This window comes from Tateyamaria sp. (assembly GCF_039940735.1).
In the GTDB taxonomy this organism is placed as follows: Bacteria; Pseudomonadota; Alphaproteobacteria; order Rhodobacterales; family Rhodobacteraceae; genus Tateyamaria.
The window spans coordinates 57,672-114,077 of sequence record NZ_JBDVGB010000054.1; the positions used below are offsets into that span (position 1 = coordinate 57,672).

Here is a 56,406-nt window from a genome sequence, read left to right on the forward strand (position 1 = left end):
GATATGAGCGACCGTGCTTTGGCTCATTGGTCGATTGCAGCCGTTGAACGCGCCGAAGATGCCGAGGGGCGTGCGGTGTTTCATCCCGATGGTGACCCGGGCGAAACTTTGGAACTGAACCCCGACGAAGCTGAAATGATCGAGGCCATCGACACATTGCGACAGGCCGTGGCCCGCGCGCGCCCCCGACCGGGACGCTTGCGGTGGTTCGGGGCTGTTGTGTCTGTCAGTGCTGTCGCAGCGGTGGCTGTGTTTTGGCTGCCAGGCGCTTTGGTGGATCACGCGTTGCGCGTTGTTCCACCCGTAAAAGAGGTCGAAATCGGCGCGGCTTTGTTGTCACGGATTGAACGCGTATCGGGCCCACGTTGTCGCAGCAATGAAGCACGCGCCGCGCTTGATGCACTGGCTGAACGAACAGGCGCGACGCGCATTGTTGTCGTACCGGGTGGCGTGCGCGAGGCCTTAGCGCTACCGGGGGGGACGGTGCTGTTGAATCGCGGGTTGGTCGAAGACCATGAATCGCCAGATGTTGCTGCGGGGTATGCCTTGGTCGAACAGGTGCGCAGCACATCGTTACCGCCTTTGCGTGCGTTGTTAGAACATGCAGGCCCACGTGCTTCGGCGACGTTGTTGACGACAGGTGCAGTCCCCGCATGGGCGCTTGATGATTTCACCGAAGCCCAGTTGTCCCGGTTTGCGCCGGTTCTTCCTGCCCATATGGTTTTGCCCGTTTTTGAGGAAGCAACTCTGCGCAGCACGCCCTATGCGCGGGCGCGTGATATTTCAGGCGAAGAAACCTTGGCGCTGATTGAAGCAGACCCAATGGTTGGCCGCGACCCTGCACCGATCATGCCAGATCGCGACTGGCTGCGATTACAAGCAATCTGCGAGAACTAACGCCGCGTGGCGGGTCAAGACCCGCCTTACATGTCCTTACCGCACAAAGGCGTCGTCGAATCCAACGGCTCGGCTGGTCCGTAGCCCATTGTTCAGATCCGTAGAGGACGTAAACGGCCCGGCCAACACAACCTGATAGGTTTTGCTGCCACGTGTTACCTTGCCCAAGCGTGCAGGCAAACCGGCGCGCATAATCCGTTGAGCAGCAGCTTGCGCATTAGAAGGTTGCCCGTAGGTGCCGACCTGCACATAGCGTCCTTTGCCGGATGCTTTCGGTTTGGGTGCCGCACGTGTTGCTTGTTTCACCACAGGTGCTGGGGCCGTGCTGGTGGATACTGTCGGCGCGCGCGCCTTTGCTTTGTTTCGCACAATCCGCTTTTGCAACTGACCGTCGCGCCGCACCAAAGTGACGGTGCCCAACTCGCGTTCCTGCGTCGCGGCGTCGGTGAATGGATAAACCAACGCCACTTTGGTGGTCACATCACGCCCGGTGTTACGTTCGATCAGGCGGCGCGGCACCGTTTGTGTCCAAACCAGCCGTGTGCGGGCAATGCCCTCTAGTGATTGCTCGGCCCGTCGCGTGTTCAGGCGGTCGTCTTGCCACACGCTGCGATAGCCGTCCGGGATGGGAAAAACACCCTCTTCTTGGCGGGAATCAAAGACATGGCGCGGGACAACGCGGGTTTGTGAACTAACCACCCGCTGGTTTGTCGCCGCGACCGTGCGTGTCGGTGCCTTGGCCACTTTGGGGGCTGCAACAACCGTAGGCGCTTGCGTTGGTGCGGGACGCTGGACAACCACGCGTTGGGCGGTTTTGGGCGCTGCAGGTTTAGGTTGGACGACCCTCGCGACCTGACGTGGCGCAGGTTTCCCGGCAGGTTGGGCCGCAGGCGCTTTCGCAACACGTGCAACAGGCGCAGCTGGCTTAGGCACCGGTGTCGTGGCGGCCGCTACCGTAGGCGCGGCAGGCTGCGCAGCTTGGGGCAGTGTGATCTGTTCTACCGTATTGGCCGTGGCAGTCGCGCGCGGTGTCGTGCGCGCGGATTGCGCGGCCTGCGCGCTCAGTGATGGCTGCTGTCCACAAATGATCCGCCGCTGTCGGTTTACACGTGGCACCCAAGTGACATTGCCGTCTATGCCTGCGCGGATAAACACACAGCCTTGACTGTCCACATATTGCGCACCCCGATAAGAGGCAGGCGGAAACTCGGCCGGCGCTTGTACATTTCGTAGATTTTGCGCCTGCACACTGCCTGAAAAGGCACTGGCAGTCATGACGGCAACGGCGACAACACTTGTAAACTTCATCATATCCCCCACAAGATATAGAAGAAAAAGATGCCTCAAGCGGGCGTCAGAGTAAAGCGATCAGAGCGGCTATTTCGTGCCAAACATGCGATCTCCGGCGTCTCCAAGGCCCGGAACGATGTATCCAACCTCATTTAAACGGTCGTCAACGGCTGCTGTGACGATTGGAACGTCTGGATGAGCGTCCCGCATCCGAGCGATTCCCTCGGGCGCGGCCAGCAAACATAAGAATCGGATGTTGGTGGCGCCTGCCTGTTTCAGCAGATCAATCGCAGCCACCGAAGAATTGCCAGTGGCCAGCATGGGATCGACCGCGATGACCAGCCTGTCCCCAAGACCCTCAGGAACTTTGAAGTAGTATTGCACAGGTTTCAGCGTCTCTTCGTCGCGATACAAACCAACAAACCCAACCCGCGCAGAAGGGACCAACTCCAAAACCCCATCAAGTAAACCGTTCCCGGCCCTCAGAATCGAAATCAGGGCCAATTTCTTACCGGCAAGCGTTGGCGCATCCATTTCCTGCATTGGAGTCGAAATCCGCTTTGTGGTCATGGCAAGGCCGCGCGTTACTTCGTAAGCCAGCAACTGGCTGATCTCGCGTAACAACTGGCGGAACACAGCAGTGGATGTATCGCTATCCCGCATAAGAGTAAGCTTGTGCTGAACAAGAGGGTGGTCAACGACGGTCAAATGTTGCGACATGAAACAGCTCCTTTACCACCCCTTTTGCCGTGCACTGGCACCCAAGACAACTCCCTCTTTGGACCCTCTTTGGGTTTGAAATACCTCGGGGCTTGGGGCAGAGCCCCAAAACACGTGCGTTAGCACAAATCAACCAAACGCACCGAATAGGTGCTCATCTGGGCGAAACGCCCAAATGGCGGGCGACCAGACCAGCGACATCCGTAAACCCGACAAGACCCAAAGGCGGCCCGTCATAGCCCTCCACCAACACCGGCACGCGCTCGCGCGTGTGATCTGTGCCGATCCATGTGGGGTCATTGCCATGATCAGCCGTTAACACCAACAAATCACCTTGGCGCAATTGCGCACGCAAAAAAGCCAAGCGGGCATCGAACCACTCCAAATGACGTGCATAGCCGGCCACATCACGGCGATGACCATATAGGCTGTCGAACTCGACGAAATTGGCAAAGGTCAGGCTGCCATCCTCTGCGGTCGCGACCAAATCATCAAGATGATCCATCAACGCTGCATCCGTCCCTTTGCGCACCTCGTCAAAGCCTTGATAAGAAAAGATGTCGCCGACTTTGCCCACGCCATAGACGCGGTGACCAGCGTCTTGGATCCAGTTGGACAGGATCGGGGCAGGGGGCGTAATGGCATAATCGCGCCGGTTGGGAGTTCGCTCAAATGCGCCGACCTCTCCGACGAAGGGGCGCGCAATAACGCGGCCCACGCGCATGTCGTGCAACATGGGTGCCACAGTGACGCACAGATCGAGCAAGCGGTCTAATCCAAAGGCTTCTTCGTGCGCTGCGATCTGAAACACGCTGTCCACGGACGTATAACAAATGGGCCAGCCAGTCCGCAGGTGATCGGCCCCAAGGCGGGCAAGGATATCGGTGCCCGAGGCGTGGCAGTTGCCCAATATCCCATCGGTGCCAGCCGCCGCACAGACGGCCTGCGTGATCTCATCGGGAAATGCGGGATCGGCTTTGGGGAAATAGTGCCAGTCCCATGGCACCGGAACGCCGGCCAGTTCCCAATGGCCCGAAGGGGTGTCTTTGCCTTGGGACACTTCTGTGGCTGCGCCCGACAACGTGTGCGCCGCGGTTCGCCCTTGCGCCAGCGCCATCACAGCAGGCAGGCCCATTTCGGTCAGGTTTGGGATCATCAGCGGGCCTTCGCGCCCAGAATTGGCCTGCCCATCAGCGCAAACTTTGATGATGTGGCCCAATGTGTTCGCGCCGGTGTCAGGCACATCTGCGTTGAAAAAGGCATGCGCATCCGGCGCGCCGCCAATTCCAACCGAGTCCATGACAACTAGAAAGGCGCGGGGCATCAGCCGATCCGATCAAGGATCAAGTCTGATTTCGGAGCGGCTTTGTCTGTTATTGTGATGGCAGCACGCAAAGCGGTTTCGGCGCGGTCAGCGTCGACCGCGCGTGCGGCATGAACAACGGCAAGTGGCTGACCGCGTTGAACTTTGGTCCCTAGACGCGCAACATCCGACAGGCCCACTGCAAGGTTCAGCTTGTCGGTTTCGACCCTGCGCCCGCCACCCAAATTGACGACGGTAAAACCCAAAGCCTCGCCATCAATGGCTGTGATATACCCAGATTGAAGCGCGGGAATCTCGCGGATCACAGTCGCTTCGGGCAGGAAACGCCACCAGCTTTCAACGAATTGCACTGGACCGCCCATCGCGGCAATCATGGCTCCGAACCGTTCGGCGGCGCGACCATCGGCAAGGGCTTGGATGATCGCGTCAGCACCGGCCTGCACGTCAGTGGCCAAACCCGCATTGGACAATAACACGCCACCAAGGCTGGCGCAGACTTCGATCAATGCGCCTTTTTTGACCTGACCCGTGAGCACACGCATGACTTCGTTGATCTCAAGCGCATTGCCAAGCGACGGCGCAAGCGGTTGGTTCATGTCGGTGATCAGCGCGGTGGTTTTGCAGCCCGCAGCATTGGCTGTCTTAACCAGCGCGTCCGCCAAGCCGCGCGCGGCTTCGACGTCTTTCATAAACGCGCCGGACCCAACTTTGACGTCCAGCACAAGGCCGTCCAAGCCCGCTGCCAGTTTCTTGGACAAGATCGAGGCCGTGATCAAATCAAGGCTGTCGACCGTGGCTGTGACATCACGCACAGCATAAAGACGTTTGTCCGCCGGGGCGATGTCGGCGCTGGCGCTAACAATGGCGCAACCTGTGCGTTGGACCACATCAGTCAGGCGTTCAGGGCTTAGGTGCGTTGAAAGCCCGGGAATGGCGTGCAGTTTGTCCAATGTGCCGCCCGTATGGCCCAGCCCTTGGCCGGAAATCATCGGCACATAGGCACCGCAGGCCGCCAAAGCGGGCGCAAGCACAAGGCTGACGCAATCACCGACGCCGCCGGTGGAATGTTTGTCGAGCACAGGACCGGGAAGGTCCCATGTCAGCACGCTACCTGAATCGCGCATCGCCATGGTTAAGGCCACGCGGCCCACGTCGCCCATACCGCTGAGGCACACGGCCATGGCAAAGGCACCTGCTTGCGCGTCGGTGACGGTGCCGTCGCCAAGGCCACGGGCAAACCAGTTCAATTCGTCGCGCGCCGGGGTCTGGCGTTTGGACAACTTAGAGATAATGGCGCGGGCGTCGCTCATGATGTTGTCTCCATATGGGCCGCACCAAAGGCCCCGGGCAAAAGGTCGGCCATGGTCATGACCTGTTCAACGCCGCCAGTGGTGGCCATTGTGACGCGCACATCGTGGGCCGCAAATTCGGCTAGTTTTTGGCGGCACCCGCCGCAGGGTGTCACAGGCATTGGGCTGCCTGCAACCACATAGGCTTCGGTGATGATGCGTTCGCCTGCGGCGACCATGGCGGCAATGGCCCCGGCTTCGGCACAGGTACCTTCGGGGTAGGCGACATTTTCAACGTTGCAGCCTTGATAAATCGCACCTGACGCCGCGCGGATTGCAGCGCCCACCTGAAAATTGGAATAAGGGGCATGGGCGTTTAGGCGTACTTGGGTTGCTGCGTCTTTTAAATCGGTCATTACAAATCCTTACCGCCCTGCGCATGGGTCGCAAACACACCGGGCAGGGATACTTCCAACAGTTCAAGGTCGTCGGAAGGGTCAGCATAGCGCACGGCCATAGCAGGGGGAATAACAAAGGCGTCACCGGGCTCAAGGGGGAAAGGATCGCGTCCTTCCCCTTCGAGGATCATGGTGCCGTTCATCACAAAGGTGAACAAGATATCGCTGGAATGCGAGGCCCAGCCCGTTTGACCACTGCTGCGCCGCGCCACTTGCACGCCGGCGACACCTTGGGTGCCGGTGGCGATGCCCGTGTCGCGCGCCTCAAAACCGGGCAACCGGAAGGGCGACCACGTGGCCTCAGAAATTTTGTGGTGCACAAAACGCTGCCCCTGAAAGCGACGTCTTGGGTTGGCAGGGCCGTTTGGCAGCTCCATCTCGTGATCAATGGTAGTGACGTGTTCGGCGGGCACGCCGATCTCAATCACTTCGATATTATCGGATGCAAACAACACACGGTGCCGGATTTCGGGCGGTTGGATCACACAACACCCTTCATGCAAACGGAAGGGTTCGCCCTGATCTTCATAGACCAGATCGACCCACCCTTTGTAGCAATAGATTAGCTGAAACCCGACGGTATGGTAATGTACCATGTCCGGCACTGGGCCGCCGTCGGGAATGCGGATGTGGCTGGCGATGATCGACCCGCCAAGGCGGTCGGGGATCAAATCGCGGTAATGCATGCCCGCGCGACCAATCACCCAAGGGGCCTGATCGGCAAGGCGGCGCACGACAAAACTATGCACAGTGTCGGGCATGACCAAAGGCGGGTTCAGCGGTTCTATTTTGATCGTGGTGCCATTGGGCGCGGTTAATTCACGCGCACCGTTTGCAAAGCTGTCAGGATCGCCGGTCAGGATATGCAAAGTGCCGGGCGCGCCATGCGCCCCTTGTTCGATGCGCACGCGCAGCCCGTAGCCTGAAAACACAGCGACCTGTGGGTCGTCGGCGGGATAGATCATCTCCATCCTCAGGCCGAGCGTTTTGGTATAAAATGGGATGTCGTCGCGCAACGTGTCTGTGGGCAGGCAAACAAGCGCGCGGGTTTCGGTGCTCATGCGGGTTGACCTTTCCCGTATGTGATTTGCGCCGTGATCTGGGCGATCATTCCTACAAGCTTGCACATCGCAGCACGTTTAAAGGGAAATGTGGCATGCACAAAGGTTAAGAACGCGTGGGTGAGGTGCATAACGATCGACCTAACTGGGATGTTTGAACACTAGCAGCAGTCCGCCGAGATGTTCCAGACCGAAAGCTGTGCCAAAAGCGCTTGGAATGATTTGATTTGAACCTTGCGTCCGCAATTTAATGGTTTAACGTTAAACTATCACTCCGAAAAAAGGGACGTTTTATGTCAGACCAGCCTTCTTTGCGCCAGGCGGCGTTAGACTATCATGAATTCCCAAAACCCGGAAAGCTTGAGATCCGTGCGACCAAGCCGATGGCCAATGGACGTGATCTGGCGCGGGCCTATTCGCCGGGCGTGGCCGAAGCCTGCCTAGAAATCAAGGATGACCCCGCCAACGCGCAACGTTTTACGGCACGCGGCAATTTGGTGGCTGTTGTATCCAACGGCACGGCTGTGCTTGGGCTTGGCAACATTGGTGCCCTTGCGTCCAAACCCGTGATGGAGGGCAAGGCCGTCCTGTTCAAGAAGTTCGCAGGCATCGATTGTTTTGACATCGAAGTAGACGAATCTGATCCCGAAAAATTGGCCGATATCGTCTGTGCGTTGGAACCCACGTTTGGGGCCATCAACCTTGAAGATATCAAAGCACCCGATTGTTTTACGGTCGAACGGATTTGTCGCGAGCGCATGAACATCCCTGTGTTTCACGACGACCAGCACGGCACAGCCATCGTGGTTGGCGCGGCTGCCAAGAACGCGCTGCACGTGGCGGGCAAAAAGTTCGAAGATATCAAGATTGTGTCCACTGGCGGCGGGGCTGCGGGCATTGCGTGCCTTAACATGCTGCTTAAAATGGGCGTAAAGCGCAAAAACGTCTGGCTGTGCGACATACATGGGCTGGTCTATGAGGGCCGCGAGGTTGATATGAACCCGGCCAAAACCGCCTTTGCGCAGGCCAGTGACAAGCGCACGTTGGATGACGTGATCGACGGGGCGGATTTGTTCTTGGGCCTGTCTGGGCCGGGTGTCCTTAGCCAAGAAAATGTTGGTAAGATGGCCAAACGGCCGATCATTTTTGCGCTGGCGAACCCCAATCCTGAAATCATGCCCGACCTTGCCCGCGAAGTGGCTCCGGATGCGATCATTGCCACGGGGCGGTCGGATTTTCCCAATCAGGTCAACAACGTACTATGTTTCCCGTTCATCTTTCGCGGGGCGTTGGATGTGGGGGCGACGACGATCAACGACGAAATGAAGCTAGCCTGCATTGACGGCATCGCGGCCCTTGCGCGTGCCACCACAAGTGCCGAAGCAGCGGCCGCCTATAAGAGCGAACAACTGACATTCGGCGCGGACTATTTGATCCCCAAACCGTTCGACCCGCGCCTTGTGGGCGTCGTTAGTTCTGCGGTGGCTAAGGCTGCAATGGAAACAGGGGTTGCGACCAAACCGATCGAAGACTTTGAGGCCTACAAAGAACGCCTTGACGGGTCGGTCTTTAAATCGGCGCTGCTGATGCGCCCCGTATTTGAAGCCGCGCGCGTGACCTCGCGTCGGATTGTCTTTGCCGAGGGCGAAGACGAACGCGTGCTGCGCGCCGCCCAAGCAATGGTCGAAGAAACCACTGAACGCCCGATTTTGATTGGCCGTCCTGAGGTGATCGAAGCCCGCATTGAACGCGCAGGGCTGAACCTAAAACTGGGCGATCACTTTGACCTGGTGAACCCGGAAAACGACCCGCGCTATCGCGACTATTGGGGCACCTATCACGAATTGATGTGCCGCCAAGGTGTGTCGCCAGATATTGCGCGCGCCATTATGCGAACCAACACCACAGCCATTGGCGCCGTCATGGTGCATCGTGGCGAAGCCGACAGCTTGATTTGTGGTACGTTTGGCGAATTCCGCTGGCACCTGAATTACATCACGCAGGTCTTGGGTCGTGATAGTTTCCATCCTGTTGGCGCGCTTTCAATGATGATCCTCGAGGATGGGCCATTGTTCATCGCCGACACGCAGGTGCATTTGCATCCTGAACCCGAACAGATTGTCGAAATCGCTACTGGGGCTGCACGCCATGTGCGCCGCTTTGGCGTTGAACCGCGCATCGCGTTTTGCTCGCAATCGCAGTTTGGCAATCAGGGGGCGGGGTCCGGTTGGCGCATGCGCGAAGCGATCCGCATGTTGGATGCGCAGGGCCATGATTTTGCCTATGAGGGCGAGATGAATGTCGACACCGCTCTGGACCCCGACTTGCGTGCACGTCAATTCCCAAACAACCGGATGGAAGGGCCAGCCAATGTGTTGATCTTTGCCCATGCGGATGCCGCGTCAGGCGTGCGCAACATTCTGAAGATGAAGGGCGGCGGCCTTGAGGTTGGCCCGATCCTGATGGGCATGGGCAACCGGGTGCATATCGTCAGCCCGTCGATCACTGCGCGTGGACTTTTGAACATGTCCGCCGTCGCTGGAACACCGGTAAATCTGTACGAATAGCCGCCTCGTGCCAGTTTGCCGTTTGGTTTGGCGAAGACACGGTCTCCTCTCCGCTCGGGGAACTTATGGGGGCGCTTGTTGGCGGTGACTTGCGCAGGGACAGATCAGGTAAAGTTGAGCATGGCTTCGACTGCATCTCATGGTATGTTTGAACCATTGTCCGTCAGCGTTTAGCCGATGGTTCAATGTGTGGAAAAAAGGAACGATCCAATGATCAAGGGCGCGACCCTCTTGGCGACAGCGATCACGCTTACGGCGTGCGCAGAGACCACCAGCGAAACTCAAAGCACCTATTCGTATCTAGGCAGAACCTACCCGGTGGTGGAGCGTTCTTTTCAATCGGCCAATGGCAGCTACAGTCGGCGTTTTATTAACGTCGGGGGCTTTCGGGTCAGCTGTTCGGCGACGGATGATCGGGATTGCGATCTGATGATCTTTAATGTGCGACAAAGATTCGACGGCCGTTAAGGGAATGCGTGGCTGAATGCGCTCGCAGCCCCTTGCCCCGTGACCTTGACCGCGCGTAAGTCTGTGCAGCAGGGATTTTAGGGAGGATCACCATGGGCTACCGCGCTGAATATGACAGTTGGAAAGCAGACCCCGAAGCGTGGTGGATGCGTGCCGCCGACGCCATCGACTGGGACTGCGCGCCAACGCAGGCGTTGTTTGATCGCGGTGATCATATCTATGAATGGTTTGCGGACGCGGAAGTAAACGCATGCTGGAATGCGGTGGATCGCCATGTGGCTGCGGGCCGTGGCGATCAGGTTGCGATCATCTATGACAGCTCAATCACCGGGACTGGATCGAAAACCACCTATGCCGAATTGCAAACCCAAGTTGCCAGTTTTGCGGGTGGGTTGGCGGCCAAGGGCGTGGGCGTGGGTGACCGGGTTGTCATCTATATGCCGATGGTGACTGAAGCGCTTGTTGCCATGCTGGCCTGCGCGCGTCTTGGCGCTGTGCATTCAGTGGTTTTTGGTGGCTTTGCAGCCAACGAGCTGGCAGTTCGGATCGATGATTGCACGCCAAAGGCGATCATTGCCGCGTCTTGTGGGATCGAACCGGGGCGGGTTTTGGCCTATAAACCGCTGCTGGACGGCGCCATAGAATTGGCCGCACATACCCCTGAATTTACAGTGATTTTGCAACGCGATCAGAGCCCTTGTGCGCTTGGGCCAAACGATCTGGATTGGCATGCATTCCAAGACGGGACAGCGCCCGCCGCATGCGTGCCAGTGCGTGGGGATCACCCGGCTTACATCCTTTATACCTCGGGCACGACGGGCGCGCCCAAGGGCGTTGTGCGCCCGACAGCGGGGCATTTGGTTGCGCTCAACTGGACCATGAAAAACATCTATCAGGTGGACCCGGGCGAGGTATTTTGGGCCGCATCTGATGTGGGTTGGGTCGTGGGCCATTCCTATATTTGTTACGGACCCTTGGTACATGGCAACACAACCGTGGTGTTTGAGGGCAAGCCCATCGGCACGCCGGATGCGGGCACGTTTTGGCGGGTGATCGAAGAACACGATGTAAAGTCGTTCTTTACTGCGCCCACGGCCATTCGTGCGGTCAAACGCGAAGATCCAAAGGGGCTTGAACGGGCGAAATACGATCTGTCCGGTCTGCGCGCTTTGTACCTTGCGGGCGAACGCGCGGACCCGGACACGATCGAATGGGCGCAGGACCTGCTGGGCGTTCCGGTCTATGATCATTGGTGGCAGACCGAGACGGGATACACCATCGCAGGCAACCCAGCCGGGCTTGAGGCCTTGCCGGTCAAAATCGGATCACCCACGGTGGCGATGCCGGGCTATGACGTACAAATTCTGGACGATGCAGGCCATCCGGTGCCCGCGGGCACCTTGGGCGCTATTGCGATCAAACTGCCTTTGCCCCCCGGCACCCTACCGACGCTTTGGCAAGCAGAGGCGCGCTTTAAGTCCTCGTATCTGAACACGTTTCCCGGGTTTTACGAAACCGGAGACGCGGGCATGGTGGACGAAGATGGCTATCTGTACATCATGGCGCGCACTGATGATGTGATCAACGTGGCCGGACACCGCCTGTCGACAGGCGCGATGGAAGAAGTGCTGGCAGGTCACCCAGATGTCGCAGAATGCGCGGTTGTGGGTATTGCGGACCCGCTAAAGGGGCAAGCGCCTTTGGGGCTGTTGTGCCTGACCAATGGGGTGAACCGTCCGCACGACGAAATCGCAGCCGAATGCGTCAAGCGCGTGCGCGATCAGATCGGGCCTGTCGCTGCGTTCAAGCTGGCGTTGGTGGTGGATCGGTTGCCCAAGACACGGTCGGGCAAAATCCTGCGCTCAACCGTGGTCAAGATCGCCGACAATCAAGAGTTCAAGATGCCTGCAACGATCGATGACCCGGCCATTCTGGACGAGATCAAGGTTGCGTTGCAAACGATAGGCTTTGCCAAGGGTTAAAACCACTCCACCACGCACCTGATATGTCATCAGGCGACGTGGGCGTTATCAAAAACCAATGAAAACAGCGGTGCACCGACCAGTGCACGGCTGTTTGTTTTTGCGGCTCAAAAGGGCGATCATAACATCCAGATTGAAATATCTGGCCGCACCGTCATCAACCACAACAGCACGACGATGGCCAGAAACGCCGGGATGCCACAGGCAAACCAAATACGATACAACCGCATATAACGCGGTGTAAGCGGCGTATTGTTTGCTGCCGACCTGCGGGCCTCATCCCGCATCTTTATTTGTATGGCGACAACGGGCAACCAGAACACGCCAATGAATACATAAAGCCCAAGCGAGAGCCCAAGCCAGCCCTCCAAAAGCGACCATCCAAGGTTGTGCGCAAGAATGACGCCGGTGATCGGTTGCGCAATGGCGGCGGTTGCGGTGAACAACGTATCGGCGATCACCACGACAGAAGCCGTGTGCGCAATGCTTGCCGGATCTTTGGTACGATGGGCCATAAGCATGAAAAAGGCGATGCCGGCCCCGGTTCCAATCAGAACGCAAGCACCAAGCACATGAAGCAGACGGATGACGTCAATCCAGTCGATCATCGTGTTTCTAACGCTGCGCGCGCGATCAATGCCAAGGTGATGCCGGGGAATATCTTTATCAACGGCCCAAGAGGGTCCAACCAAAGGGACGGCACAAACAAGGTTGAAGCCCCCAAGTAAAACAAACTGACCGCAACGGCGCACCAACATGCCTGTTTCGCGAATGATCGATAGGCAAAAGCTGCGGCAATCGCGATATCAACAACGGCCCAAAACAAGACGCTTGCCAGGGCCAGACTTTGGGACCACCCGGCATCTTGCAACACAAGGGCGGCTTGGCTGGCGCGTAGGAACCCAATCGCACCGGACAAAAACCAAAAGACGACGAGAGTGGCCACAATGATGGGTGTGAGCAGTGACATGCGCGCAAAAAGGCGGTCTTCGACCCGTGCGGGCATATGCGCCAAGGTGTGTTGCAAGGATTTTATCGGCGGCAAGCCAAAGCGTGAAAGGTCCTGATGCACGCCAGTGACACCTTCGCCCAACACACGGACAGCCGTGGTGCGCAACGGAGAACGCCACCCCAACAACGCCAATGCATCCGCGGCCTTGGACAAAATTTGAGTGATTGCTTTGGGGATCGCGATCTCTGCCTTGGCGGGGGCAAAACCCAGCCAGCTGCGCATAGATGCCACAACGTCGCGCAAGGAATGGGTTTCGGCTTCGACCAGATCGCCAACAAAACCATCCGGTAAGGCATTCGAAACCGCGGCACTGACGGTTGCGGCCAGGTCATCCAGCCCAATGGTTTGGATTTTTGCATCCGGCAAAGCGATGGGCTGAACCCAAGGCACAGCCGCCAACATGCGCAACATCGCAGAACCCCCATAGCTGTGCCGTGCCAGAACCAGCCCGGGGCGCAAAATGACGTGGTGCGCGCCTGATCGTTGGATCGCCGCGTCTCCGCGTGCCTTTGATGCTAAAAATGGCGTCGATGCATCTAAATCCGCGCCAGTGGCGGAAATTTGGATGATTTGCACACCTCGCGCGGCGCAGGCATTGGCCAATGCCGCGATGGCATGATGGTGCACAATCTCAAGGTCATCTTGCGGCCCGTCTTGCAGAGCGCCGGAACAATTCACAACGACATCAACATCGGCAAGGAGCGGCGTCCAATCGGTGTCTTTGATCAAGAAACGCATGTCCCCTGATCTCCATTCTAGGGTGGGAAGGACGCGTTTCCCGGTATCAATTTGTCGGCCAAAGCCAATGACCTGATGTCCCGCACCAGTTAAGTGTTGCGCGATCCCAGATCCGATAAGACCATATGCACCAATGATAAGGACAGCTTTGGGGGCGTGAGCGGGGCCATTTGCATCAGCCATGTGCATTCTCGGTTTGATCAAAGGAAAGAGAAACGCCTACAAAGCGCTTATTTCGCACTGACCGCTGCGCGCAAAGCGTTGTACAGGCGACCGTCGGTATGGCGGACGTCGGATGGGTTTTCAAAGCTCTTGCGCCACCTTGCGCAATTCAAACTTCTGAATCTTGCCTGTCGACGTTTTGGGCAGCTCTTGAAACACCACCCGCTTGGGCGCTTTGAACCCGGCCAGTGTTTGGCGGCTGAAGGCGATCAAGTCAGCCTCGCTTGGGGCTGTCCCCGGTTTCAGCTCGACAAACGCGCACGGCACTTCGCCCCATTTGTCGTCCGGTTTGGCCACCACAGCGGCCAAGTTTACGTCCGGGTGGCCCATCAAAACGCCTTCGACCTCGACGGATGATATATTTTCGCCCCCCGATATGATGATGTCCTTGGCGCGGTCGGCGATCTGGATATAGCCGTCGTCGTGCTGCACCGCGATGTCGCCCGAATGGAAATACCCGCCTTCAAATGCCTCAGCCGTTGCGGGGGCGTTTTTGTAATAGCCTTTCATAACCGAATTGCCACGGATCATGATTTCACCCTGCGCAGCACCATCCATTGAGATTTGCGCCATATCGCTGCCCATAACGGTGATATGTTCCATCATGGGAAAGGCCACGCCTTGGCGTGCCTTGATCGCGGCCTTTTCGCCCTGTTCCAGCCCATCCCAATCGTCGCCGCGCCAGACGCATTCGGTGACATGCCCATAGGTTTCGGTCAGGCCATAGACTTGGGTTACATTAAACCCAAGGGCTTCGATCTTGCCCAACGTGGCGGGGGCAGGGGGCGCGCCTGCGGTGAACACTTCGACCACGTGATCAAAGCTGCGCCGTTCACTATCTGGCGCGTTCACCAACATGTTCAACACAATCGGTGCACCACCGAAATGCGTGACGCCTTCGTCGTGGATGGCGTCATAGATGGCGGTGGCGGTGATGTCGCGGCAACACACAACCGTGCCCCCAAGCAAAGGCATCATCCACGTGTGGTTCCAACCGTTGCAGTGGAACAAGGGCACGATCGCCATAAAGACGGGGTGCAATTGCATGCGCCAACTGACGACCGTACCCATAGTCATCAAATATGCGCCGCGGTGATGATATACGACGCCCTTGGGCCGTCCTGTGGTGCCAGAGGTGTAATTCAGCGCAAGGCTTTCCCATTCGTCTTGTGGCATGACCCATGCGAAATCTGGGTCCGCTTGCGCCAGCATGTCTTCATAAACGGGATGGCGACCACTCGCGGGCCAGCCTGCGGCGGCGTCCGCAACTTCAATCAACTCGGGCGCAGGGCCGTCCATTGCGGCAACAGCCGCTTCGGCCAGCTCAAGAAACTGGGGGTCGACCAGCACGACCTTGGCCCCACCATGGGAAAAGATATACGCCACCGTATCCACATCAAGTCGGGTGTTGATCGTGTTCAAAACCGCACCACAGGCTGGGATGCCAAAATGTGCCTCGGCTTGGGCAGGCAGATTGGGGATTAGCGTGGCAACCACATCGCCGCCAGAAACACCGCGTGCAGACAGCGCTGACGCGAGCCGCGTGCAACGGTCATAATACTGCGCATAGGTCACGCGGTGCGCGCCATAGATCACCGCAATTCGGTCAGCAAAGACATGGGCCGCACGACGCAAATGCGACAAAGGCGTCAGCGCAACATAATTCGCCGGAGTTTTCTCCAGCCCCGTTTCATCTGCCATCCATCCCATGATGTCTCTCTTTGCGCGTTGGTGTTTTGCGCAGCAATCGTGTGGCCTTTTGCCGATAGGCGCAAGGCTGGAAAAGATCGACCTTGTCCCTTCATTGTTCGAATAAATACTCAAATCCCCATGGACGCGCAGGCAAAGGCCGCCCATCATGCGCGCATGATCCTAAGCCCGGGCCGCAATTACGTCTTTATCCACGCGCCTAAAACGGGTGGCACCGCCATGGCGCTTGCGCTTGAAGGGCGGGCGATGAAAGACGACATTATGCTCGGTGACACGCCCAAAGCGGTGAAGCGGCGGCGGCGTCTTAAGGATGTGCAAACCAAGGGCAGGCTTTGGAAACATGCCACACTTGAGGACATCGATGGATTGGTCCCATCTTTGGATGGGTTTTTTGCCTTCACCCTCGTACGCAACCCTTGGGACCGTATGGTTAGCTATTATCACTGGCTACAGGACCAAAATTTTGAACATCCCGCGGTGAAATTGTCCCGCCAGATGGGGTTCGCCGATTTCGCCTGTGCCGACCAAGTGTTGGCCTCGATGCAGGCCAGCCCTGCACGGTATTACATGACGGACGCGCATGGGGTGGAACGCTGCAACGCCTATATTCGGTTGGAAGCCTTACAGCAGGACGCGGCACCGCTTTGGGATCACTTGGGCTTTGAGTTACAGCTGCCACACGTCAATGCGTCAAAGCGGAGCGCGGATTATCGTGACTATTACACAGACGACGCGCGCAAAGCTGTCGGAACGGCCTGTGCAGAAGACATCGAAAGATTCGGTTACACCTTCGATTGACCAAGTTTAAATCGCATTGGCCGAAAATTTGTCGCTGAATGCGCGCAAATTTTAGCGGATCAGCCCAGATTGTTAACCAAAACATAAACAATGCCCGATTTCCGCCGCGATCCGGGCCGATCTCCGCCGCGAGAATCACCTCTACAGGTTTCATCAACTTAACGGCGCACATCGCAGCGCCACGGACCATGGGGATGGAAAACATGTTTGGATGGAAAACCAAAATCGCACCGCGCCGGATGGCTGACAGCTCGGCCGCCTGTGACGGCGCAATCATGAAGACACGCGGTTTGCTGGCTGGCACCAAGGTAGCAACGTCGATGGGATGGCGCCCTGTCGAAGCGCTGACCACCGGAGACACCGTTTTGACGTTCGACAACGGTCTACAGACCTTGATCGAAGTGCGCCGCGACACGTTTTGGGTTGCCGACATGATGGTGCCTGCCGCTTACGCCTCTGTGATGGTGCCTGCTGGTGCATTGGGCAATTCGCAAGACCTTGAACTGTTGCCTGACCAAGGTGTGTTGGTCGAAAGCGATGCGGCCTGTGACGCCAGTGGCGACCCGTTTGCCGTCATCGCGGCCAAGACGCTGGTCGGCTACCGCGGTATCACGCGCATCGCCCCACGGTCGTCAATCGAAGTCATCACATTGGTGTTCGCAGACGAACAGGTGATCTATGCCGAAGGCGGCGCGCTTGTGCACTGCCCACGCGCCCATATTTGTCTGTCCGAACTGGGTATCGATACCGGCGGCTATGATGTTGTTCCAGCACGTGACGCGGCATTCTTGATCGAATGCATGATGGTCGAAGACCAGATTGCGATGGCTGCCTAATTTTGAATTGGTGCGCTGCTTTCGGCGCGCCGCACGGTCTCTGTATCCGGCACACAGGTTTACCTGGCCGGTCCGTCCCCAACACCGGAGCGGTTGCCAGATACAGGGGCAAAACAATAAGTCTGAAATCCCCATTTCAAACAAGGGTCGCGCGATGGCGCGGCCCTTTTTTATGTGCCGCTACGCAAAAGGGGCCACGCAGATGCGCAGCCCCTTCGTGTTTTCTCAAAGCCATTAGTTTAGGCTGCGGCGGTGTCCTTTGGACCAAAACGGCCATAAAAGCTTTGGTTCTTTGCGGCCATCTCGCGTAGCAGTGCAGGGCACTTGAACCGTTCGCCGTATGTGGCTTCCAATTGATCACAACGTTCGGCGGCGTACGGGGTGCCGATGATATCAAGCCATGACAGCGGGCCACCAGACCAAGGCGCAAAGCCCCAACCAAGGATCGCGCCCACGTCGCCTTCGCGGATGTCCATCAACACGCCTTCTTCCAATGCGCGCACGGCTTCAAGCACTTGGCTGAACAACAACCGGTGCTGCACTTCGACCACTTCGGGCTGTTCGTCCAGCAACGGGTACTTTTCGTTCAACCCGTCCCAGATGCCAGTGCGCTTGCCTTTTTCGTCGTAGGCATAAAAGCCCGCGTTGGCCTTGCGTCCCAACCGCCCTTCAGCTTCGAGCCAAAAGATCAGATCGTCCGCGCCGGATTTGGGGTAATCATCCCCCATCGCGTCCATGGTGGCGCGTGCAATCTTGGCACCCAGATCGATGGCGGTTTCGTCCGTCAGTTGCAGTGGGCCAAGCGGCATGCCAACCAACTTGGCGGCATTTTCGATCAGTGCAGGTTCCACCCCTTCGGTGACCATCCGCGCCCCTTCGTTGACGTATGGAATGATGCAGCGGTTTGCATAGAAGAAGCGTGCATCGTTCACCACAATTGGCGTTTTGCGGATTTGGCGCACGTAATCCAGCGCCTTTGCAACAGCCCGATCGCCGGTGTTCTGGCCTTTGATGATCTCGACCAGCAGCATCTTTTCGACGGGCGAAAAGAAGTGGATGCCGATGAACTGGTCTTGGTTTTTGGATGCTTTCGCCAACTCCGAAATCGGCAAGGTCGAGGTGTTCGAGGCAAAGATGCAATCGTCAGGAATGATCGCTTCGACCTTTTTGGTGATCTCGGCTTTGACTTTAGGATCTTCAAAGACGGCTTCGATGATCAAATCGCACCCTTTAAGCGCATCAAGGTCGGGGGTTGGCGTGATCCGGGCAAGCAAAGCGTCGGCTTTGTCTTGCGTGGTCTTGCCGCGTTTCAAACCGCCTTCGGTATATTTTTGAACATAGGCTTTGCCTTTGTCGGCGGCCTCTTGATCACGGTCGATCAGTACGACCTCCATGCCCGCTTGGGCAGACACAAGCGCGATGCCAGCGCCCATAAGACCGGCGCCAAGCACGCCCAACTTTTTGACACGTTGATCTGGGATGCCGTCAGGGCGCACAGCCCCTTTTTCCAACGCTTCCTTGTTCAAGAACAGCGAGCGGATCATTGCGCCGGATGATGGGTTCATCAGCACGTTGGTGAACCAACGGGCCTCGATCTTGAGGGCGGTGTCGAAGGGCACCAACGCCCCTTCATAGACCGCGCTTAGCAACGCTTTGGCCGCCGGGTATACACCTTGGGTCTTGCCGTTGACCATGGCAGCGGCACCCACAAAGGTCATGAAACCCGCAGGGTGATAAGGTGCGCCGCCGGGCATTTTGTAACCTTTGGCGTCCCAAGGTTTCAGGATATCGGCGTCTTTTGCATTCAGCACCCATTCGCGTGCTGCGGCGACGGGGTCTGCGACGACCTCATCCACCAGCGAGCCTTTTGCCTGCTTTGGTCCAACCATCTTACCTTCAAGCAAGAAAGGCGATGCTCCCATCGCGCCAAGTTTGCGCACCAGGCGGGTGGTGCCGCCGGCACCGGGAAAGATGCCGACCATGATTTCAGGCAAGCCGACTTTGGCTTTTGGGTTGTCGGCCAGAAAAATGCGGTGCGTGGCCAGTGGCAGTTCAAGTCCGATACCAGCGGCGGTGCCGGGCAGGGCGCTTGCGATGGGTTTGCCACCTTTGTTGGTCTTGGGATCCATGCCTGCACGTTCGATTTTGCGCAGCAGGGCGTGCATTTTCATCGTACCTTCAAACAGGCCACGCGCAGGGTCGTCGCCTGCGTCTTCTTTCATTTTGGCCAACAGGTTCAAATCCATCCCGCCGGCAAACGTGTCTTTGCCAGAGGTGACCACGATGCCTTTGACCGCGTCGTCGCCAAGGGCGTCGTCGATCAGATCATTCAAGGTTCCAAGCCCCTCGAATGACATCACGTTCATCGATTTGTCGGCTACGTCCCATGTGATGGTCGCAATGCCGTCTGCGTCTTTGGTCATAGTGAAATCGGTCATGATCAAGTCTCTTTCTTTGATGTCTCAGTGTTGGCAGGCGGGGACGCGGGACCGGTTTCGAAATCGGTCATCGCGTGCAGCGTCGCGCCGACAGGAATTTGCCTGTCCAGCGTGTATTGCGTCGCACTAATTTGCCAACGGTTGTCGGTGAATTGCATCACCGAATAGGTGTGGAAGGGGTCAACCACGCGCTGATGGCCGGACATGACGTGGCTGACGTGGGTCGCTTCGACTTTTTGCGGCCCACGAAATTCAGCCACTTCGCAATGACGGATCAGGGCCGTCACGTTGCGATTTTTATAGTCCTGCACCACGCCTTGAAACAGAGTGCGCAAGGCATCCCGCGTTTCTAGGGTGACTTTTCTGTCGGGCGTGTCGATCTTATGGGGAATCGCAAAGCAATGAGAAAAGCCTTCAAAGTCGTCATTCAAGATCGCCTGAGCAGTGCGCTCAAGCAGCATCTCTGAGACCTCTTCTGCTTCCATTCCCAGCGCCCCGGTCATGGATCAGACCCGCTCGATGATGGTGGCTGCACCCATGCCGGATGCGATGCAAAGCGTGGCGAGCCCGACTTCCTTGTCGGCGCGTTCCAGTTCATCCAGCAATGTGCCGATGATCATTGCACCCGTCGCACCCAGCGGGTGACCCATGGCAATAGCGCCGCCGTTCACGTTGACCTTGTCGTGATCCACATCAAAGGCCTGCATGAAGCGTAGAACGACGCTTGCGAAGGCTTCGTTCACTTCGAACAAATCGATGTCTTTGATGTCCATACCATGATCCTTCAGGATCTTTTCGGTGACCGGCACAGGGCCTGTCAGCATGATGGTCGGGTCGGTGCCGATCTTGGCCGTGGCGCGAATACGGGCGCGCGGTTTAAGGCCCCACTTTTCGCCAAATTCCTTGTTGCCGATTAAGACAGCAGCCGCACCATCCACGATACCAGACGAGTTGCCCGCGTGGTGGATGTGGTTGATGCGTTCAAGGTGTGGGTATTTCATCAGCGCGACTTTATCAAAGCCGGGCATGACTTCGCCCATGGCCTGAAAGGCTGGGTTGAGCGCGCCGAGCGATTGCATATCCGTCTGAGGGCGCATGTACTCGTCGTGATCTAGAATGGTCAAGCCATTGATATCCTTAATGGAAATCACCGAATTGGAAAAGCGCTCAGCATCCCATGCGGCCTTGGCACGCTGTTGGCTTGCAACGGCAAGTTGGTCGGCATCATCCCGCGAGAACCCAAATTCAGTGGCGATAATGTCTGCGCTGATGCCTTGGGGGACAAAATAGGTGTCCATGGCGATGGATGGGTCTGCGGCGATTGCGGCACCATCGCTGCCCATGGCCACGCGGCCCATCATCTCGACCCCGCCCGCGATATAGGCGTCACCAGCACCGCCTTTGACTTGGTTGGCAGCTAGATTTACCGCCTCCATTCCGCTTGCACAAAAGCGGTTGATCGCAAGGCCGGGAATAGACTGATCCAGGTCCGAGGCAAGGACAGCCGAGCGGGCCAGACAACCGCCCTGTTCCATGACTTGCGTGACATTGCCCCAGATCACGTCTTCGACGGCGTGGCCGTCAAAATTGTTGCGCTCCTTAAGGGCGTTCATGGTCTGCGCACTAAGGCGCAGGGCGGTGACTTCGTGCAAAGCACCGTCTTTGCGGCCCTTGCCACGTGGAGTGCGAATGGCGTCGTAGATATAGGCTTCGGTCATGGTTGTTGTCCTTTCGCCGGATCAGTTTTTAATTTCGTTTCTCTACCCAAGTGGGGGTGAGGATTGGATCTGTTCAAGAGTGACGTTGCGGCGTGTTACGTAAACATGGGTCATTTTAAAGACATACCCCGGCAGCAGCGCGGCATGTCGAAAAAACCGCGTGAGCAAGTCTTAGGCGCGGTCGGCAGGAGAGCCGGGCATCAAGTCGTAAGGGGACTTCCATCCTGGCAACCCTTGGATGTTGCTAAGCCAGCGATCGATGTTGGGCCAGTCAGAGCGGACAAAGCCGAAGGGCTCGGGGTAATATAGGTAACCGCAGCAACTGATGTCCGCATTTGTGACGCCGTTTCCGACGATCCAATCGCGTCCCTCAAGATGGGCGTTCAAGACGGAATAAGCGCCGGTCAAACGTCCTTGGTGAAAGGCAATCACATCTTTGGGGCGTTTGTCTTCAGGCAGGAAGTTCATCAAAAAACGGGTCATGCCTGCGCCAGAACTTAGCTTGTGATTGTCCCACAGCACCCAGCGCATCACTTCGTATTTGTCTGCAGCCGCACCGCCATGTTTGCCGGTCTTGTCGGTGATGTATTGTTGGATGACGCCGGATTGCGTGAGTATCGTGTCGCCATCGACCAACAGCGGTGCTTCGCCCATTGGATTGAGGGCACGATATGCGTCGGTGCGCGAGCCGCCATTGAAAAAGTCTACAAATACGGGTTCCCAGTCGAGGCCAGCAAGTTCAAGCGCGAGCGCCGCCTTGTAAGAATTGCCGCTTTCGCCGAAGCAGTGGAGTTTCAGTGTCATATCTTTGGTCCCTGGGTGTGTTGATGCGGCAGAACTGGGGGTTTCACACCCCCAGACCCCCGTGGAGTTTATTTAGCAAGATGAAGGTGGATCGGTTTACTCAAAATTAAGGTTAACGCAGATAGGCTTTCCGGGCATGGCAGGCTGGAGAGCTGAGCCATGTGCAAGGTGAAGCCCCAAAGTCCCGCATGAACTGGCTGGATGGAGGGGTGGATCTTGCGCATTGATCCGATCTTCATCTTGCCAAAAAAACTCCCGCCGGAGGCTTCTGCCCTCACGACAGACATTGACGTCGGCAGTGTCAAAACGCCCTCGCAATGAGTTCTTTCATGATCTCGTTTGTGCCACCATATATCCGTTGTACGCGAGCGTCCGTCCACATGCCGCCTATGTCGTAGTCTTGGGTGAACCCGTAGCCGCCGTGTAATTGCAGGCATTCATCCAGCACCCAAGCTTGGGTGTCGGTCGTCCAATATTTGCACATGGCGGCCTTGTCGACGCTCAGGTCTCCGCGCAGGTGGTCGGCCATACATTCATCAAAGAACGCGCGACTGACGCAGGTTTTAGTCTTGGCTTCGGCCAGTTTGAACCGTGTGTTCTGAAATTGCATAATCGGACCGCCAAAGGCTTCGCGCGCGCCGGCGTATTCGATGGTGCGCGCAACTGCGCCTTCCATCGCTCCGACGGCCGAGCAGGCGATGATCATCCGTTCCTGTGGAAGTTGTTGCATGAGTTGATAGAACCCTTGCCCCTCATCCCCGCCAAGGATGTTTTCTGGCGCGATCGCAACATCATCAAAGAACAATTCAGAGGTATCGGAGGCATGCATGCCGATTTTATCAAGGTTGCGCCCGCGCTCGAAACCCGGTGCATCGTCCGTTTCGACCACCACAAGCGAAACACCTTTAGAACCAAGGCTAGGATCCGTTTTGGCTGCGACAATGACAAGGTTGGCATGCTGTCCATTGGTGATAAAGGTTTTTGACCCGGTCAGTTTGTAGCCGTTGCCGTCGCGGATCGCGCGGGTTTTGATGGCTTGGACATCGGATCCTGTAGAAGGCTCGGTCATCGCCAAGGCGCCCACCAATTCACCCGTCACCATTTTGGGCAACCAGCGTATTTTCTGATCTTCGGTGCCGTAATTCAGGATGTAATGTGCAACGATACCTGAATGGATGCCTTGGCCCCAACTGGCCAGATTGGCCCGTGCAGCTTCGATCAAGATCGCAGCTTCGTGGCCGAAGTCACCGCCCGCGCCGCCATATTCTTCAGGGATGGACGGGCAAAGCAAACCAAGGTCGCCGGCTTGTGCCCACGTGCTGCGATCCATCTGACCGGCTTTGCGCCAACGTTCGAAATGCGGTGCCCATTCATTGGTGATGAACTGCGCCGTCATGTCCGCGATCATTTGATGCTCATCACTCATCCAGAGCGACGCTGCGTGCTTTTGATCGTTCATATCTGTCCTCCCCGACAAAATGTGATCAGCGTTTGCGCGCCTCAAGTTCAGCGTTGAACAAGCGCATGCGTGCGGTGAGGTTTTCCTCATGTGTCACACTGTCAAAATTTTCGAAGAGAAAAGAAAGCGCCTCACCCTCATCCAGTCCGGCCTCGGCGGCAAAGCGCTTGAGGCGGCGATAGCCATCTTCGGTCATTGCGACAGGAAAACGGCGGGTCAGGCGAAATCGTTTGGGCATAGGGACTCCGAAATAGTAAGGCGGGGTTTACCCCGCCCTACCTGTTTAGAAGTTTGCAGCCTCCAGCGCCATAACTGTGTCACCTCCGGATTGAATCCGTGTGAGGTGCAGCGCCGTCGCAGGCAGTTGGCGCGCCATGTAATAGCGCCCAGTGGCCAGCTTGGTCTCATAGAACTCGGTGTCAGACGTTCCGCCTGCCAGTGCCGCGCGGGCTGCTTTGCCCATCCGCGCCCACATCAAGCCGATGCAGACATGGCCGAACATGTGCATAAAGTCATAGGAACCGGACAAAGCGTTGTTCGGGTTCGTCATGCCCTGTTGCATAAAGTACATGCCTGCCGCCTGAAGATCCTTTGAGGCCGCTTTCAAAGGCTCAAGGAATTCCGCGTCATAGGCGTCGTCCTGACCCGCGTTTTCCTTGATGAAGGATTTGACCAACTCAAAGAACGCCATCACATGTTTGCCGCCGTCTTGCGCAAGCTTGCGCCCCACAAGGTCCAGCGCCTGCACGCCGTTGGCCCCTTCGTAGATCATCGCGATCCGGGCATCACGGGTGAATTGGGACATGCCCCATTCTTCGATGTAGCCGTGCCCGCCGTAAATCTGTTGGGCTTTGATTGTCATGTCATAGCCCTGATCGGTCAGGAACCCTTTGATGATGGGCGTCAGCAGCGACACAAGGCCATCGGCATCCTTGTCGTCCGAACGATGCGCCGCGTCGATCATGGTTGCCGCCCACAGGCAAAACGCACGCCCGCCTTCGGCAAAGGATTTTTGATCCATCAACGAACGACGAATGTCAGGGTGCACGATCAGCGGATCGGCCGGGCCATCGGGGTTTTTAACGCCCGTCACGTCGCGCCCTTGCAGGCGATCTTTGGCATAGATCAGTGCGTTTTGATACGCGACTTCGGCTTGTGACAGCCCTTGCATGCCTACACCAACGCGCGCTTCGTTCATCATGGTGAACATGGCACGCATGCCTTTGTGTTCTTCGCCCACCAGATACCCAACGGCATCGTCATAGTTCATCACGCAGGTCGAATTGCCGTGGATGCCCATTTTTTCTTCGATGCTGCCGACGGATGCCCCATTGCGTTCACCGAGTGAGCCATCGTCGTTTACGAGTATTTTGGGAACAATGAAGAGCGAAACGCCTTTGATCCCTTCAGGAGCGCCTTCGATCTTGGCCAGTACTAGGTGGATGATGTTTTCGGCCATGTCGTGTTCGCCCGCCGAGATAAAGATCTTCTGGCCGGAAATCTTGAAACTGCCATCGTCTTGCGGGGCCGCTTTGGTGCGCATCAGGCCCAAATCCGTGCCGCAATGCGGCTCGGTCAGGTTCATGGTGCCGGTCCATTCGCAGGACACCATTTTGGGCAGAAAGATATCTTTTAGCTCTTGGCTGGCGTGGGCCAGAATGGCAGATGCCGCGCCGTGCGTCAGGCCGTGATACATGGTGAACGCCATATTGGCAGACGAGAACATTTCGCCCACCGCGGTGCCGATGACGTAAGGCATGTTTTGCCCGCCAAATTCTTCGGGCATATCAAGGCCAGGCCAGCCGCCTTCTTTGACTTGTTCAAACGCTTCTTTGAAACCTGTGGGCGTATAGACGACACCGTTTTCAAGGCGGCACCCTTCCGTGTCGCCCACCACGTTCAGCGGGGCCAACACGCCCGAGGTCAGCTTGCCGGCTTCTTCGAGGATGGCAGAGGTAAAGTCCGCTTCGAGTTCGTCATACCCGGGAATGTCAGAACCTGTGACGTTAAGCACGTCGTGCAGGATGAATTGCATATCTTTGGTTGGGGGTGTGTAGCTGGGCATCTCTCTCTCCCTTAGATGCGGTGGCGCTGTGTCAGCGACCAGTGTCTGTATGCTGCGCCGTTGTTATTCGGCTGCGTTCTTTGTTGTGTTCATCGAGGCGAGCATTTTCTCGCCCCATTTGAGCTGGTTTTGCAAATCGGAAATGGCCTCGTTCAGTTCGTCGCGTTGGGTGATCATGTCAGCCAAGCGGTCGCTGGCGATGGCATAGGTTCGGGCAAATTGGGTCTGCTGCTGGTCGCCCATGTCATAAAGGTCCAGCAACTGGCGTATTTCTTCTAGGCTGAACCCAAAGAGTTTGCCCCGCAGGATGAGTTTCAGCCGGGCGCGGTCGCGTTTGGTGAACAGACGTTTCTGTCCGTCGCGCAATGGAAACAAAAGCTCCTTGGCCTCATAAAAGCGCAACGTCCGTGGTGTGACGTCAAAGGCGTCGCACATCTCTCGGATAGTCATGGTTTTGTCGGTCATACGGATCACTCGTTTATCTTGGTACTATAAGCACATGGGGCAGAGATGGATTTGATGCAACGGTGGTTCGAGGTTGACGTAAGTAGTACGTTGCGTCACTTGCATGCTTGACGTGTTCGTGAACTACGTCAAGCAGTTTCGCGACGTACCGCTTGTGCTTTGTTGTGTATTCATGTTGCTTTTTAGATTGATTTACGTCGCGGCTGACTGAAACCACAAATGGGCTGACCGCACGCCGCATGGCTGATTCACAAGCGTGTTAGTCGACCCCATACACCGCATTTTCGGGAATACGATCGCCTTGGGTCGCCTGCAAACGCGTCTGTCACGTATTTGGTCGAGCGACGTCTGATCAAACCCGTGCGTCATCATTCGGCAGCAAGGAACAGACCTTAGGTCGTCAAAGCACCGGCCACGCTGTCGCGTAGATCTTGAAGCTCGACCCGGGCCTCTTCCATTTGCTTGCGCTGTTCGTCGAGTTCCGCAAGCTGCCCATCGGCCAGTTCGACCCACGCGCGCATTTGCGCCTCGGTGCCTTCTTTTTCGTAGATCAACAGCCATTGGCGGATATCTTCGAGCTGAAAGCCGAATTTGCGCCCGCGCAGGATCAATTTCATCCGTGCCCGTTCGCGCGGGCCGTAATAGCGCGCACGCCCTTCACGGTCGGGGTGCAGCAGTTCGATATATTCGTAGTAGCGTAAGGTGCGTGGCGTCACGTCGAATTCTGCGCACATTTCCTTAAAGCTAAAGCGGTCGTCTGCCATTTATCCTTCTCCCCTTGAACGAAATTCTAAGGCGCGATTGGGCATCACGCAATAGCCGCCTTGCTCTGACGTGGGTGCAGGCTCATAAAGTGATCGACAGGTGATAAGGTACAAACGTCCATGACCGACAAACTCAAACTTGCCCGGCAATTTATCGAAGCCATCCCCCATTCCCGTGATCTTGGCATGGAACTGGTCGAGATGGACGCCGGCGAGGCCGTGATCACCATGCCATATGACCCGCGCCTGATCGGTGACCCCGAAACCGGGGTCATCAGCGGTGGGGCAGTGTCTGCGGTGATGGACACATGTTGCGGGGCCGCGGTGATGAGCCACCCGTCCAACATGGGGGGTACGGCGACTCTTGATTTGCGTATCGATTACATGCGCGCAGCCACGCCGGGGCAGGCGATCACGACCCGCGCGACGTGTTATCATGTGACCCGCTCGATCGCCTTTGTGCGCGCGACAGCCTGGGACGAAGACATGAGCAACCCAGTGGCGGCTGCCACGGGTGCCTTTACGGTGGAGGGCTCGAAATGAAGCGCCCCGAACCTGTGCAAGTTATCAAACAACGCCGGGATGCGGCTTTGACCGCATTGGTCAGCGGTGTGCCGTACATGCAGTACCTTGGCGTGCGGTTTGATCGACGCGGCGATGAATTGACGGCGATCTTGCCATTTGACGACAAGCTGATCGGCAACCCGATGTTGCCCGCCCTACACGGCGGCGTGACGGCGGCCTTTTTGGAAGTCACGGCGGTTGTGACGCTAAGCTGGTCTTACCTGTGGGAAGACATTGAAAGCGGGGCGTTGGACTTCGACGGCGAAGCGCCCCGATTGCCGCGTTTGCCCAAAACGGTGGATTTTTCGGTCGATTATTTACGTTCGGGTCTACCGCGCGACGGCTATGCGCGTGCGACAATAAACCGGGCAGGGCGAAGGTACGCTTCGGTGCATGTGGAGGGCTGGCAGGACAATCGTGCGCGTTTGTTTGCCCAAGCGACTGGCCATTTCGTGATGCCGGGGCGCCGGTGAACGCGCCCATGTCCTCTGGGGTGCCTGCCGCGCCCTTGACCCACCGCAGGGTTTTGAAAATCGCGGTGCCTATTGTTTTGTCGAACGCCACTGTGCCCATTTTGGGTGCCGTGGATGTCGGTGTTGTCGGTCAGCTGGGCGAGGCTGCGCCAATTGGTGCGGTTGGCCTTGGCGCGATCATATTGACGACAGTGTTCTGGATATTTGGTTTCCTAAGAATGGGGACCGTGGGCCTTGTTGGGCAGGCCGCGGGGGCTGGGGATGACGACGAGGTCTCGGCATGGTTGACGCGGGCGTTGCTGGTCGCTGGCGCTGCGGGGTTCGGGTTGATCCTGTTGCAAATGCCGCTGTTTTGGGCCGCGTTTCAGCTTTCGCCCGCCAGTGCGGAGGTCGAAAACCTGGCGCGGTCCTATCTGTCGATCCGCATTTGGACAGCGCCGGCTGCGATTTCCATCTATGCCCTCACCGGCTGGTTAATCGCGATGGAACGCACAGGGGCTGTATTTTGGATACAGCTGGGCATGAACGGGGTGAATATTGCGCTGAACTTTGTCTTTGTTCTGGGCTTTGGTTGGGGTGTTGAAGGTGTTGCGATTGCCACCGTCATTGCCGAGGTTCTGGGCGCAGGCCTTGGGCTGTGGTTTTGTTGGGGTGCGTTTCAGCGCCCGGCTTGGCGAGACCGCGCGCGGGTATTGGAACGAGCCAAACTGATCCGTATGGCGCTGTTGAACACAGACATTTTGCTGCGGTCCGCTATGTTGATGATCATCTTTTCCAGCTTTGTGTTTATTGGCGCGCGGTTTGGTGATGTGACGCTGGCCTCGAACGAGGTGCTGATCCAGTTCATGTACATAACGGCCTATGCGATGGACGGGTTTGCCTTTGCCGCCGAAACGCTGATTGCGCGTGCCTATGGGCGCGGTGACCCGCGCCGGGTGCGCCGATCTGCCTTGATGACAAGCTTTTGGGGGTTGGTGGTTTGCGTGTTGACGGCATTGGCGTTTTTAGCGGCAGGGCCGTGGTTGATTGACCTGATGGCCAAGGACACGGCTGTGCAAGCGGAGGCACGTTTGTATCTTTGGTGGATGGTCGTCGCACCTTTGGTTGGCTGTGCGGCGTGGATGTTTGATGGAATTTTCATTGGGGCGGCACGTGGGCGGGACATGCGCAACATGATGGCGGTGTCATTTGTCATCTATTGGTTGGCGATTTTGGTGCTTTTGCCGGTAATGGGCAATCACGGGCTATGGGCCGCGTTGCTCATCTCGTTCGTGGCGCGTGGCGTGACACTTGGAATGCGCTACCCCGCGCTTGAGCGCGGGGCGGGGCAAGAAAATTGAAGAAATTTTCTTGGGTCTTTCCCTTGTTGACGTTGGCGAAACGAAGTTACAGCCAGTCGTCGCTTGCGCACCCTACCGCAGAACTGAGCGAGGCGTGGCCGTCTTGTTCAAGCAAAGTGTCAAGATCACGAGCTATTTTGCTGGCAAGACTTAATCCACCAAAAACAAGGCCTGTATAAAGTTGAACTGCGGACGCGCCTGCCTTGATTTTGGCATAGGCTTGGGCGGCGTTTGCCACGCCACCGACGCCAATCAAGGGGATGTCTGTCAGGCTGTGCAGTTTGGCCAAAACACGCGTCGATTTTCCAAACAAAGGTTGACCAGATAGGCCGCCTTTTTGACGTTTGTGCGGGCTGGCCAGGCGGTTACGTTCAAGCGTGGTGTTGGTCGCGATAATGGCCGCGACACGCGCGTCTGTCGCCACTTTGGCAATATCAGAAAGGTCTTGATCCGTAAGGTCAGGCGCAATTTTCAAAAAGACAGGTACGCGCCCGCGCACTTGCATCACACCGTCAAGCAGGGCGGCCAATGCCATCGGTCCCTGCAGGTCGCGCAGTTTTTCAGTGTTCGGGCTTGAGACGTTAACTGTCGCAAAGTCGATATAGGGCGCGCAATGTTGCAGCACGTGGGCAAAGTCCGCCGCGCGGTTTTGGCTGTCTTTGTTGGCGCCAAGGTTCAGACCAACGGGCACGCCTTTGGGGCGTTTGGCAAGGCGTTTGGCGATCGCTTCCATCCCATCATTGTTGAAACCAAAGCGGTTGATGGCGGCGGCGTCTTTGTACAGGCGAAATAAGCGCGGGCGTGGATTGCCCGGTTGCGGTACGGGGGTGGCAGCCCCCACTTCAAGCCAACCAAATCCTGCCTTTGATAGGGGTTTGATTGCAGTGGCGTTTTTGTCGAACCCAGCGGCAAGGCCAATAGGGTTGGGCAAGGTCATGCCCGCGATTTCGGTACGCAAGCGGTCGCTGGTGACGGGGCCGGGCTTGGTGACCAAAGGTGTGTGCAGTGCGCGCAAAGCAAGGCCGTGCGCGGTTTCGGGGTCAATACGGCGTAGGGCTTTCATGCCCAGGTCTTCGATTTTTTGCTTCATCCGAACTGCGCGGCTCCTGTTGTGGGGCCTGTGCGGATCAGGCGTGAAGTGGCAACGGCGGCCTGTCTGTGCACGACGGCGACTTGGTAATCGGGGTCGGTCACCATCGCCATGAATGCATGCGCCGTTGGATAACGGGCGATGAACATTGCGTCCCATGCTTCGGCCACAGGGCCGATGAGGGTGGTTTCGAACTGCGCACGCCAAACAATACTGCCGCCGACCTTTTTCAGAATTGCAGCGGTGTGTTTGCCATAAAGCGCATAGGCTTGTGCGCCTGACAGTCCGTCGCGGGCCAGTTCGTGATCGCCCGGATAGTTGGCAAGATCGTGGAACCGCACAAGGTTCAACATCTCAATTGGCTGGTCGCGGTCTAGGTTTTTGAAGGCTTCGAATTGGTCGCGGCTTGGATCGATATGGGTGTCAGTCATGTATCAAATCCTGCACCGACCGGGAATTGATGCGCACCGTCTATCAATGGCAAAGGCTGGGCCCAATGTACGTCGGCGATGCGCATCTCTCGATAGAGATGGGGAAATAGCGCATCACCCCGTGACACTTCCCATTTCAAATCATCGCCCAAGCTGTCTGCCTCGACTGCGATCAGGAACAGATCGTCTTGCCTTGCAAAATGTTTGGCCGCAGTTTCGGCCGCCTGCGTTGCGGTCGAAAAATGAATAAAACCGTCAGCCACATCAATCGGCGCACCGGTTGTTGTGGAGGCAGCGCGCAGTGCGGCCCATTCGGGCGCGCGGAAAATCTTGTAAATCAACATACGGCACTGATGCCTGTCGCCTAACAAACGGTCAAGTGGGCGTCGTTACCTAAGCGCCTGCGTCACGAGGTCACGATCACCTTTGACACTGGGGCGGGAATCCTGTCACGATGCCGTTATAACCAACCTGGGAGATTCCAAAATGACCCGACTTTTGATGGGCACTGCCGTCCTTGCGTTAAGCGCAGGCGTCGCTTCGGCAGAATATACACTGCACATTCTGCACACCAATGACATGCACAGCCGGATTGAATCGATCAATCGGTTCGATTCCACCTGCGACGCAGAGGGCGAGGCCGAAGGCAAATGCTTTGGCGGTGTTGCCCGCGTTAAGACGGCTATCGATGCCAAAAAGGCAGAACTTGCAGGCCAGAACGTCATCGTGCTGGACGCAGGCGATCCGTTTCAGGGCTCGCTTTTCTATACCACCTACAAAGGTGCGGCTGAGGCCGAATTCATGGAGCAAATGGGCTATGACGCTATGGCCGTTGGCAACCATGAATTTGACGATGGCCCTGCGGGTCTGAGTGCGTTTGTCGACACTGTGTCCTTTCCCGTAATTTCCGGCAATCTGGATATGTCAGGTGAAGCGTTGTTGGCTGGCAAGGTCGACGATCACTTGGTGCTTGAGGTTGGCGGCCAGAAGATCGGTATCGTGTCTGCCTTGGCTGTCGACACGGTCGAGACATCAAGCCCGGGCGAGAATGTGATCTTTGAAGACGAGATCACGGCGCTGACGGCAGATGTCGCGACACTCGAAGGTGAGGGCGTGGACAAGGTCATCGCGCTCACCCACGTGGGTATGAACAAGGACCTCGCGATTGCAGCCGCTGTTCCGGGTCTTGATGTGGTGATCGGCGGGCACAGCCACACGTTGATGTCCAATGATGACGGCGAAACCCCGGCTTATCCGACCATGGTTGAGGGTGTGCCCGTTGCGCAGGCCTATGCTTACACCAAATATTTGGGCCACTTGATCGTGACCTTTGATGACGATGGCAACGTGACGGCCGCAACGGGTGATCCGATCGTGCTGGATGCGTCTGTCACTCCGGATGCGGCGTTTCTTGCGCGCATTGCCGAAATGGGTGCCCCGATCGAGGAGATGAAGACACGTGTTGTGGCTGAATCCGCCGCAACCATCGAAGGCAGCCGCGATGTTTGCCGCGCGATGGAGTGCCCTATGGGGTCGCTTATTGCTGATGCGATGCTGGACCGGGTCAAGGATCAGGGCATCGAAATCGCAATCCAAAACGGTGGTGGCATCCGTGCATCCATTGATGCAGGTCCTGTGACCATGGGCGAAGTGCTGACAGTGCTGCCGTTCCAGAACACGCTGTCGACCTTTGAAGTGCCGGGCGCTGCTATTGTTGCGGCCCTTGAAAACGGTGTCGGTCAGATCGAAGACGGCGCAGGTCGTTTCCCGCAGGTTGCGGGGATGACCTATGCGTTTGATGCGTCTGCCCCGGCGGGCGCGCGTGTCAGTGATGTCATGGTGGGCGGTGCGCCGATTGACGTCGTCAAAGTCTATGGTGTGGTGTCCAACAACTATGTGCGCAATGGCGGAGACGGCTATGCGATGTTCGTTGATGCAGCAAAGGCCTATGATTTTGGACCTGATTTGGCAGATGTGACAGCTGAGTATTTAGCTGCTCAGGGCCCATTCGCGCCTTATACGGATGGCCGTATCTCTGTGAAATAAAGAGCGGGGCGCAGGACTCCTGCGCCTTACTATTTCGTATTTTGAGCGGGGCGTCTGTGAAGGCGCCCTGTTTTTTTACCGGCTTGGGCGGATAAATATCCGCCTTACTTTGATGCGTAGAACCGTTTGGTCATGGCCGCGATACGTGCCCCAAAGCGCTGGGCCGTTTCAAGATCACCGGGGCGCACTGATCCACGCGGGCTGCGCGCACTTGTGGCCATCAGGCCCAACCACCCGCCATCCACATTCACACCCTCGCGTTCTGGAAAAACGGGCGCGCCGATATCTGTCGGTCCGACCCAGATCATGCCCATTTGGGCGGCAAAGATCGAAAACCTTTGTAACGTGGCCAGTTTGTCGCCAGATCCGAATGTGGCGACTGTAAAGCCTCCGGCCAGCTTATCTTGCCAGCCTTGGTCCATCCAACGTTCCCCGGCTTCTTCTAGAAAGGTGCCATAACGGGCGGCAACGGACCCCATATAGGTGGGCGCGCCGAACAGGATTGCTTCGGCCTGATCGAGAGTATCCCAATCGGCGTCGGTTATGGCTTCTATATCGATGCAATGTGCCACAATGCCGTCGCAGGATGCGCCCGTTGCTATGGCCTTGGCCAATTGGGCGGTATGTCCAGCCCCCGAATAGTAGGGCAAAGCGATCGTCAAGGAATGGGTCATGGGATGACTGTGATCGCAGCGAAAGGGTGATGCAAGCACCTTGTCGCCAAACGAACGAGCCGCCATGATGCGTCATCATGTGTGGACGTTTTTCAATCACTTTGCCGAACGACGCGATGGCGCAGTTGTTTTCGGCCGTACCTGCAAACGATTTGCCATCTGTTCCGAATTACAACGTTTGCCCGACGGATGCTGTGCATGCTGTGACGGTTTCAGGAGGGCAACGACGGCTTGGGGCCATGCGCTGGGGGTTCATTCCCAGTTGGTACAAAAAACCCAGTGATGGTCCACTTTTGATCAACGCGCGCGGTGAAACGATTGCCGAAAAGCCAGCCTTTCGTGCGGCCTGTCGTGAACGGCGCGCGGTGATGATCGCAAGCGGGTTCTATGAATGGACCCGACAAGGCGAAACCCGCCTGCCGTGGTACATCTCTCGCACCGATGGTGCGCCGTTGGCCTTTGCAGCTATCTGGCAGGATTGGTCCGCGCCGGGTGCGGCTGCGGACACGATGCGAACGGCAGCCATCGTGACCACAGGCGCGAATGTTGAGATGTCTGAAATCCACCACCGCATGCCCGTGATTTTGGAACCTGACGACATTGGCCTGTGGTTGGGTGAGAAAGGCAAAGGGGCCGCCACGCTGATGCGGGCAGCCCCTAAGGATGTGTTGCACTGGCACCGTGTCGACGCATCGGTGAATTCAAACCGGGCTGCTGGGCCTGATCTGATCGTGCCGTTTGGCACGTCTGATCCGTGATGAGCGCCAACAGCGTTTAGTTCAAAGGCGCGTCGGAATAGCTCATTTTTCCTTCGACGAGAAAGACGCCGTCTTCACCTTCGGAGGCCGTGTCGTAGAACGTCTTTTGCACCCCATCGTCGATGAGAAGAGTCACTTCGCCGTCGACCGGAATTGGGCCGAGTTCCCAGCTGTTGTTTTTGGCAATGATGTTATGCGCTGTGCCCGAGGCGTTGACGAAACGCACAGTATCGCCGCGCTCAAGATAGGTGACCTGAGGGAAGTATGCATCTTCCAAGATCAAGATCATGTGTTCAGCAGCAGCAACAGGGCTGGCCGCAAAAAGGGTGGCAACTGTGGCCACTGCAGAAATTACGCGCTTCATAGCAGCACTCCTTGATTGTGTTCAGCTCCACCCGGAAGTGGGAATCGTCTGGCGTTGTTATGGGTGCAAAATGGGGCGCAAATACGGCCAGCTTGCGTCAGGCCAGCGGCAATTGCGTAGAAATCCATTGGCTGAAGGATCGTAAGCTGGGCGGGACGGAGCGCCCAGAGGGCCACACTAAATAGTAGTCCCCGATACTTTTTTCGACACCTCGTGCCGCGGTGCGCAACGTGCCGTTCTTTAGGTGTGGCGCGGCCACAAAGGTAGGCAATAACGCCACGCCAAGGCCGTGTATTGCGGCCTGCGCCATGGTCGAAAATTGGTCAAACATCATGCCAGCGCCCTTGGGGGGCGTCAGGTCGTGTGCCGCAAACCAGCGTGCCCAAGCGCGTGGTCTGGTGTCCAAATGCAGCAGGGTCATGGCGCGCAAGGCCTCTGGGTCGCCTGCATCTTTGACCAGATCAGGGGCGGCAACCGCAACAACAGTTTCTGGCATCAAGGCAAGGTATTCGGCACCCGGCCAGTCTTTGCGCCCAAAATGGATGGCCGCATCATAGCTATGGTTGCGAAAATCAAACGGCGCGAGCCGTGTGGACAGATTAACTGTCACCTCTGGATGCGCGCGTGCAAAATCGGCAAGACGGGGTGCCAGCCAATGCATGCCAAAGGCGGGTAAAATGGCAAGGTTAAGAGCGCCGCCTTGTGGGTTGGCACCCGCTGCAACCGAGGCCGAACCCAATCGCTGCAAAACGTCCTGAATTTGCGTCAGGTAGGTGCGCCCAACAGGGGTCAGTACCAAAGAACGGCCCTGTTTGGCGAAAAGTGCTGCGCCAAGCTGGTCCTCGAGCGTTTTGATTTGGCGGCTGATCGCGCTTTGCGTCAGGGACAGTTCCTGAGCCGCAGCTGTGGCCGACCCAAGCCGTGCTGCGGCCTCGAATGCCAAAAGGGCTGGGATCGAGGGCAAGTAGCGGCGCGGCGCAAACATATGCGTTTTACTCATGGGTTGCAGGACAAGGCATCGTTAGAACTTTGCCTTGCACTGTGCAATACATTCATAAATCGAACGCCCAAAGGAAATGTGGATATGAATGCCGAAGCCAAGATCTTGAAAGCCAAGGACGCCCCGGATTTGGGCAGTTTTGATTGGGCTGACCCGTTCCGCTTGTCTGCGCAACTCAGCGAAGATGAACGGATGATCCAAACCTCGGCCGCAGCGTACGCTGAGGAAAAGCTGGCCCCGCGCGTGATTGAGGCTTTTGCAGAAGAAACCACAGACCCGGAAATTTTCCGCGAAATGGGCGAGATGGGCCTGCTTGGTGTGACGTTGCCGGAACAATACGGCGGGCTTGGCGGATCTTATGTGTCCTATGGTTTGGTGGCGCGCGAAGTTGAACGGATCGATTCGGGATATCGATCGATGATGTCCGTGCAGTCCAGCCTCGTGATCTATCCGATCTATGCTTATGGCTCAGAAGAACAGCGCATGAAATACCTGCCGAAACTGGCTAGCGGCGAATGGATTGGCTGCTTTGGTCTGACGGAACCTGACGCCGGTTCGGACCCTGCTGGCATGAAGACTGTCGCGAAAAAGACGGATGGCGGATATGTTTTGAACGGCGCCAAAATGTGGATTTCGAACGCGCCCATCGCTGATGTGTTTGTGATCTGGGCCAAGTCCGAAGCCCACGGCGGTAAAATCCGTGGCTTTGTTCTGCAAAAGGGCATGAAGGGTCTAAGCGCGCCAAAAATTGGTCAAAAGCTGTCGTTGCGCGCGTCCATCACTGGCGAGATCGTGATGGAAGATGTTGAAGTGGGCGAAGATGCTTTGTTGCCTGATGTGCAAGGGCTGAAGGGGCCGTTTGGCTGTCTGAACCGTGCGCGCTATGGCATCAGTTGGGGTGCGATGGGGGCCGCTGAATTTTGCTGGCATGCGGCGCGCCAATACGGGTTGGATCGCAAGCAATTTGGCAAGCCTTTGGCGCAGATGCAGCTGTTTCAAAAGAAACTGGCCGACATACAGACCGAGATCGCGTTGGGTTTGCAAGCGTCGTTGCAGGTCGGTCGTTTGATGGATGCGGCACAGGCGGCACCCGAGATGATTTCAATTGTGAAGCGCAACAACTGTGGCAAAGCGCTGGATATCGCGCGCCATGCCCGTGACATGCATGGGGGCAACGGAATTTCGGGTGAATTCCAAGTGATCCGCCACATGATGAACCTTGAAACGGTTAACACTTACGAGGGGACGCATGATGTGCATGCGTTGATCCTTGGGCGTGCTCAAACAGGACTTCAAGCGTTTTTCTGATCGCGAAACGGGGGGCTGTCTGCCCCCACACCCCCCGAGAGTGTTTTTAAAACAATGAAGGGCTAAGGTTTCTTCTGTCTGTTCTAGACACCTCTTGTTGAACGCATTGCAGAATTCTTGGCAGGAGCCGTATGGACCGCGTATCGATTGTACACGATAATTTTCTGACCCGGGTGTCTGCGCTGAATTTGCCTGAGGTCACGCCACACGGGTTGGATGCCACATCGTCGCGTCAGTTATTTGAGCAGCAATGCCTGACCCGGGCGCTTGATATCGTCAGTCGCGAAATGCAAAAGGCTGGCAACGGGTTTTACACTATCGGCTCGTCTGGGCATGAGGGTATGGCCGCCGTGGCCCATGCGTTGCGCGTGGATGATATTGCCTTTCTGCATTACCGTGACGGCGCGTTTCAGGTGGCCCGTGCGGCGATGCGCGGGCAGGATATGTGCCGTGATATGTTGCTTAGCTATGCGTGCGCTGCGGATGATCCTGTCAGCGGTGGTCGGCACAAAGTGCTGGGCAGTCGAGATTTGTTTATTCCGCCGCAGACCTCAACCATCGCATCGCATTTACCCAAAGCGGTTGGTGCGGCTTTTGGCATTGGCCTTGCGCGCAAAGCGCGACCAGAGGCGGCGACACTGCCACGTGACGGGATTGCAGTTGCCAGCTTTGGCGATGCGTCTTTAAACCATTCCACAGCGCAAGGTGCCATCAACGCCGCAGGTTGGACCAGCGTGCAAGGCGGGGCTTTGCCGCTGTTGTTGATTTGCGAAGACAACGGGATTGGGATTTCGACCAAAACGCCCGAAGGCTGGGTTGCCGCAAGCCTGGCGCATCGCCCTGGGTTGACGTATTTCGCCGGTGACGCGTGCGATATGTGGGACGCCTTTCGCGCTGCAAAAGAGGCTGCGAATTTTGTGCGGACCCATCGCAAGCCGGCGGTGTTGCATCTGCGTACTGTGCGTCTTTATGGCCATGCGGGTGCGGATGTGGCCACAAGCTATTTGTCGCGTGCCGAGGTCGAAGCGGACGAGGCAAATGACCCGTTGTTGAGATCGGCCGCTGGTTTGATTGCCCAAGGTATGACAACACCTGGCGTCTTGGCGATCTACACCGGAGCGCTTGAACGCACGCGGGAAGAAGCCGCGCAGATCGCCGGTGCGCCTTCGCTTCAGGGAGCCGCGGCGGTGATGGATGCCATCGTGCCGCCAAAGCGCATTTCGAGCGTGCCCAATGGACCAAGCGCGCAGGTGCGGGTTGATGCTTTTGGCGGTGACTTGGCGCAAATGCATACGCCGCAACCGATGTCCAAGCTGATCAATTGGGCGTTGAGTGACCTTATGTTGACCTACCCCGAGACCGTCGTCATGGGCGAAGATGTGGGTCGAAAGGGTGGGGTTTACGGCGTCACGCAAAAGCTGCTGTCCCGTTTTGGCCCGTCGCGGGTGGTCGACACGCTGCTGGACGAACAGGCGATCTTGGGCCTTGCCATTGGGATGGCGCACAATGGATTTATTCCGATGCCGGAAATCCAGTTCCTTGCCTATCTGCACAACGCCGAGGATCAACTGCGCGGCGAGGCCGCCACCTTGCCGTTCTTCTCGAACGGGCAATGGACCAATCCAATGGTGCTGCGCATCGCCGGGCTTGGCTATCAAAAAGGGTTTGGCGGTCATTTCCACAATGACAACGCCCTTGCTGTGTTACGCGACATTCCGGGGTTGATCCTTGCCTGCCCGTCGGATGGGGCAGAGGCTGTGCAAATGCTGCGCGAATGTCACCGACTTGCGCGCGAAGAAAACCGGCTGTGCGTCTTTGTGGAACCGATTGCACTGTATCCGATGCGCGATGTGCAGCCTGGCGATGGGGCATGGATGCGGACCTATCCTGATCCGGACCAAAAGATCGCTGTGGGCGAGGTTGGCGTAACCGGAAGTGGTCCCTTGGCGATCGTGACTTTTGGCAATGGGCGCTATTTAGCTGCGCAGGCCGATGTCCCGAATGCGCGGATCGTGGATTTGCGTTGGCTTGCGCCCTTACCGCTCGACAGCTTGCTGGATGCCGTCAAAGGTTGTTCGCATATATTGGTGGTCGATGAAACGCGGCGGTCGGGCGGCGTGGCCGAAGGCGTCATGGCCGCTTTGTTTGAGGCCCGGCATCGCAATATTGCGCGCTACACAGCCGAGGATAGCTTTATCGCGACGGGCCGCGCTTATGCGGATACCTTGCCTTCGGCGCAAGGCATTCGCACCGCTGCACAAGATTTGATCGAGGCTGCGTAGGCTGTGCGCGCACGTCGCTGTGGCGGGGTGAAAGTACCATAGTATAAGGGCGTACCTGCACGGGGATGTTACGTCTTAGGTGGGACTGGCTTGTGTGCTGCGGCTGGCTTCGGGATCGTTTTACAATGAAGATGATGGACCAGATGACCATGTTGGGCCATGATCCATCATGTCGATCTGAAAGCACTGTGACCAGATGGCTAAAGCACTGGAAAAGCAATCGACAAAAGTGTTGGTTGGGCGTGGCGGCACGGCATAGGTAAGTGGCAATAGGGCCGTGCGCTTGGGTGGATGAAAAGTGTTTTGATGATGGGGAGCTGGAAATTGTTGGCGGAGTTGTGCGTATTTGGCCAGTGTGCTGCTGCTTCTAAGGCGAAGTGCGCGTGGTGATGTCGTTGCCGAAAACCCCGTCACTGGATCTTACCGGCAAACGGGCGCTGGTAACGGGTGCGTCTTCGGGCATTGGTTTGGGTTGCGCGGTTGCATTGGCCGAGGTCGGGGCGCACGTGGTGTGCGCAGCGCGTGGCGCGCAGGCGCTGAACGAAGCCGTCAGCGCGATGCAAAGTGCGGGGCTAAGTGCCGAGGCCTTACAGCTTGATCAAACGGACATTCCACAGGTCTATGCCGCATGCGAAGATCCCTTTGATGTGGTCGTAAACTCTGCAGGCTTTGCGCGTCACAGCGCGGCCATCGACACGCAGGTCAAAGACTATGATGCTGTGTTCGATATCAACGTCAAAGGTGCGTATTTTCTGTCGGCGGCGGCAGCACGTAGCTTGATACAGGCCGGTAAACCCGGTTCGATCATCCATATTTCGTCGCAAATGGGCCATGTCGGGGGCGTAGATCGTGCAGTTTATTGTGCCACGAAACATGCTGTCGAGGGTATGGTAAAGGCCATGGCCATCGAATGGGGCAAAGTAGGTATCCGTATCAATACGATCTGCCCTACGTTCACCCGAACGCCGCTTAGTCAGCCGACCTTTGATGATCCGGAACGGTTTGCTTGGATCATGGACAAAATCAAACTCCCCCGCGCCGCCGAAGTCAGCGATATCATGGGGGCCGTGCAATTCCTTGCCTCAGACGCGTCAGCGATGGTGACTGGGACAGCGATGTTGATCGATGGAGGATGGACTGCTGATTGATGCGCGAAACGCGGATCAAACCCAAACGGGCGGCACATTCATCGGCTGCAAGATGCAGTTTTTTAGTGCAAAAATTGGATTATAGCGAATATGTCAGACACAATAGGCGCATCACCTGAAGATACACAGCAGGTCTATGAACGTCAGGCGGCAGCCTTTGACAACACGCGCTCTCGCGCATTGTTTGAGGCGCGGTGGCTGGCGCGTTTTGCCGCTTGTCTTCCTAACAGCGGGCGCGTTCTTGACCTTGGGTGCGGTGCGGGCGAACCCATTGCGCGTTGGTTCATGGCTGAAGGTTTTGCTGTCACGGGTGTCGATTTTGCGGCACCCATGCTGGATTTGGCGCGCGCGCGGTGGCCCGACGGCGATTGGCGACAGGGCGATATGCGCAAGCTGGATTTGGGTGAAACCTTTGACGGCATCATCGCTTGGAACAGCTTTTTCCACCTGCGCCAAGATGAACAACCTACCTGCATCGCGCATATGGCGCGCCATCTTGCGCCGGGCGGGTCGTTGTTGATCACAGTCGGACCGGGCGCCGGAGAAGCGGCAGGCACAGTTGGGGGCGAACCCGTCTACCACGCATCGCTTTCGCCGGCGGGATATGCCACATGCCTCGAGGAAAATGGATTGCGCTTGACCGGTTTCTTGGCCGAAGATCCAGATACCAACAGCCATACCGTGTTGATGGCCCGCAAAGAAGAACAGGCAGGTTGATGGCCCCGCGCGCCCAAAGCCGGGTTGATGCCACAGAGGCGAAACCATGAGAATGAGAGCGCTCGGATTGGCCATGTGCACAAGTGCGATGCTGTGCGGACCCTCACAAGCACAGGAGCCTGCGGTGCAGCTTTTGCCGAATTGGGAATATGTGGCCGACACGGTCATGGGCGGTGTGTCACGCGGACAAGCGCGCCTCGAAACAGTGGACGGTCGCGAGGCGGTCCGCCTGACCGGAAATGTCTCTCTCGATAACAATGGCGGCTTTGTGCAAATCGCGTTTGATTTGAACGATGGTGCAACGGTTGACGCGCGCGGATACACGGGCATTACCTTTGATGTCATCGGCAATGGCGCACGCTATGATCTGCGATTGCGCACCACCGCGCTTACCCGTCCTTGGCAATCGTTTCGCACCGATTTTATAGCGCCGCCGATTTGGACAACAATTCGCATCCCGTTTTCTGAATTAAATGCCCACCGCACTGAATCTGACTTTAATCCCAAAGATGTACGGCGCATCGGCATTTTGGCAATCGGGCGGGAAATGACGGCAGACGTGGCGATTTCATCCATCGAATTCTATCGTTAAGCACGCAAAAGCGGCAGTGACCCCACGTTGCGCGCGTCACTGTGATCGCAGAAGCTGCGCTATGCTCTTTATTTTTACCTCTATATGGCGCTAAACAGACGCAAGTATTTTATCTGACAGTGATTTCTGTTCACGTTTTTCAAATATGCCCTTTTAAACAAAAGGGCCTTATCGTTTGGGGGAAAGTTCGCAATGAGGGTCGAGCGCGCCATTTTACTGGCCGATGTCTCTGGCAGCACCAGCCTTTACCGGCAACATGGTGATGAACACGCCAGTCGATTGGTGTTTGAGTGCGTCGAAGGGATGCAAAGGATCGCCACCATCCATGGCGGTGAATTTGTGCGCTCAAAAGGCGATGATGTGCTGTGCTTATTTGAATCGTCGGATACTGCGGTGCAAGCGGCGGGGGATATGATGACCTTTGGTGCGCGCGGCGAGGTGTCCTTGCATGCGGGTCTGCATTGGGGACTGGTCGTGCGCCGCGGCACCGAACTTTTTGGTGATGCGATCAATATCGCCGCACGCCTTTCGTCGCAGGCCAAAGACAACGAAGTGTTGATGAGCAGGCATTTGCTAGATCACACCAAATCCATCGATCGCAGTTCCCTGCGTTCGCTAGGCGAACATACTTTGCGCGGCATCAATGCCCCAACTGAGATTTTTGCCCTGATGGCAGGGGGGGACGACGATGGTGGTGTCACCAGTTTCGCCGCCCAACCCACAATGTTTCAAGCGCAGCGCAAAGATCAGGTGGCCAAGACGACGTTGCGCCTGTCTTTGATGGACTGGACACAAGACATTGCCGAGGGCGAGCAGATCACCATCGGGCGTTCGCAAAGCTGCGGACTTGTGGTGCCCGAGGCTTGGGTGTCACGGGTGCACGCATCGATTTCCGTACGCGGCGGGATTGTGGAATTCAAAGACAGTTCGTCCGCAGGGACAACACTGACCATTGGCGCAGCGCCTGAGTTTTACATTTGCCGCCAGACTGTGGCCCTGACCGGATCGGGCATTATTGCACTGGGTGGTGTCGCATCGGGGGACGCACCGCGCATCACCTACCAAGTGGTGCAAATGGGCTAATCGCGCGCATCGGCGCGCAACTATCCCACTTAGGTTTTTAGCGCCGGGGCTCCGCCTTCGAACGCATTTCCATTAACGTAATCGCAGGGGTCTTCCTGCATTTGCAGGTGCAGCCCGTCGCCCGTAAAGGGATGCGCGCGTGCCAGATCTTCGTCGACATCAATCCCAAGGCCCGGCGCGTCTGAGGGTGTGATGAACCCATTTTCGACACGGATTGTGCCTTTGATCAACTGATCATGGAATGGTGTTTCGATGGTTTCGCACATCAAGATGTTGGGGATCGAAGCGGCGAGTTGGATATTGGCGGCCCATTCGATCGGCCCGGCGTACAAATGCGGTGCCAGTTGTGCGTTGTAGACTTCGGCAATGGCCGCGACCTTTTTCATTTCCCAAATGCCGCCCGCACGGCCCAAGGCAGGTTGCAGAATGCTGGCCGCACCATTGCGCAGAATGGGGGCGAATTCGGCCTTAGTGGCCAAACGTTCGCCCGTGGCGATTGGGATGCCCACCGCATTTGCGACTTTGGCCATCTCACCCACAGCATCAGGCGGAATGGGTTCTTCGTACCAAAGCGGGGAATAGGGCGCGATGGCCTGCCCAAGCCGGATCGCACCGGCGGTTGTGAATTGCCCATGCGTGCCAAACAACAGATCAGCGCGATCGCCGACCGCTTCTCGGATGGCTTTGCAAAACGCCACAGACTGGGAAATGTCGCGCATCCCCGGCATGTGCCCACCGCGCAGCGTATAAGGGCCCGCGGGGTCAAATTTCACGGCTGTGAAACCACGGTTCACACAATCCACAGCGGATTCAGCAGCCATCTCGGGCGACGTCCAAAACGCACCCAGATCGTGATGGGGTAGGGGGTATAGATAGGTATAGGCGCGGATGCGCTCGTTCATCCGCCCCCCCAATAACGCATGGACAGGCCGCCCACGCGCTTTACCAAGGATGTCCCAACAGGCGATCTCAAGACCGGAAAACGCCCCCATCACCGTCAAATCGGGTCGCTGCGTAAATCCGGAAGAATACGCACGGCGATACATCATCTCGATATTCTCAGGGTTCTCGCCTGCCATGTGGCGTTCAAACACGTCCTCAATCACGCCGCGCATGGCACCGGGACCAACCGAAGACGCATAGCACTCCCCCCAGCCAACGATCCCATCATCCGTGGTCAGCTTAACCAATATCCAATAGCGGCCCCCCCAACCGGGGGCAGGCGGGGCAGTGACAATGATATCAAGGTCCTGAAGTTTCATGCGCTGATCCGTTTCTTCATCTTGCCAAATAAACTCCGGGGGAGCCCGAAGGGCGGGGGCAGAGCCCCTTTACCGGTTGAACACAATCACATTGCGCCGCGCTTTGCCGCCTTTGGTGTCCTCAATCGCTTCGTTGATTTGATCCAAAGACCAACGTCCGGAAATCAAGCTGTCAAGCTGCAACCGTCCTTGTTCGTACAAATCCACCATCCACGGAATATCACGTTGAATGACCACGTCGCCCATTTTTGACCCGACCATTCCTTGCCCAAGGGCGGCCAGAACGACGGGTTCGTATTTCGCAAATGCATCCGAATGGGGCATGCCAACCATGATGACTTTACCGCCCGCACCCAAATAACGCGGCGCTTGTTCATAGGCGGGGATGGCACCAACGGTGACGATCACCGCATCAGCACCCTTGCCACCGAGCGCCTTGTAGGCGGCACGCCAAGGGGCATCCAAAGTGGCAAGCACACCATCCGTTGCGCCAAAGGCACGGGCGTCTTCCAGCTTTTCTTCGGACATATCGACCGCCACGATGCGGCGCGCACCAGCAATGCGTGCACCTTGAATGGCGTTCAGGCCAACGCCGCCCGCTCCGATCACCACAACGTCCTGCCCCGCGCGCAGACCAGCCGAATTCACCACAGCACCAACACCCGTGATCACACCACAGGCGATCAGGCTGGCCACATCCTTGGCAATCTTGTCCGAGATTTTAACCAATTGCTTTTGGTCGACCACAACTTTCTCGGCAAAACCACCGCAGGCCATGGCCTGATGCAACTTACCGCCATCGCTTGTGCGGATAGGGCCATGATCGCCGTCATAGGGTGTTTCGCATCCGGTCGGTTTACCGCCCGCACAAGTCGGGCAGGTGCCGCACGAACGGATCAACGTCACAACAACACTGTCACCCACCGCGACACTGCTTACATGATCGCCGACCGCACTAACGATGCCCGCAGCTTCGTGACCGTATACGGCAGGTAGGCTGCCACCCCATGCGCCGCTGGCATAAGAAATGTCAGAATGGCAGATCGCAACAGCGTCCAAAGTCACTTCGACTTCGCCAAATTCGGGGGCGCGCAGTTGAATATCTTCGACCACAAGGGGGGCGCCAAACTCGTGGCATACGGCGGCTTTGATGGTTTGCATATCTGTCCCTAGCTGCGCCGCTTGTCTTGCGCGCAAAGCGTTTCGATTTACCGAAGCGTCGCGCAGGTCGATCCCACCCGCAAGAGCGAAACCGACGGAATTGGTCGTGTTTGTCCAATGGTCAATAAAAGATGGCGCGGCTGGAAAACCCGCCGCGCCAGTAAAGCTCATTGATTTCGGCTATCGAATAGCAACCTTTTGCTTGCCAGCGAAGACGTCGCAGACACCCATATGAGTGGTCCAGCTTCCCATCACCATATGGCCTGTACGTACGTCGATATCAAACATCGCCCATGGGTCGAGATCTTTGGATGTGCCAAAGTTTTTGACACGATTCATAATCACATCGACTTCGCAGGTGTGTAGTTTTGGCATCTTCAAGGATTTGATGAAAATTCTGATTTCTGGAAATTCCCAACAACTATCGAGTTTACAATCGGCTGGGATTCCGCCCGGCGCATTGTTGGACATCTGCTTGACCTTTTGACCGGTCTTGTAAGCGACACCAATCTTGATTTCGTAGACGCCCTCGGGTTGTTTGAATTTTAATGTACCTTGGCCAGTCCCGTTCCAAGTGTTGTTATATTTGCATCCCTTTAATCTACTGTTTTTGCTTAGTATTTTCTTGTAAGTGGCTGTTTTTGACTTTTTGCCGCCTTTGGCAATCATCACTTTACCCTTAGGTTCTGTCCAAAGACCCACGGTGTGTTCCCTTCAAAATACGCTCGACGGGCACATGTTGCACCGGTCGAATTCCTCTTAAAAATTGCCGATCATGAGGATGGTCCTTTTTCAAATTCATCAACAATTTCACTATTTGACCCGATGCGCCGTAATTGGCTTTCGTATCTGGACTAATGGTCAGACACGCGGATCTCAGTCGGCACAATTGCCGACTTACAAAAGCTACGTATGCGTAGGGTTTGTGTCAAGTAAGCTCAAACTGGCTTGACGGTGGGTTTGAGCGCTGAAAGTGTTTCGGGCGGTGTCAGCTACGCGGACGTGCGCGTAGGAATACCATCAGCCCAAAACCTATTAAAATCGCTGACAAATAGAATGGAGCGCCGGGCATATAAAGTGGCGCGGTCGGCCCGGTGAAGCTGTAGAATACATAGGTCATCACCATGGGTGAAATGATCATGGCAAGGGCCGACACCGATGTCAGCGCGCCTTGCAATTCGCCTTGTTGATTGTCGTCGACAGATTTGGACATGATGCTTTGCAGGGCGGGTGTGATGACAGCGGGCAATGCGGCCAAAGGTGTTAGGATCAGCAGCAGTGTTCCTGAACTGACCACTCCGATCAGGCCAAAAACGACCACATCCGCCACATGCCCATAGATCACAGCGCCTCGTTCGCCCAAGCGGCGCAGGATAGGCCGGATCAGCCCGCCTTGCACCACGGCCATTGCAATGCCGAACAACGCCAACGACAGCCCGCGCACACCCGGCGACCATGCAAAGCGTTCTAAAGTGTAATAACTCCAGATCGCCGGATAGACGGTAAAGGCGACCTGATAGAAAAAATACACCACCAAAAGTGGGCCAAGACCGGGCAGCCGCGCCAGATATTTGAATACACCAAACGGGTTGGCGCGCCGCCATTCAAACGGGCGGCGTATGCGATCATTTACAGTTTCTTTAAGCACAAAATAACCAAAGACCGCATTGGCTGCGGCCAGCCCCGCGGCGGCATAAAATGGTGCCCGGGTGCCATATTCGGCCAGTACTCCGCCGATCAAAGGGCCAAAGACAAACCCCATCCCAAAGGCCGCCCCAATCAATCCAAAGTTCGCGGCCTTTTGACCCGGCGACGAGATATCGGCCATATAGGCATTGGCGGTGGATTGTGTCGCCGCTGTGATCCCGCCCACGACGCGTGCGCCCAGCAACAGCCAAATCGATCCTGCCACAGCCATCACCAGATAGTCGGCGGCCATCACCACAAGGGACAACAACAAAACGGGCCTGCGCCCAAACCGATCAGACAGCGCGCCCAGCAGTGGCCCAAACAAGAACTGCATCGCCGCAAAAGTCGTCGACAGCACGCCCCCCCACAGTGCCGCCGAAGCGAGGCTTGCGCCCTGCACCTCTTGCAGCAGGTCGGGCATGACGGGCACGATCAGCCCAATGCCCATCGCATCCAGCATGACCGAGATCAGGATGAAAACGACTGGCAGCTTCACAAGTCAGCAACACGTTTGGCAAAAGCGCGCGCATCTGCTGGGGCGTGGCCCATTTGTGCGTGGGGCGTAAACAGATCAGTGGGTAAATCCGGGTGTGCCGCGCGGGCGATCTTGGATAATGGCGTGTCGGTTTTTACGGCCTTTGCCACTAGCGTTTTGGTGGCGGTTTGTGCGTCCGCACGGCGCATCTGTGCACAAAGCGCAAAGCTAAGCGCCTCTGCGTGCACCAATTCCAACCCACCAAGGTGGTCCAACATGCGCGCCGGTGCAGGGGTGATATTCTCAACCAACGCCCCCGCCGTTTCTAATGCAGATGCACAGCACAAGGCGATTTGTGGCAACACCATCCATTCCGTGAACCAAGCGGCGCCATCACGTTGGTATTGATGCGCGCTGGCCGCTTGCAGACTGGCCCGCAGCCCCGTCATCTGATGGTTCAGCGCCACCAAAACCGAAGGGGAAACGGGATTTTGCTTTTGCGGCATGGTCGACGAGCTGCCCGCCCCGCCAAGGCGGACCTCGGCGCAATCTGAACCCACAAGCCCAATCAGGCTGTGCCCCATGGCGGCCAAGGTCGCCACTACATCCGCCATCCATTCCGCAATGCGCAGGATCGGGCCACGATCCGTGTGCCAAGAGCGCCCGGGATCGCGCAAATTAAGCGCTTGTGCCAAAGCTGCACGCGTTTCTGCCGCCTGCGATCCAAGGGCCGACGCCGTGCCCGCCGCGCCACTCAGTGACACCCAAAGTGAGGCGTCTTGTAAGATAGGTAAACGTTCTAACGCATCTGCCAACGGTGTACCCCATTGCGCAAGCATCGCCCCCCAGGACGTCACCGTCGCGTGCTGCCCATAGGTGCGTGCAGGCATTGAGGTTTCGGCATGGGCCTTGGCCTCATGACTTAGTTTGGTCAAAATGGTGCGCAATGTGGCGTCGTGCGCGGCCAATGTCTGACGCAGTCGCAGCATCAGCCCGGTGTCGATGATATCCTGACTTGTCGCGCCCCAATGGGCGTATTGTGCGTGTTCCGGCGCTTCCATCGCTTTGCGAAACGCGGTGACAAGGCCAGGCACGCTCACGCCATTGGTTGCAGTGGCCGCGGCCAACCCGCCGGGATCAATCTGCACCTCAAGGCTTGAGCGGTGGATAAAGGCGGCGCTGATTTCGGGGATGATGCCTTGGGCGCCCTGCACCTTGGCCAGCGCCCCTTCGACCAACAGCATGGCGCGGACTTCGGCGCTGTCAGACCACAGCCGTCCGACGTCGCCCGTGGTGAACAATTGCCCATAAAGGGAGGATGCAAAGACGCTGGCGGCCATGGATCAGATATGCCCGGTGGCGCGCATGAAGGCGCTGATAGTATCGGCAAATTCCTTGGGTTTTTCGACGCAAGGCAAGTGACCCGCCTTGCGGATCAGGTGGAATTGACTGCCCGGCACCAGATCAACCATCTCGCGCACAAGGTCGGGCGGCGTGGCCCCGTCTTCGGATCCGGCAATGCCAAGGGTCGGCAGGCGCAACGTGGCGGTTGTGGCATAAAAATCGCTGCCCGAAATCGCGGCCGAACACCCCGCGTAACCCTCAGCTTGCTGGCGCACCAACATGTTACGCCACAGCTCTAGGTCAGGGGTCTTAAGAAACTCTTTGGAAAACCAGCGTTCCATCGTGGCATCACCCAAGGCTTCGATACCGTCGGCTTGCACGGCCGCGATGCGGTCATCCCACATCTGTTTGGTGCCAACTTTAGCGCCCGTGTTGGACAACACCATTGCGCGCATCAGATCGAGTCGTTTGACGGCAAGCCCTTGGGCGATCAGCCCCCCAATGGACAGGCCAACAAAAAACGCGTCCTTAAAACCGCGCAAATCCATCAGCCGTTCAGCATCCGACACCAGCGCACCCATCGTGTAGGGTCCATCAGGGCACGTCGACAGCCCATGTCCGCGCTTGTCATAGCGCAAAATGCGCAGGCCCGCTGGCAACAGTGGCAAAATGGGATCCCAAAGGCGCAGATCGGTGCCAAGCGAGTTGGCGAATACCACAGGCACGCCGTCGTCGGGGCCATCGATGCGATAATGCAGGCGTACGTCGCCTAAATCTGCCATGTGCATGATATCAGTCCTTTAATCTCATATGGGCGATGATCTGCCCGTGATCCGAAGCCAGTTTGTTATAGGGTGCCTCGGGGTGACTGCCATCTGTTATGTGATCGTTCAAGGCGTTGAAATAGTCCATCTGCCCAATACTGTCCGGCGCGTTTTCTAGAAAATGGCGCGACATGTAAATCTGGTCGATGCTTTCATAAACACCACCAAACGCTGACGTATAGATCATGTCGCGTGCAGATTTGCGTACAAATTGGCGTTCGGCGGAATGCAATTGGACGGCTTCGATGTCTTCGCGAATTTGGGTGTTTTCGTCGTCGGAATACCGATCGCGCCCGGTTTTTGCATCATGGCGCAACATCCATGCATAGTTCTTGAACGGATGTTCGCCGCTGATGATTTCAGCACTTGTGCTGTGCTCGGCGTCGTTGAAATCGCCCATGACGATGACGGGGTAACCGGCTTTCAATTCGGCCACGATGGCGCGGCGCAACACCCATGCTTCGGCCATGCGGCGCAGGGCTGCACGCACGCCGCCAAGGGCGCGCCCGACGGGGTCGTATTGTGTAAGGTCCACCTCGGACGGGGCGCTGCCGTCTTCGGGGCGTACAAATTCACCAAGCTTAGATTTTAGGTGGCAGTTAAAGACGCTGATCACGTGATTGCCAACGGGCACGCGTGCCTTCAGGATCGGACGGCTGAGACGTGTCAGGCGGAAACTGCCGCCCCCTTCGGCCCCCATCGGTCCAAAGTCGATATCAATCGGCGCATCAAGGTCTTGGATCACTTCGGGTTCACCCACAAACCCAAGCCGCGACAGGATCGCGACACCGGGGCGGCGCTGACCGGGATCACCATCGTTGACGTTCAATGCAACAGCGAGGGCCGCGTCGGTGTAGGGACGATAGGCCAGTTTGCGAAAGATCGCTTTGCGACGGTATCGTTTGTTCGCGCCGGGAATATGGGCGGCGTTGCCCTCAATACCGTCTTCGTCGGCCTGCGCGATCACGTCACGTAGCGCGCTTTCCTCAAAGATCTCTTGAAAGCCAACAATATCGGCATCCATGGTTTGGATTTGCTCGGCCAGCCAATCGGCTTTCCACGCATATTCTTCGGGCGTGTAGCTTTGAAACCGGTAATATTCTTGATCCGGTCCGATCAGGTTTTTGACGTTGAAACTGGCGATGGAAAAATCGGTCATGAGAGTGTCGCGAGGCCTCTTGCAAAAATGTCTGGGTCGACGTTGCCACCGGATATTACGGCGATGACGTCGCCGCCTTTTATGTCGTCTTGGCGACAGATTGCGGCAGCAAGGGCGACAGCGCCACCCGGTTCAGCCACCACCTTCAGACGTAAAAACGCGTGCGCCATGGCGTTAAGCGCCTCGTCTTCGGTTACGGTCAAGCCGGGGCCACACAGGCGTTGCATGATGGGAAACGTGATGTCGCCGGGCTGAGGTGTGATGATCGCGTCGCAAATATTGCCCGACAGCTTTGCATTCTTTTCGATCTGACCCGAAACAAGCGAACGTGCCACATCGTCAAATCCTTCGGGCTCGACCGGGCGGGCACGTAGGCCGGGGGCCTCTGCCTCGCAAGCCAATGCGATGCCGCTGGTCAAACCGCCCCCGCCGCAACAAATTAACACGTCAGCCTCGTGCACCCCGACGTCTGCCGCTTGGGCCGCGATCTCAAGGCCAGTTGTGCCCTGGCCCGCGATTACCTGCGGTTCGTCATAGGGTTTGATCAACGTCAGGCCGCGCGATTGGGCCAGTTCTGCGCCGATCACATCGCGATCTTCGGACCCGCGATCAAACAGCACCACTTCGGCCCCAAGTGCTTTGGTGTTGGCAATCTTAAGGGCAGGCGCGTCGCTGGGCATCACGATGACCGATGCAACCCCATGTTGGGTGGCGGCGTGGGCGACCCCTTGGGCGTGGTTGCCGCTGGAATAGGCGATGACGCCGCGCGCGCGCACGTCCGGGTCCATCGCAGACAGCGCCGACCAACCGCCGCGAAACTTAAAGCTGCCGGTGTGTTGCAGGCATTCGGGTTTGACCCAAACTCGCCGTCCGGCGATCTTGTCGATGAAGGGCGAATTGAGCAGCGGCGTTTTGCGCGCGTGTCCGTCTAGGCGTTTTGCAGCGGCGCGGATCATGTCGATGTTCATTGCATTTGCTCCATCCAGGTGCGTATGGCTGTTATGGCTTCGGGTTCGTCCAAGAACGGGATGTGGCCACGTTCGGGCACCGTGGCGCTGATCATATCGGGGCGGCGGTTTTGCATCTTTTGCGCGGTATCGGCGCTAAGCAGATCAGACCCAGCCGCGCGGATCAGACATAGTGGTTTGCCCGCCAACGCATCAAAAAAAGGCCAAAGGTCGGGGATGTCGCCGCCAGCTTCAACTGCATCGCGCAGGTGCGGATCATAGGTGATATCGAGGCCCTCGTCGGTCTCAATGAAATGGGTTTGCGCCTCGTTCAACCAGCGCGCGGCGGGGACGTTTTCGAACCCCTTAAGGACATGCGGCAAAGCCGCAGCCGCTTCGGCGTGGGTGCGAGCGGCAGGTTTGCGACCAAGGTAAACCATGATGTCCGACAGGCCTGTCGGGTCAAGTTCTGGCCCCACGTCATTTAGTGCAGCCCCAAGCAGGCGATCAGGGGCGGTCGCGGCCAGCCCCATAGCGTTCAACCCGCCGCGCGAGGTCCCAAGGATCGCAGTCGCATTCAGCGACAGGTGGTCCATCAATTCCAGCACGTCGCGAATTTCGATCGGCAGGATATAGTTCTGCCAATGGGGATCAAAGTCAGACTTCCCACGCCCGCGATAATCCAGCTTTATCAGACGACAAGGGGGCAGATGCGGCGTGACATATTGGAAATCCTCAGATGTGCGGGTCAGGCCTGCCAAGCACAACAGCGGCAGGCCGGCACCTTCGTCCGTATAAAACAGCGACAGGCCGTCAGACGTGGTAAATTTCGCCATCAAACACCTGCAAGGGCAGGGATGCCGGTCAGGTCATCAAGAACGGTGTTTGGGATCCATGGCAATCGGTCCATCGGCTCGCCGCTGCGATTGACCCATGCGGTGCGAAAACCATAGCCGGTTGCACTGGCCACATCCCATCCGTTGGAAGACACAAACAACACTTCGTCTTTGGCACAGCCAAACCGTTGCCCCACAAGGTCATAGACCCGCGAATCCGGCTTGAAGATGCCAACCGACTGTACCGAAAGGCTGTCATCCAAGACATCTGCGATGCCTGCAGATTGTACAGCGCCATTCAACATATCGGGCGACCCATTGGACAGTATCGCGGTGTTCAGCCCCGCGTTTTTGAGGGTGTGCAGCATTTCGGGCACTTCGCCGTAGGCCTGCAATTCCCAGTATAGGGCCAAAAGTCGTTCGCGCAGGGCCGGATCCCCGTCATGGCCGGTTTTTTCCAGCGCCCAATCCAGCCCATCTTGGGTGACGGTCCAGAAATCGGTGTGCGCGTCGGTGATGGCGCGCAGCCATGTGTATTGCAACTGTTTGCTGCGCCAATGTTCGGCCAATGCGGGCCATGTGTCGCGAATGGCTAGAAATTCGGGTTCGGACGCCGCGCCGCGCGCAGCAGCTGCGACATCAAACAACGTGCCATAGGCGTCAAAGACGCAGGTGGTAATGGGCATGGGCGTACCTTTCATGGTTTAACGACAGAGTGGCACGGCGATGCCGTAACGAAAAGGGGGGGCTTGGGGTTTACCATCTGCCCCCCTGTCGGGCAGGGTGTCGCAAATAATTTTAGGAAACAGGTAAATGACCGACATCAAAGATGGCGACACAGTGCGCATCCACTACACTGGCACGCTGACGGACGGGTCCGTATTTGACAGCTCCGAAGGGCGCGACCCGTTGGAATTTGTCGTGGGTTCTGGCCATATCATCAAAGGTTTGGATGTTGCGCTGCCCGGCATGCATGCGGGTGACAAAAAGACGGTAAACATCGACTGTGTGGATGCTTATGGGCCGATCAACCCGGCGATGCATCAGGCCGTGCCGCGCGACGCGATCCCGGACGACATCCCGCTAGAGGTGGGAATGCAGTTGCAAATGCAGACGCCGCAGGGCCAACCGATGCCGGTCACGGTGACCGAGATCAAAGACGACGAAATTATGCTAGATGCCAACCACCCACTGGCTGGGCGTGATCTGGTGTTTGAAATCCAAGTGGTGTCCTTTGACGCGGGCTAGGGCGCGGCGCTTGGCATTTGGGCAAAGGTAACTGACGTTTGTCGTCGCGGCGTCACCAACGCCGCGCGACCTCAATTGATGAATTGGATTCAGAAGGCTCAACGATGAAAATCACCCGCATTATCAGCCATGTTTTGAGTTGCGACATGCCCGAAGAACTGGGCTATTCGCAGCAATACTATTCAAAGCGATCGGCGCATATTGTTGAGGTGCAAACCGACGAAGGCGTGACAGGTTGGGGCGAATGCTTTGGCCCCGGAAATGTTGCGCTGGCCAACAAGGCCATCGTTGAACGTGTGATCCAACCGATGATCTTGGGCGATGACCCAATCGACCGTGATGTGATTTGGCACAAGGTTTACAACCTGCTGCGCGATCACGGTCAAAAGGGGATGCCGCTGCAAGCGCTGTCAGGTGTCGACATTGCGTTGTGGGACATCGCAGGCAAAGTTGCGGGCCTGCCGATACACAAGCTGATCGGTGGCGCGCATCGCACCCAAGTCAAAGCCTATGGCTACGGGATGATGTTGAAACGTCAAAGCGTGGACGATCATATTGCCCGCTTCAAGGACGAGGCCGCTGCGATCCGCGATATGGGATTTGTGGCCACCAAGATGAAGCTGGGGCTTGGCCCAAAAGATGACGTGAAACTGGCACAGGCCGTGCGCGACGGTGTCGGTGCCGATTTCAAATTCATGGCAGATGCCAATCATTGCTACACCACATCTGATGCGTTTTACGTGGGCCGTGCTTTGGATGAACTAGACGCATATTGGTTCGAAGAACCCGTCGCCCCCGAAGATCACGATGGATACCGCGAATTGCGCGCGGGCCTTAAGGTTAATATTTCGGGGGGCGAGGCCGAATTCAATCGTTGGGGGTGGCGCGCGATCCTTGAAAATCGTGGACTTGATATCGCGCAACCCGAAGTCTGCGCCCTTGGTGGGATTTCAGAATACCGGCGGGTTCTGGCCCTGTGCCACGCGCATTTTACGCCGGTGATCAACCATGTCTGGGGCTCAGCCATTGCTGTGGCAACCAATCTGCAACTGCTTGCCGCGATGCCGCCGTTACCGGGGGGACTAAACCCGTGGGAACCGCTGTTAGAATTTGATACGACGGAAAACATCTTTCGCGACGATCTGCTTGCCGATCCATTGGACATAAAAAAGCAGGTCAAGGCGTCAGGTGGTTCTGTCGCGATCCCACAAGGGCCGGGCATTGGCGTTGAACCTGACCGTGACTTTCTGAAGGCATATGCGGTGACGTGACGCTTGGGTTTAAACGCCCGTATCTAATCCTAGATACTGCACATTTAGGACCGTTGCCGCATGCGAAATTCTTGGGGCGGCACCGATGCGGATCGAAGGCTGGAAACTCGCAGCAAAGCGGGTTTAGCGCGTAGGGCTTAGTTCGCGCAGCTGATTGCTTACGGCGTCGGCTTGGGATTGCGTCTGTTGCTGAGGCGCACGGGTGCCGTTGCCGGGCAGGCTACCGCCGCGTCGAACGGGCACAAAACTGTCGGGCATCTTGCGCACAAGTGTGCCCGAGGCAGAGGATAGGCTGGCAGTATCCTGTTCGCCCTTAAAGCTTTGCGCGGTGGACATGGCTTGGATTATCACCTCGGGATTGAGGCGCAAGAACAGCAAAAGCCCCATGCCCGTCAACGAAAAAATCACGCGCCCCAACCACTTTGAACGCTGCGAGCGCGCTTCGCGCCGTTTGAATTTGCGTTCCAATACTTGGGCGCGCTCAATTTGATCCATATCCATGCGGACACGGATATCGCATTAATCTGGCAATTTTTGGGCGCCGTGTGGGCTGATCAAAGGTGATCGGGCTGCGGCATGCCCAAAACATGAAAGCCACCATCAACGCGGATTGTTTCCCCGGTTGTGCAGGCACCTGCGTCGGAACACAGGTAAACAGCTGTGCCGCCGACGGCCTCAAGTGTTGCATTTGAACGCAAGGGGGCGTTCTGGTCCGTGTGCTTGTAGGTCTTGCGCGCGCCGCCAATTGCGGCCCCTGCCAATGTCTTCATTGGACCCGGCGAAATCGCGTTGACGCGGATGCCTTCGGGGCCAAGGTCGTTGGCAAGGTAGCGGGTGGCGGATTCCAGTGCGGCCTTGGCCACGCCCATCACGTTATAGCTTGGTACGACGCGGTTGCTGCCTTGGTAGGTTAAGGTCAGCAGGGTGCCGCCGTTTTCGATCATAAGCGGATGGGCCCGGCGCGCAACTTCGATGAAGCTGTAAACGCTGATATCCATCGAGTTTTTGAAATTGGCCCGGCTGGTGTTCAAGAAACGCCCTGTCAGTTCGGATTTGTCGGAAAACGCGATGGCGTGGACGACGAAATCGATCGTGTCCCAACGCTTGGCCAGCGCATCAAACGCGGCATCAAGCGATGCATCGTCTGTGACGTCCACATCGACCATGAAATCGGACCCGACGCTTGCGGCCAGCGGTTCCAACCGTTTGCCAAAGGCGTCGCCCTGATAGGTAAA

General features: G+C 57.2%; 55 protein-coding genes (2 of these 55 running past the window's edge). 19 read left to right on the forward strand and 36 right to left on the reverse strand.

Going from position 1 to position 56,406, the window contains the following annotated elements; all coding sequences use genetic code 11:
- Positions 1-897 carry the 3' portion of a hypothetical protein gene (locus ABJF76_RS11820; RefSeq protein ID WP_413819798.1) on the forward strand. It extends 117 nt beyond the left edge of the window, so the window shows 897 of its 1,014 coding nt (coding positions 118-1,014); its start codon lies off the left edge, out of view; its stop codon occupies positions 895-897.
- 36 nt (positions 898-933) lie between these two features.
- Here ABJF76_RS11820 and ABJF76_RS11825 read toward each other — a convergent pair whose 3' ends face one another.
- The 6 genes from ABJF76_RS11825 to ABJF76_RS11850 all read right to left on the reverse strand — a co-directional run bounded on the left by ABJF76_RS11825 (position 934) and on the right by ABJF76_RS11850 (position 7,039).
- Positions 934-2,205 carry an SPOR domain-containing protein gene (locus ABJF76_RS11825; protein ID WP_413819799.1) on the reverse strand — a complete coding sequence of 424 codons (1,272 nt, stop codon included), beginning with the start codon at positions 2,203-2,205 and terminating at the stop codon, positions 934-936.
- 69 nt (positions 2,206-2,274) lie between these two features.
- Positions 2,275-2,907, reverse strand: a complete 633-nt coding sequence (upp, locus tag ABJF76_RS11830) for a uracil phosphoribosyltransferase (protein WP_413819800.1) — start codon at positions 2,905-2,907, stop codon at positions 2,275-2,277.
- Between the two features lie 154 nt (positions 2,908-3,061).
- Complete coding sequence (locus tag ABJF76_RS11835) at positions 3,062-4,231, reverse strand: phosphopentomutase (protein ID WP_413819801.1); 1,170 nt, start codon at positions 4,229-4,231, stop codon at positions 3,062-3,064.
- Positions 4,231-5,541, reverse strand: a complete 1,311-nt coding sequence (locus tag ABJF76_RS11840; RefSeq protein WP_413819802.1) for a thymidine phosphorylase — start codon at positions 5,539-5,541, stop codon at positions 4,231-4,233. Before ABJF76_RS11840 ends, ABJF76_RS11835 begins: the two co-directional genes overlap by 1 nt.
- On the reverse strand, positions 5,538-5,936 hold the full coding sequence (locus tag ABJF76_RS11845) for a cytidine deaminase (protein WP_413819803.1): 399 nt from the start codon (positions 5,934-5,936) through the stop codon (positions 5,538-5,540). The genes ABJF76_RS11840 and ABJF76_RS11845 overlap by 4 nt, the downstream gene beginning before the upstream one ends.
- The gene (locus tag ABJF76_RS11850; protein WP_413819804.1) at positions 5,936-7,039 is read right to left on the reverse strand and encodes a cupin; all 1,104 of its coding nucleotides are present in this window, start codon (positions 7,037-7,039) and stop codon (positions 5,936-5,938) included. The genes ABJF76_RS11845 and ABJF76_RS11850 overlap by 1 nt, the downstream gene beginning before the upstream one ends.
- 293 nt (positions 7,040-7,332) lie before the next feature.
- On the opposite strand from ABJF76_RS11850, the gene ABJF76_RS11855 reads away from it, so the two are divergent.
- From ABJF76_RS11855 to ABJF76_RS11865, 3 genes are all read left to right on the forward strand, one after another.
- A complete protein-coding gene (locus ABJF76_RS11855) occupies positions 7,333-9,606 on the forward strand; it encodes an NADP-dependent malic enzyme (protein WP_413819805.1) in 2,274 nt (757 codons plus the stop codon).
- Positions 9,607-9,816: 210 nt separating this feature from the next.
- Positions 9,817-10,074 (forward strand): hypothetical protein, encoded by a 258-nt coding sequence (locus ABJF76_RS11860; protein WP_413819806.1) that lies wholly within the window; start codon positions 9,817-9,819, stop codon positions 10,072-10,074.
- Positions 10,075-10,166: 92 nt separating this feature from the next.
- Positions 10,167-12,056: an AMP-binding protein gene (locus tag ABJF76_RS11865; protein ID WP_413819807.1), complete on the forward strand. Its 1,890-nt coding sequence runs from the start codon at positions 10,167-10,169 to the stop codon at positions 12,054-12,056.
- Between the two features lie 119 nt (positions 12,057-12,175).
- On the opposite strand, the gene ABJF76_RS11870 is transcribed toward ABJF76_RS11865, so the two are convergent.
- From ABJF76_RS11870 to ABJF76_RS11880, 3 genes are all read right to left on the reverse strand, one after another.
- Positions 12,176-12,664 (reverse strand): DUF2269 family protein, encoded by a 489-nt coding sequence (locus ABJF76_RS11870; protein ID WP_413819808.1) that lies wholly within the window; start codon positions 12,662-12,664, stop codon positions 12,176-12,178.
- A complete protein-coding gene (locus tag ABJF76_RS11875) occupies positions 12,661-13,989 on the reverse strand; it encodes a DoxX-like family protein (protein ID WP_413819809.1) in 1,329 nt (442 codons plus the stop codon). The genes ABJF76_RS11870 and ABJF76_RS11875 overlap by 4 nt, the downstream gene beginning before the upstream one ends.
- A gap of 120 nt (positions 13,990-14,109) precedes the next feature.
- Positions 14,110-15,738: an AMP-binding protein gene (locus ABJF76_RS11880; RefSeq protein WP_413819810.1), complete on the reverse strand. Its 1,629-nt coding sequence runs from the start codon at positions 15,736-15,738 to the stop codon at positions 14,110-14,112.
- Between the two features lie 156 nt (positions 15,739-15,894).
- Between ABJF76_RS11880 and ABJF76_RS11885 the strand changes: the two genes are divergently transcribed.
- Both ABJF76_RS11885 and ABJF76_RS11890 read left to right on the forward strand, forming a co-directional pair.
- The gene (locus ABJF76_RS11885; RefSeq protein WP_413819936.1) at positions 15,895-16,536 is read left to right on the forward strand and encodes a sulfotransferase family 2 domain-containing protein; all 642 of its coding nucleotides are present in this window, start codon (positions 15,895-15,897) and stop codon (positions 16,534-16,536) included.
- Positions 16,537-16,739: 203 nt separating this feature from the next.
- Entirely contained in the window at positions 16,740-17,372 is a 633-nt protein-coding gene (locus ABJF76_RS11890; protein WP_413819811.1) for a Hint domain-containing protein, read from the forward strand.
- A gap of 239 nt (positions 17,373-17,611) precedes the next feature.
- Here the strand turns inward: ABJF76_RS11890 and ABJF76_RS11895 are convergent, their stop codons facing one another.
- The 9 genes from ABJF76_RS11895 to ABJF76_RS11935 form a co-directional block, all read right to left on the reverse strand.
- The gene (locus ABJF76_RS11895; protein ID WP_413819812.1) at positions 17,612-19,810 is read right to left on the reverse strand and encodes a 3-hydroxyacyl-CoA dehydrogenase NAD-binding domain-containing protein; all 2,199 of its coding nucleotides are present in this window, start codon (positions 19,808-19,810) and stop codon (positions 17,612-17,614) included.
- Positions 19,811-19,812: 2 nt separating this feature from the next.
- Positions 19,813-20,313, reverse strand: a complete 501-nt coding sequence (locus ABJF76_RS11900; RefSeq protein ID WP_413819813.1) for a hypothetical protein — start codon at positions 20,311-20,313, stop codon at positions 19,813-19,815.
- A 3-nt stretch (positions 20,314-20,316) separates the two neighbouring features.
- Positions 20,317-21,528, reverse strand: a complete 1,212-nt coding sequence (locus tag ABJF76_RS11905; RefSeq protein WP_413819814.1) for an acetyl-CoA C-acetyltransferase — start codon at positions 21,526-21,528, stop codon at positions 20,317-20,319.
- 171 nt (positions 21,529-21,699) lie between these two features.
- Complete coding sequence (locus ABJF76_RS11910) at positions 21,700-22,332, reverse strand: glutathione S-transferase family protein (protein ID WP_413819815.1); 633 nt, start codon at positions 22,330-22,332, stop codon at positions 21,700-21,702.
- Between the two features lie 301 nt (positions 22,333-22,633).
- Positions 22,634-23,791 carry an acyl-CoA dehydrogenase family protein gene (locus tag ABJF76_RS11915; protein WP_413819816.1) on the reverse strand — a complete coding sequence of 386 codons (1,158 nt, stop codon included), beginning with the start codon at positions 23,789-23,791 and terminating at the stop codon, positions 22,634-22,636.
- A gap of 25 nt (positions 23,792-23,816) precedes the next feature.
- Positions 23,817-24,029, reverse strand: a complete 213-nt coding sequence (locus tag ABJF76_RS11920) for a hypothetical protein (protein WP_413819817.1) — start codon at positions 24,027-24,029, stop codon at positions 23,817-23,819.
- Between the two features lie 45 nt (positions 24,030-24,074).
- Positions 24,075-25,856 (reverse strand): acyl-CoA dehydrogenase C-terminal domain-containing protein, encoded by a 1,782-nt coding sequence (locus ABJF76_RS11925; protein WP_413819818.1) that lies wholly within the window; start codon positions 25,854-25,856, stop codon positions 24,075-24,077.
- A gap of 63 nt (positions 25,857-25,919) precedes the next feature.
- Positions 25,920-26,321, reverse strand: a complete 402-nt coding sequence (locus ABJF76_RS11930; protein ID WP_413822574.1) for a MerR family transcriptional regulator — start codon at positions 26,319-26,321, stop codon at positions 25,920-25,922.
- Positions 26,322-26,713: 392 nt separating this feature from the next.
- A complete protein-coding gene (locus ABJF76_RS11935; RefSeq protein WP_413819820.1) occupies positions 26,714-27,085 on the reverse strand; it encodes a MerR family transcriptional regulator in 372 nt (123 codons plus the stop codon).
- Between the two features lie 120 nt (positions 27,086-27,205).
- Between ABJF76_RS11935 and ABJF76_RS11940 the strand changes: the two genes are divergently transcribed.
- From ABJF76_RS11940 to ABJF76_RS11950, 3 genes are read left to right on the forward strand one after another with little or no spacing between them, the layout of a single operon-like run.
- The gene (locus tag ABJF76_RS11940; RefSeq protein WP_413819821.1) at positions 27,206-27,628 is read left to right on the forward strand and encodes a PaaI family thioesterase; all 423 of its coding nucleotides are present in this window, start codon (positions 27,206-27,208) and stop codon (positions 27,626-27,628) included.
- On the forward strand, positions 27,625-28,122 hold the full coding sequence (locus tag ABJF76_RS11945; RefSeq protein ID WP_413819822.1) for a PaaI family thioesterase: 498 nt from the start codon (positions 27,625-27,627) through the stop codon (positions 28,120-28,122). The genes ABJF76_RS11940 and ABJF76_RS11945 overlap by 4 nt, the downstream gene beginning before the upstream one ends.
- Positions 28,123-28,130: 8 nt before the next feature.
- Positions 28,131-29,462, forward strand: coding sequence for an MATE family efflux transporter (locus ABJF76_RS11950; RefSeq protein ID WP_413819937.1), 1,332 nt, complete (start codon positions 28,131-28,133; stop codon positions 29,460-29,462).
- A gap of 46 nt (positions 29,463-29,508) precedes the next feature.
- On the opposite strand, the gene ABJF76_RS11955 is transcribed toward ABJF76_RS11950, so the two are convergent.
- Genes ABJF76_RS11955 through ABJF76_RS11965 form a run of 3 tightly spaced genes read right to left on the reverse strand, consistent with a single transcriptional unit; the run spans position 29,509 to position 31,327 of the window.
- Positions 29,509-30,552 carry a quinone-dependent dihydroorotate dehydrogenase gene (locus ABJF76_RS11955; RefSeq protein WP_413819823.1) on the reverse strand — a complete coding sequence of 348 codons (1,044 nt, stop codon included), beginning with the start codon at positions 30,550-30,552 and terminating at the stop codon, positions 29,509-29,511.
- A complete protein-coding gene (locus ABJF76_RS11960; RefSeq protein ID WP_413819824.1) occupies positions 30,549-30,983 on the reverse strand; it encodes a DUF1330 domain-containing protein in 435 nt (144 codons plus the stop codon). Before ABJF76_RS11960 ends, ABJF76_RS11955 begins: the two co-directional genes overlap by 4 nt.
- Entirely contained in the window at positions 30,980-31,327 is a 348-nt protein-coding gene (locus ABJF76_RS11965) for a DUF952 domain-containing protein (protein ID WP_413819825.1), read from the reverse strand. Before ABJF76_RS11965 ends, ABJF76_RS11960 begins: the two co-directional genes overlap by 4 nt.
- A 142-nt stretch (positions 31,328-31,469) precedes the next feature.
- On the opposite strand from ABJF76_RS11965, the gene ABJF76_RS11970 reads away from it, so the two are divergent.
- Complete coding sequence (locus ABJF76_RS11970; RefSeq protein ID WP_413819826.1) at positions 31,470-33,029, forward strand: bifunctional metallophosphatase/5'-nucleotidase; 1,560 nt, start codon at positions 31,470-31,472, stop codon at positions 33,027-33,029.
- Between the two features lie 104 nt (positions 33,030-33,133).
- On the opposite strand, the gene ABJF76_RS11975 is transcribed toward ABJF76_RS11970, so the two are convergent.
- Entirely contained in the window at positions 33,134-33,703 is a 570-nt protein-coding gene (locus tag ABJF76_RS11975; protein ID WP_413819827.1) for a flavodoxin family protein, read from the reverse strand.
- A 77-nt stretch (positions 33,704-33,780) separates the two neighbouring features.
- Between ABJF76_RS11975 and ABJF76_RS11980 the strand changes: the two genes are divergently transcribed.
- Positions 33,781-34,461, forward strand: a complete 681-nt coding sequence (locus tag ABJF76_RS11980; RefSeq protein ID WP_413819828.1) for an SOS response-associated peptidase — start codon at positions 33,781-33,783, stop codon at positions 34,459-34,461.
- A 16-nt stretch (positions 34,462-34,477) separates the two neighbouring features.
- On the opposite strand, the gene ABJF76_RS11985 is transcribed toward ABJF76_RS11980, so the two are convergent.
- Complete coding sequence (locus ABJF76_RS11985; RefSeq protein WP_413819829.1) at positions 34,478-34,825, reverse strand: hypothetical protein; 348 nt, start codon at positions 34,823-34,825, stop codon at positions 34,478-34,480.
- Between the two features lie 97 nt (positions 34,826-34,922).
- Positions 34,923-35,825 carry a LysR substrate-binding domain-containing protein gene (locus tag ABJF76_RS11990; RefSeq protein ID WP_413819830.1) on the reverse strand — a complete coding sequence of 301 codons (903 nt, stop codon included), beginning with the start codon at positions 35,823-35,825 and terminating at the stop codon, positions 34,923-34,925.
- A gap of 84 nt (positions 35,826-35,909) precedes the next feature.
- Here ABJF76_RS11990 and ABJF76_RS11995 point away from each other — a divergent pair, with 84 nt between their 5' ends.
- The 6 genes from ABJF76_RS11995 (at position 35,910) to ABJF76_RS12020 (ending at position 42,955) form a co-directional block, all read left to right on the forward strand.
- Positions 35,910-37,133, forward strand: a complete 1,224-nt coding sequence (locus ABJF76_RS11995) for an acyl-CoA dehydrogenase (protein ID WP_413819831.1) — start codon at positions 35,910-35,912, stop codon at positions 37,131-37,133.
- A gap of 131 nt (positions 37,134-37,264) precedes the next feature.
- Positions 37,265-39,415 carry a thiamine pyrophosphate-dependent enzyme gene (locus tag ABJF76_RS12000; RefSeq protein WP_413819832.1) on the forward strand — a complete coding sequence of 717 codons (2,151 nt, stop codon included), beginning with the start codon at positions 37,265-37,267 and terminating at the stop codon, positions 39,413-39,415.
- Between the two features lie 389 nt (positions 39,416-39,804).
- Positions 39,805-40,563, forward strand: coding sequence for an SDR family NAD(P)-dependent oxidoreductase (locus ABJF76_RS12005; RefSeq protein WP_413819833.1), 759 nt, complete (start codon positions 39,805-39,807; stop codon positions 40,561-40,563).
- Between the two features lie 90 nt (positions 40,564-40,653).
- Entirely contained in the window at positions 40,654-41,280 is a 627-nt protein-coding gene (locus ABJF76_RS12010; protein WP_413819834.1) for a class I SAM-dependent DNA methyltransferase, read from the forward strand.
- Positions 41,281-41,332: 52 nt separating this feature from the next.
- Complete coding sequence (locus ABJF76_RS12015) at positions 41,333-41,872, forward strand: CIA30 family protein (RefSeq protein WP_413822575.1); 540 nt, start codon at positions 41,333-41,335, stop codon at positions 41,870-41,872.
- A gap of 192 nt (positions 41,873-42,064) precedes the next feature.
- Entirely contained in the window at positions 42,065-42,955 is an 891-nt protein-coding gene (locus ABJF76_RS12020; protein ID WP_413819836.1) for an adenylate/guanylate cyclase domain-containing protein, read from the forward strand.
- Between the two features lie 29 nt (positions 42,956-42,984).
- Here the strand turns inward: ABJF76_RS12020 and ABJF76_RS12025 are convergent, their stop codons facing one another.
- The 10 genes from ABJF76_RS12025 to ABJF76_RS12070 form a co-directional block, all read right to left on the reverse strand.
- On the reverse strand, positions 42,985-44,217 hold the full coding sequence (locus ABJF76_RS12025; protein WP_413819837.1) for a mandelate racemase/muconate lactonizing enzyme family protein: 1,233 nt from the start codon (positions 44,215-44,217) through the stop codon (positions 42,985-42,987).
- Positions 44,218-44,286: 69 nt separating this feature from the next.
- The gene (locus ABJF76_RS12030) at positions 44,287-45,378 is read right to left on the reverse strand and encodes a Zn-dependent alcohol dehydrogenase (RefSeq protein ID WP_413819938.1); all 1,092 of its coding nucleotides are present in this window, start codon (positions 45,376-45,378) and stop codon (positions 44,287-44,289) included.
- Positions 45,379-45,558: 180 nt separating this feature from the next.
- On the reverse strand, positions 45,559-46,080 hold the full coding sequence (locus ABJF76_RS12035) for a hypothetical protein (protein WP_413819838.1): 522 nt from the start codon (positions 46,078-46,080) through the stop codon (positions 45,559-45,561).
- Between the two features lie 286 nt (positions 46,081-46,366).
- A complete protein-coding gene (locus tag ABJF76_RS12040; protein ID WP_413819839.1) occupies positions 46,367-47,563 on the reverse strand; it encodes a TCR/Tet family MFS transporter in 1,197 nt (398 codons plus the stop codon).
- Complete coding sequence (locus ABJF76_RS12045; RefSeq protein ID WP_413819840.1) at positions 47,560-48,882, reverse strand: lyase family protein; 1,323 nt, start codon at positions 48,880-48,882, stop codon at positions 47,560-47,562. The genes ABJF76_RS12040 and ABJF76_RS12045 overlap by 4 nt, the downstream gene beginning before the upstream one ends.
- Before the next feature lie 3 nt (positions 48,883-48,885).
- Positions 48,886-49,674: a 3-oxoadipate enol-lactonase gene (gene pcaD / locus ABJF76_RS12050; RefSeq protein WP_413819841.1), complete on the reverse strand. Its 789-nt coding sequence runs from the start codon at positions 49,672-49,674 to the stop codon at positions 48,886-48,888.
- A 4-nt stretch (positions 49,675-49,678) separates the two neighbouring features.
- The gene (locus ABJF76_RS12055; protein WP_413819842.1) at positions 49,679-50,869 is read right to left on the reverse strand and encodes an endonuclease/exonuclease/phosphatase family protein; all 1,191 of its coding nucleotides are present in this window, start codon (positions 50,867-50,869) and stop codon (positions 49,679-49,681) included.
- The gene (locus ABJF76_RS12060) at positions 50,866-51,837 is read right to left on the reverse strand and encodes a threonine ammonia-lyase (protein ID WP_413819843.1); all 972 of its coding nucleotides are present in this window, start codon (positions 51,835-51,837) and stop codon (positions 50,866-50,868) included. The genes ABJF76_RS12055 and ABJF76_RS12060 overlap by 4 nt, the downstream gene beginning before the upstream one ends.
- The gene (locus ABJF76_RS12065) at positions 51,834-52,652 is read right to left on the reverse strand and encodes an alpha/beta fold hydrolase (protein ID WP_413819844.1); all 819 of its coding nucleotides are present in this window, start codon (positions 52,650-52,652) and stop codon (positions 51,834-51,836) included. The genes ABJF76_RS12060 and ABJF76_RS12065 overlap by 4 nt, the downstream gene beginning before the upstream one ends.
- A complete protein-coding gene (locus ABJF76_RS12070) occupies positions 52,652-53,338 on the reverse strand; it encodes a haloacid dehalogenase type II (RefSeq protein ID WP_413819845.1) in 687 nt (228 codons plus the stop codon). Before ABJF76_RS12070 ends, ABJF76_RS12065 begins: the two co-directional genes overlap by 1 nt.
- A 127-nt stretch (positions 53,339-53,465) precedes the next feature.
- Between ABJF76_RS12070 and ABJF76_RS12075 the strand changes: the two genes are divergently transcribed.
- Together ABJF76_RS12075 and ABJF76_RS12080 are read left to right on the forward strand one after the other, a co-directional pair.
- Positions 53,466-53,900: an FKBP-type peptidyl-prolyl cis-trans isomerase gene (locus ABJF76_RS12075; RefSeq protein ID WP_413819846.1), complete on the forward strand. Its 435-nt coding sequence runs from the start codon at positions 53,466-53,468 to the stop codon at positions 53,898-53,900.
- Between the two features lie 104 nt (positions 53,901-54,004).
- Positions 54,005-55,171, forward strand: a complete 1,167-nt coding sequence (locus tag ABJF76_RS12080; RefSeq protein WP_413819847.1) for a mandelate racemase/muconate lactonizing enzyme family protein — start codon at positions 54,005-54,007, stop codon at positions 55,169-55,171.
- Between the two features lie 123 nt (positions 55,172-55,294).
- Here ABJF76_RS12080 and ABJF76_RS12085 read toward each other — a convergent pair whose 3' ends face one another.
- Both ABJF76_RS12085 and ABJF76_RS12090 read right to left on the reverse strand, forming a co-directional pair.
- On the reverse strand, positions 55,295-55,666 hold the full coding sequence (locus tag ABJF76_RS12085; protein WP_413819848.1) for a hypothetical protein: 372 nt from the start codon (positions 55,664-55,666) through the stop codon (positions 55,295-55,297).
- Positions 55,667-55,725: 59 nt separating this feature from the next.
- Positions 55,726-56,406, reverse strand: the 3' portion of a protein-coding gene (locus tag ABJF76_RS12090) for an enoyl-ACP reductase (RefSeq protein ID WP_413819849.1). It continues 111 nt past the right edge of the window; 681 of the gene's 792 nt are visible here — the last part of the coding sequence; its start codon lies beyond the right edge, outside the window; it ends in the stop codon at positions 55,726-55,728.

Coding starts and splice junctions, on each gene's coding strand:
- ABJF76_RS11945 (WP_413819822.1), top strand. CDS start 27,625: ATGAAGCGCCCCGAACCTGTGCAAGTTATCAAACAACGCCGGGATGCG.
- ABJF76_RS11980 (WP_413819828.1), top strand. CDS start 33,781: ATGTGTGGACGTTTTTCAATCACTTTGCCGAACGACGCGATGGCGCAG.
- ABJF76_RS11835 (WP_413819801.1), bottom strand. CDS start 4,231: ATGCCCCGCGCCTTTCTAGTTGTCATGGACTCGGTTGGAATTGGCGGC.
- upp (WP_413819800.1), bottom strand. CDS start 2,907: ATGTCGCAACATTTGACCGTCGTTGACCACCCTCTTGTTCAGCACAAG.
- ABJF76_RS11855 (WP_413819805.1), top strand. CDS start 7,333: ATGTCAGACCAGCCTTCTTTGCGCCAGGCGGCGTTAGACTATCATGAA.
- ABJF76_RS11955 (WP_413819823.1), bottom strand. CDS start 30,552: ATGAAGCAAAAAATCGAAGACCTGGGCATGAAAGCCCTACGCCGTATT.
- ABJF76_RS12010 (WP_413819834.1), top strand. CDS start 40,654: ATGTCAGACACAATAGGCGCATCACCTGAAGATACACAGCAGGTCTAT.
- ABJF76_RS11900 (WP_413819813.1), bottom strand. CDS start 20,313: ATGACCGGGGCGCTGGGAATGGAAGCAGAAGAGGTCTCAGAGATGCTG.
- ABJF76_RS11890 (WP_413819811.1), top strand. CDS start 16,740: ATGTTTGGATGGAAAACCAAAATCGCACCGCGCCGGATGGCTGACAGC.
- ABJF76_RS11950 (WP_413819937.1), top strand. CDS start 28,131: ATGTCCTCTGGGGTGCCTGCCGCGCCCTTGACCCACCGCAGGGTTTTG.
- ABJF76_RS12000 (WP_413819832.1), top strand. CDS start 37,265: ATGGACCGCGTATCGATTGTACACGATAATTTTCTGACCCGGGTGTCT.
- ABJF76_RS12045 (WP_413819840.1), bottom strand. CDS start 48,882: ATGGCCGCCAGCGTCTTTGCATCCTCCCTTTATGGGCAATTGTTCACC.
- ABJF76_RS11895 (WP_413819812.1), bottom strand. CDS start 19,810: ATGACCGATTTCACTATGACCAAAGACGCAGACGGCATTGCGACCATC.
- ABJF76_RS12055 (WP_413819842.1), bottom strand. CDS start 50,869: ATGACCGATTTTTCCATCGCCAGTTTCAACGTCAAAAACCTGATCGGA.
- ABJF76_RS11935 (WP_413819820.1), bottom strand. CDS start 27,085: ATGGCAGACGACCGCTTTAGCTTTAAGGAAATGTGCGCAGAATTCGAC.
- ABJF76_RS11975 (WP_413819827.1), bottom strand. CDS start 33,703: ATGACCCATTCCTTGACGATCGCTTTGCCCTACTATTCGGGGGCTGGA.
- ABJF76_RS11990 (WP_413819830.1), bottom strand. CDS start 35,825: ATGAGTAAAACGCATATGTTTGCGCCGCGCCGCTACTTGCCCTCGATC.
- ABJF76_RS11910 (WP_413819815.1), bottom strand. CDS start 22,332: ATGACACTGAAACTCCACTGCTTCGGCGAAAGCGGCAATTCTTACAAG.
- ABJF76_RS11865 (WP_413819807.1), top strand. CDS start 10,167: ATGGGCTACCGCGCTGAATATGACAGTTGGAAAGCAGACCCCGAAGCG.
- ABJF76_RS12015 (WP_413822575.1), top strand. CDS start 41,333: ATGAGAGCGCTCGGATTGGCCATGTGCACAAGTGCGATGCTGTGCGGA.
- ABJF76_RS12020 (WP_413819836.1), top strand. CDS start 42,065: ATGAGGGTCGAGCGCGCCATTTTACTGGCCGATGTCTCTGGCAGCACC.
- ABJF76_RS11940 (WP_413819821.1), top strand. CDS start 27,206: ATGACCGACAAACTCAAACTTGCCCGGCAATTTATCGAAGCCATCCCC.
- ABJF76_RS11885 (WP_413819936.1), top strand. CDS start 15,895: ATGATCCTAAGCCCGGGCCGCAATTACGTCTTTATCCACGCGCCTAAA.
- ABJF76_RS11870 (WP_413819808.1), bottom strand. CDS start 12,664: ATGATCGACTGGATTGACGTCATCCGTCTGCTTCATGTGCTTGGTGCT.
- ABJF76_RS12060 (WP_413819843.1), bottom strand. CDS start 51,837: ATGAACATCGACATGATCCGCGCCGCTGCAAAACGCCTAGACGGACAC.
- ABJF76_RS11880 (WP_413819810.1), bottom strand. CDS start 15,738: ATGGGATGGATGGCAGATGAAACGGGGCTGGAGAAAACTCCGGCGAAT.
- ABJF76_RS12025 (WP_413819837.1), bottom strand. CDS start 44,217: ATGAAACTTCAGGACCTTGATATCATTGTCACTGCCCCGCCTGCCCCC.
- ABJF76_RS11960 (WP_413819824.1), bottom strand. CDS start 30,983: ATGACTGACACCCATATCGATCCAAGCCGCGACCAATTCGAAGCCTTC.
- ABJF76_RS11925 (WP_413819818.1), bottom strand. CDS start 25,856: ATGCCCAGCTACACACCCCCAACCAAAGATATGCAATTCATCCTGCAC.
- ABJF76_RS12065 (WP_413819844.1), bottom strand. CDS start 52,652: ATGGCGAAATTTACCACGTCTGACGGCCTGTCGCTGTTTTATACGGAC.
- ABJF76_RS11840 (WP_413819802.1), bottom strand. CDS start 5,541: ATGAGCGACGCCCGCGCCATTATCTCTAAGTTGTCCAAACGCCAGACC.
- ABJF76_RS11850 (WP_413819804.1), bottom strand. CDS start 7,039: ATGAGCACCGAAACCCGCGCGCTTGTTTGCCTGCCCACAGACACGTTG.
- ABJF76_RS11920 (WP_413819817.1), bottom strand. CDS start 24,029: ATGCCCAAACGATTTCGCCTGACCCGCCGTTTTCCTGTCGCAATGACC.
- ABJF76_RS11875 (WP_413819809.1), bottom strand. CDS start 13,989: ATGGCTGATGCAAATGGCCCCGCTCACGCCCCCAAAGCTGTCCTTATC.
- ABJF76_RS11930 (WP_413822574.1), bottom strand. CDS start 26,321: ATGACCGACAAAACCATGACTATCCGAGAGATGTGCGACGCCTTTGAC.
- ABJF76_RS12030 (WP_413819938.1), bottom strand. CDS start 45,378: ATGCAAACCATCAAAGCCGCCGTATGCCACGAGTTTGGCGCCCCCCTT.
- ABJF76_RS11845 (WP_413819803.1), bottom strand. CDS start 5,936: ATGACCGATTTAAAAGACGCAGCAACCCAAGTACGCCTAAACGCCCAT.
- ABJF76_RS11985 (WP_413819829.1), bottom strand. CDS start 34,825: ATGAAGCGCGTAATTTCTGCAGTGGCCACAGTTGCCACCCTTTTTGCG.
- ABJF76_RS11860 (WP_413819806.1), top strand. CDS start 9,817: ATGATCAAGGGCGCGACCCTCTTGGCGACAGCGATCACGCTTACGGCG.
- ABJF76_RS11825 (WP_413819799.1), bottom strand. CDS start 2,205: ATGAAGTTTACAAGTGTTGTCGCCGTTGCCGTCATGACTGCCAGTGCC.
- pcaD (WP_413819841.1), bottom strand. CDS start 49,674: ATGCACATGGCAGATTTAGGCGACGTACGCCTGCATTATCGCATCGAT.
- ABJF76_RS11970 (WP_413819826.1), top strand. CDS start 31,470: ATGACCCGACTTTTGATGGGCACTGCCGTCCTTGCGTTAAGCGCAGGC.
- ABJF76_RS11965 (WP_413819825.1), bottom strand. CDS start 31,327: ATGTTGATTTACAAGATTTTCCGCGCGCCCGAATGGGCCGCACTGCGC.
- ABJF76_RS12070 (WP_413819845.1), bottom strand. CDS start 53,338: ATGCCCATTACCACCTGCGTCTTTGACGCCTATGGCACGTTGTTTGAT.
- ABJF76_RS12080 (WP_413819847.1), top strand. CDS start 54,005: ATGAAAATCACCCGCATTATCAGCCATGTTTTGAGTTGCGACATGCCC.
- ABJF76_RS12075 (WP_413819846.1), top strand. CDS start 53,466: ATGACCGACATCAAAGATGGCGACACAGTGCGCATCCACTACACTGGC.
- ABJF76_RS11995 (WP_413819831.1), top strand. CDS start 35,910: ATGAATGCCGAAGCCAAGATCTTGAAAGCCAAGGACGCCCCGGATTTG.
- ABJF76_RS11915 (WP_413819816.1), bottom strand. CDS start 23,791: ATGAACGATCAAAAGCACGCAGCGTCGCTCTGGATGAGTGATGAGCAT.
- ABJF76_RS12085 (WP_413819848.1), bottom strand. CDS start 55,666: ATGGATCAAATTGAGCGCGCCCAAGTATTGGAACGCAAATTCAAACGG.
- ABJF76_RS12005 (WP_413819833.1), top strand. CDS start 39,805: ATGTCGTTGCCGAAAACCCCGTCACTGGATCTTACCGGCAAACGGGCG.
- ABJF76_RS11905 (WP_413819814.1), bottom strand. CDS start 21,528: ATGACCGAAGCCTATATCTACGACGCCATTCGCACTCCACGTGGCAAG.